The sequence below is a fragment of the Streptomyces sp. iso_384 genome, from assembly GCF_056172905.1.
In genome coordinates this window covers 1,648,218-1,705,888 of the sequence record NZ_JBWBTT010000001.1, presented here as the reverse complement: position 1 = coordinate 1,705,888, position 57,671 = coordinate 1,648,218, and the positions used below count along the sequence as shown (strand labels likewise).

Below are 57,671 nucleotides of genomic sequence, written 5' to 3'. Positions count from 1 at the left end.
CGCTGGGCGGCGAGGACGCGCTGTACGTACCGGGGCACGGGGCCGTGGTGGACGCGGCCTTCGTCCGGGCGCAGCGGGCATCGCTGGCGGAGCGGTTCGCGGTGGCGTGAGGATCTTCGGGGCGGGGTGAGGTTCTTCACGGCGGCGGCCGATTATCGTCGGGCCATGCGCAGCTACCAGCCGGACCTGACCCCGCCGTGGAAGCGGTCCGCCCCCGTGCCCGAGGTGCCCGCCGAACCCGATCTGGTGGTGGAGGAGGTCGCCAGCGGCTTCTGCGGTGCGGTGATCCGCTGCGAGAAGACGGCGCAGGGTCCGACGGTGACCCTGGAGGACCGGTTCGGCAAGCACCGGGTGTTCCCGATGGAGCCGCGCGGCTTCCTGCTGGAGGGCAAGGTCGTCACGCTGGTGCGCCCGGGCCCCGGTGGTCCCGTGCGTCCCGCCCGTACGGCTTCCGGTTCGGTGGCGGTGCCCGGGGCGCGGGCCCGGGTGGCGCGGGCCGGGCGGATCTATGTGGAGGGCCGGCACGACGCGGAGCTGGTGGAGCGGGTGTGGGGCGACGACCTGCGGATCGAGGGCGTGGTCGTGGAGTACCTGGAGGGTGTCGACGACCTTCCGGCGATCGTCGGGGAGTTCGGGCCGGGTCCCGACGCCCGGCTGGGGGTGCTGGTGGACCATCTGGTGCCCGGTTCCAAGGAGTCCAGGATCGCCGCGCAGGTGACCGGTGACCATGTGCTGGTGGTGGGGCATCCGTACATCGATGTGTGGGAGGCGGTGAAGCCGTCCTCGGTGGGGATCGACGCCTGGCCGGTGGTGCCGAGGGGGCAGGACTGGAAGACCGGCGTGTGCCGGGCGCTGGGGTGGCCGGAGAACACCGGCGCGGCCTGGCAGCACATCCTGTCGAAGGTCCGCAGCTACAAGGACCTGGAACCTCAACTCCTGGGCCGGGTAGAGGAATTGATCGATTTCGTCACGCTTCCGGACTGATGTCCCCGGGCTGAGGCCCGTTCATCCCGGATGATCATGTGCCGATCCCTGGGAATGCCTGCGCCCCACACGCACCATCGGTTAGTGAGAGGGAAGAACGGGCAGGCGGTTCACGGGCCGAAGGGTTCGAGGGAGCCGAAGGGTCCACGGGGGAAGGACACGGGGCGATGGCGCGCGAGGTCTGGCGGGACAGTGCGGACAACGAGGCGGCCTCGGCCGTCTTCCACCTGATGCAGCAGCTGATAGACCGGTACCGGGTCAACCGGCCGGTGATGCCGCTCGTGGTGGCCCAGGCGGCGGACGCCGGGGCCGGGCCGGAGATCGACGCCCGGGTGGAGCGGGTCGTCCACCAGGTGCACCGGGCCAACGAGTTACGCCGGGTGCCGGTGCGGCTGCTGGACGGCGAGGGCGCCACCCCGTACGAGGCGGCGCTCGACATGGTGCGCACGCTCTCCGAGAAGCCGTGGGAGACCCGCGAGAACACCCAGTACAAGACCTTCTCCTTTCCCCGCTCCCGGCTGCTCGGGGCGATCGAGCAGGCCACCGCGACGGTGGTCGAGCAGTCGCACGGCAACACCTCCGAGGTGCGCGAGGAAAGGATTCTGGAGCAACTGAGCCGGCTGCGCTGGCGGTCCGGCCGGCCGCGCCGGGGCAGCTGGTGGGAGTCGCTGCGGGAGTCGGTGCGGCCCGAGACGTTCGTCGGCGCGCTCTTCATCGCCCTGCTCAGCGTGCTGCTCGGCGAGATCGACTGGCTGCTGACGGCCCTGGTGGCGTCCGTCGCGCTGCTCGGGCTCGCCGTGGTGGGCCTGGCGAGCCGGGCCGCGCCGCCGCTGCTGTGGCTGCGCCGGGCCAGCCGCTGGTTCGCCACCACCTCGTCGCTGGCCGCGTCCAGCACCGGCTATCCGTCGGACGGCTGGTCGTGGTTCTCGCCCAGCGGTTCCTGGCGGGTGATCCGCGCGCGGGCGGCGGCGGTCGCGGAGCGGGTGGCGGACGCGGGGGCGGGCGACGAGCACGCGCGCCAGTTCCATCTGGAGCTGCGGGTGCAGGCGCTGCTGGAGGACCTGCGGCACAACTACCGCCCGCACTCCCTGGACTGGCGGCGCAGCAAACGCACGGTCCCGCCGGTGGTGTTCCTGCCCCGGGCCACCCAGGACAACGGCGGCATCCTGCTGATCAACGCGATCAACAACGTACGGTCGCGGCGCAGCGAGGTCGATCCGCTGCTGCTGCTCGCCTCGCTGCCGGCCTCCGAGATCATGCGGCACACCCCGCCGCTGCCCCCGGAGCGGCCGGGTCCGGGTGCTCCGGCCGGGTCCTCCGGGGCGCGGGCCCGTTACGAGCGCTGGGTCGACGATCTGAGCCTGGGCCAGTCGCCGGTGGCCGCGGCGACCCTGGCGTGGGTGCTGTTGCTGCCGCTGTCGACGGAGAAGCTGACGCATGAGCACGCGCACGCGCAGCTCGTCACCCACCGGGTGCGGCGGACCTGGGCGTGGTGGGTGATGTCGCGGGCGAGCATCGCCGTGGTGGTCGTGGGCTCTTTGCTGGGGGCGTTCCTGTGGGCCGGGCACTGGCGCGAGACGTACTGCCACGGGCCGCTGACCGACCGGAACACGGACGCGATCTGGGCGGGGAAGGGGGACGACCGGGAGTGCGTGGGGGTGGCGACCGCGCCCGAGGTGCTCTTCGCGCGGGGCAACGACCTGGAGCTGAACGGGGCGGGCAAGGGCGTCACCTTCGAGCGGATCGAGCAGGAGATACGCGCCGAGAACGCCGACATCGCGCCGGGCGACGCGTATGTGACGGTCGTGTACGCCGGTCCGCTGACCGCCGCGGGCAAGGACCGGGAGGCGACCCGCAAGGGCCTGGAGGAGCTGACCGGCGTCTACCTCCAGCAGCGGGCGGTGAACAAGACCGTGGGCCGGTCGGTGAAGCTGCGGGTGCTGACCGCCAACGGCGGCGAGGACATGTTGCAGCAGCTCACCGCCGTACGGAAGATCATCGAGGTGGCCCGGCGGGACCCGTCGGTGGTCGGGGTGGTCGGTCTCGGGCGCAACACCTACGAGAGCGACGACGCGACGCGGCTGCTGCGCGATGCCGGGCTGCCGCTGGTGAACACGACGAACTCCAGCGGCGAGTTGCCCCGCCGGTTCCCCAACTACTTCGGCCTGGCGGCGACGGACGCGGAGCAGACGTACGCGCTCGGGCTGGTCGCCCGGCAGGTCGCGAAGGGGCTGGACCGCCCGCACGCGATCGTGCTGTCGCGCGGGGACCGCAACGGTGATCTGGACCGGTACACCGCCGAGCAGCGGGCCGCGGGCAAGGAGATGCTGCGGTCGTCGGGCTTCTCGCTGGGCCGGGACGTGGCCTACGACCTCGCGGGCGGGGCGAGCCTGAACGCCCCGCTGACCACCATCTGCCAGGCCGAGCGGGTGCCGGACGCGCTGTATTTCGCGGGGCGGGTCGAGGACGTGCCGACGCTGATGGCGGGCCTGTCGGGCACCACCGGGTGCTCGGACCGGCGGATGACGGTGTTCACGGGGGACGATCTGACGAAGGGCACCTTCGACGACAGCACCTCGATCGCGGCCAACGTCACGCTCTACCACAGCTCCCTCGCCCCGCTGGACCGCGGAAAGAACCTCGGCTTCTACGGCGACGCGTACCGCACGCTGCGGGCGCTGCACCCGGACGGGGAGGTCGCCGCGCTGGTCTCGGGGCGTCCGGCGTACGAGGACGAGCTGTTCGCCAGCGGGCAGACCGTCATCTCCTACAGCGCGACGGCCGCGCTGTACGACGCCGCGGCGCGCGGCGACAAGCGCCGGAGCGCGGCGGAGACCTGGGCGACGCTGCACACGGTGGACCTCAACAACATGCCCACGGGGACGATCTCGTTCAGCCGGGCGAAGTCCTCGGTCTCGGACAATGTGCACGGTCTCAACATCGTCAAGGTGGTCCGGCCGGGGCCGAGCGCCGAGCGGACGCTGGTGTGCGGCAAGCCGGCCGGGGTCGCGCCGCCGCTGACGGCGAAGGACTGCAGGCCGTGAGGCCCCGCGTCCTGTTCAGTCGACCAGGTCGCGGACGACGGCGTCGGCCAGGAGCCGCCCGCGCAGGGTGAGGACCGCGCGGCCCTTCCCGTACGGTTCCGGGTCCAGCAGCCCGTCGGTCAGGGCGCGGCGGGAGGCGGCGAGGCCGTCGGGTTCGAGGAGGCCGAGCGGGCAGCCCTCGCGCAGCCGCAGCTCCAGCAGGATGCGCTCGACCCGGCGGTCCTCGTCGCTCAGCACCTCGCGGCCCGCGCCGGGCGTGCGGCCCTCGGAGAGCGCCTGGGCGTACGCGCCGGGGTGCTTCACGTTCCACCAGCGCACGCCGCCGACGTGGCTGTGCGCGCCGGGGCCGGCGCCCCACCAGTCGGCGCCGCGCCAGTACAGCTCGTTGTGGAGGCAGCGGCCGGCCTCGGTGGTGGCCCAGTTGGAGACCTCGTACCAGTCGAAACCGGCGGCGGCGAAGGCCTCGTCCGCGATGAGATAGCGGTCGGCGTGCACGTCGTCGTCGGTCATCGGGATCTCGCCGCGCCGGATGCGGCGGGCGAGCTGGGTGCCCTCCTCGACGATCAGTGCGTACGCGGAGACATGGTCGGGGCCCGCGCCGATCGCGGCGTCCAGGGTGGCCCGCCAGTCGTCGTCGGACTCGCCGGGGGTGCCGTAGATCAGGTCGAGGTTGACGTGGTCGAATCCCGCCGCGCGCGCCTCGGCGACACAGGCCTCGGGGCGGCCGGGGGTGTGCGTTCGGTCCAGGATCTTCAGGACGTGCTGCTTGGCGCTCTGCATGCCGAAGGAGACCCGGTTGAAACCGCCCTCGCGCAAGGCCGCGAGGTAGGCCGGATCGACGGACTCCGGATTGGCCTCGGTGGTGATCTCGGCGTCCTCCGCGAGCCCGAACTCCTCCTTGATCGATGCCAGCATCCGTACGAGATCGGCGGCGGGCAGCAGCGTGGGCGTGCCGCCGCCGACGAAGACCGTACGGACGGGACGCGGGTCGTCGCCGAGGACCTTGCGGGCCTGGCGGACCTCCTCGATCAGGTGGGCGGCGTAGTTGTCGCGGGAGGCCAGCGCTCCGCCGGAGCCGCGCAGCTCGGTGGCGGTGTAGGTGTTGAAGTCGCAGTAGCCGCAGCGGGTGGCGCAGTACGGCACGTGCAGATAGAAACCGAGCGGGCGGTCGGCTGCGCCTTCCAGGGCGTGGCGGGGCAGCGCCCCGTCGTCGGGCACGGGCTCACCATCGGGCAGTACGGAAGGCATACCGACCATTGTCGCTCGCCCCGGAGGCGTATTGCTCCGCTCACTCCGCGTGCAGCACCAGCAGGGCCACGTCGTCGTCCGGCGGCTGCTCGGCGAACTCGTGGACCGCTCGCCGGATCCGCTCGGCGGTGGCTTCGGCGGGCAGCCCGGCGCACCCGGCCAGCACCCGGGCCAGCCCGTCCCCGTCGTCGAACATCAGCGGGCCCGACCGCCGCTCGGTCACCCCGTCGGTGACGCAGAGCAGGGTGTCCCCGGGTGCGAGGCCGAAGGTCTGGCTCTCGTACGCCACGTCCTCGACGACCCCGAGCAGCACCTGGGGTTCGGCGGCCGGTCGTACGGAGCCGTCGGGGCGCAGCAGCAGCGGCAGCGGGTGTCCGGCACTGGCGACCGTGCAGCGGACCCCGCCGTCCGGGAGCGGCACGACCTCCCCGTACAGCAAGGAGAGGAACCGCGACTGGGTGCCGTCGTGGAGCTGCTGGCCCCCGGCGGCGGCGACCATCAGGGCGGCGGCCTCGGCGGCCTCCATGGCGTCGTCGAGGAGCAGGCGGTTCAGCCGGTCCAGGACCTCCCCGACGCCGAAGCCCTCGCGGGAGAGCAGCCGCAGCCAGGGGCGGGCGAGGCCGGTGACGACGGCGGCCTCGGGGCCGGAGCCCTGGACGTCGCCGAGGACGAAGCACCAGCGGTCGCCCGGGCACGGGAAGATGTCGTAGAAGTCACCGCCGACCACGCCGTCGTCGCTCGGTTCGTAGACGAGGGCGCTGGTGACGCCGGGGATCTCGGCGACCTTGCTGGGCAGCAGGCCGCGCTGGAGGATCCGGCTGATGGTGGCCTGCCGGGTGTAGGCGCGGGCGGCGCCGACCGCGAGCCCGAGGCGGCGGACGAAGTCCTCGATGAGCGAGGCGACGGCCTCCGGCACCTGGGCGACGCCCTCACGGCCGACGAGTACGGTCCCGAGCGCCCGGCCACCGGCGGTGATCCGGAACGCGAGCGCGGCCCCGTCCCGGCCGCCGGGGTACGGAGGCGGCGCCTCCTCGGCCTCCGCGGGCCGATCGGCCGGACGGGCGGGCCAGGGCACGGGTACGGAGACGGGGCCGGAGCCCGCCCCGGCGGGGAGCTTGGGCGGGGTGTTCTCCAGGGCGGTGCGCAGCGGCTCGGTGCCGGTCTCGTCGCTGTGCCAGACCCGGGCGAGCCGGGGCTCGGCGGCCGGTCCCCCGCCCTCGGTCTCCAGCCAGATCGCGCACCAGTCCGCCAGCCGGGGCACCAGCAGCTGGCCCGCTATGGCGGCCACCAGGTCCTCGTCGAGCTGCCCGGCGAGCAGGTCGGAGGCCTCGGCGAGGAAGGCCGGGGCGCCCCGGCTGTCCCAGACCGCGTCGTCGCGTTCGGTGCGCCGGGCGGCGGGGGCGAGGATCTCGGCGGCGCGCAGGCCGCGCCGGAGGGCCTCGCCGTCGGGCGGGGAGGGCGGGGCGCTCCAGTCGTCGACGGGGAGGCGGGCCCAGACGGTCTTGAGGCCGGTGCGGTAGGTGATGCCCCAGGAGTCGGCGAGGGTGGCGACGAGCTGGAGGCCCCGGCCGTACTCGGCGGGGTCCGGCAGCTCCCCCGCGACCGCCGCGTCCGGTTCCGGCCCGGGCTCCGGCTCGTCGCCGCTGACCGGGCGGGCCGGGTGGTGGTCGGTGACCTCCAGGACGAGGGCGGCCGTCGGCTCGTCGTCACCGCCCTCCTCCTCCAGCCTGAGGACCAGGTCGACCGTGGTTCCGGCGTGCACCACGGCGTTGGTGACCAGTTCGTTGGTGACGGTCACGGCGTCGTCGGCCAGCCGGTCGCTGAAGCCCACGGCGGCGGGTACCCCGAGCCCGGTCCACTCGGCGAGCGCGGCGCGCACGAAGCGGCGGGCGGCGGACGGGGCGAGGGGTATGCCGGGCAGGCTGGTGCGGCTGGCAAGGCGCGGGCCGTGCGCGTACCGGGCACGGGTGGTGCCGGGACGCTGCACGGTGTCCCGCTGCAAGGGAATGGGCGCCACGGTGCGGCTCCTACGGTCCGACGACACCGACAGGGTGACAGACCGACCGCATCCATAAGCACCGAGTTACCGAAGTGAGCAGAAAATCGAGCGGACTCGAACGCAAGGCTTCGGGAAACCTAAACCTTCGGGAAGCGGAACAGGCGCGACCGAGCGTGGCAGAAATACTCCGTCGCGGCGATGAGCCTGCGGGCGTCCGCGGGTCTACCCCTGGAGAGACGACCGACTCACAGGGAGCGCGCCATGGGCCTCATCCACATCGAACTGTTCGCGACCCTCGACCTCGTCGGGCAGGCGCCCGGCGGTCCCGACGAGGACCCGGTGGGGTTCCCGTTCGGCGGCTGGCAGGCGCCCCTGCTGGACCCGGTCGCCGGGGCGCAGGTCGGCGAGGCGTACGAGGGTACGGACGCCCTCCTGCTCGGCCGGCGGACGTACGACATCTTCGCCGCTTTCTGGCCTCACCAGGAGGGCGGCCAGGACGACGAGATCGCCACCCTCTTCAACAGCGTCCCGAAGTACGTGGCCTCCCGCGGCCGGCCCGACCTCTCGTGGGCCGGGTCCACGCGGCTCGGCCCGGACCTCGCCGCCTCGGTGCGCGAGATCCGTGACCGGCACGAACACGTGAAGGTCGTCGGGAGTCTGAACCTCGTACAGACCCTCCTGCGCGAGAAGCTCTTCGACCGGATCGACCTCTGGCTGCATCCGATCGTGCTCGGCGTCGGGAAGAAGGTGTTCGACGGTGGCGCGGTACCCACCAACCTCACGCTCCTCGCACCCCCGGCAGCCGGCCCGAAGGGCACGGTGTACCTGCGAGGGCACTCCCACCACGGGGGACATGAGCGCGCCCCGTCACGGTGCCGGAAGTTAGCGCGCCGGTCACAGCAGGATCCGCACGGCGAACGGGGCGGCCGGACACCTGGGTGTCCGGCCGCCCCGCCGTGCCGTTCCGGGGCCGAGCCCCCGGAAGGCGGCCGGTGTCCGGGAGCGAGCCCCGGACGCCGGTCCGGCGCGCGAAAGGCCCTACACCTCGCGCGAGCCGGCGTACATGTCGTCGATGAGCCCCTGGTACTGGCGCTCGACGACCGGCCGCTTCAGCTTGAGGCTGGGGGTCAGCTCGCCGTGCTCGACGTCCAGGTCGCGCGGCAGGAGGCGGAACTTCTTGATGGTCTGCCAGCGCTGGAGGCCCTCGTTGAGGCGCTTGACGTATCCGTCGATCAGCTCGACGGTCCGCGGGGCGGCGACGACCTCCGCGTACGACTTGCCCTCCAGGCCGTTCTCGGCTGCCCAGCCGAGGATGGTGGGCTCGTCGAGGGCGATGAGCGCGGTGCAGAAGTTACGGTCCGCGCCGTGCACCAGGATGTTGGAGACGAACGGGCAGACCGCCTTGAACTGGCCCTCGACCTCCGCCGGCGCGACGTACTTGCCGCCCGACGTCTTGATCAGGTCCTTCTTGCGGTCGGTGATGCGCAGGTAGCCGTCGGCCGACAGCTCGCCGATGTCCCCGGTGTGGAACCAGCCGTCCGACTCCAGGACCTCCTCGGTCTTGTCGGGCAGCTTGTGGTAGCCCTGCATGATGCCGGGACCGCGCAGCAGGATCTCGCCGTCGTCCGCGATGCGCACCTCGGTGCCGGGGAGCGGCTTGCCGACGGTGCCGGTGCGGTAGGCCTCGCCCGGGTTGACGAAGGAGGCGGCGCTGCTCTCGGTGAGGCCGTAGCCCTCCAGGATGTGCACCCCGGCGCCCGCGAAGAAGTAGCCGATGTCCGGGGCGAGGGCGGCGGAGCCGGAGACACAGGCGCGCAGCCGGCCGCCGAAGGCGTCGCGGATCTTGGAGAAGACGAGCGCGTCGGCGACCTTGTGCTTGGCGCCGAGCGCGAAGGGGACGGACGCCTTGCCGGTGCGCCGGAAGTTGTCCTGGGAGACCTTGGCGTACTCGCGGGCCACCCCGGCCGCCCACTGGAAGATCTTGTACTTGGCGCCGCCGCCCGCACGCGCCTTGGAGGCGACCCCGTTGTAGACCTTCTCGAAGATCCGGGGAACGGCGGCCATGTAGGTCGGCTGGACGACCGGCAGATTCTCGATGATCTTGTCGATGCGGCCGTCGATCGCGGTGACGTGGCCGACCTCGATCTGGCCGGAGGTGAGCACCTTGCCGAAGACGTGGGCCAGCGGCAGCCAGAGGTACTGCACGTCGTCGGCGTTGATGAGGCCGGTCGAGACGGTGGCCTTGGCCATGTACGACCAGTTGTCGTGCGGCAGCCGTACGCCCTTGGGGCGGCCGGTGGTGCCCGAGGTGTAGATGAGGGTGGCGAGCTGGTCGGCGGTGATCGCGGCGACCCGCTCGGTGACCGCGTCCGGGGTCTTGGCGAGGAGCTCGTTGCCCTGGGCCTCCAGGTCGGCGAGGGTGATGATCCAGCCCTCCGGGTCGCCCTCGGCGGGCTCGACGCCGGCCGGGTCGATGACCACGACGTGGGCGAGATCCGGCAGGTCGGCGCGGGTCTCCCGGGCCTTGGCCAGCTGCTCGGCGTCCTCCGCGATGAGGATCCGGCTCTCGGAGTCGGCCAGGATGAACGCGGACTCCTCGGCGTTCGTGGAGGGGTAGATCGTGGTGGTCGCGGCGCCCGCGCACATCACCCCGAGGTCGATGAGGACCCACTCCACCCGGGTGGCCGAGGAGAGGGCGACCCGCTCCTCCGGCCGTACGCCGAGCGCGATCAGCCCGGCGGCGATCGCGTAGACCCGCTCGGCGGCCTGGCCCCAGCTCAGCGACTTCCAGTCGTCGGGCCCCTCGCCCGAGGCGGACGGCACCGGATAGCGGTACGCCTCCCCGTCCGGGGTCGCCGCCACGCGGTCGATGAAGAGGGCCGCCACGGAGGGCGGCCGGTTATCGATCAAGGTCTGTGTGTCGCTCACGACGTCCTCCGGGCCTGCGGCATTGCTACGACCGGCTTCTTTGATACGGCGACTTGCTCTGTACGTCCTGCTCTGCAACCTGCTTGTTCGGCTTGTTTAACTGGCCAGTAACCATCGAGTCGTGATCAGAGTAGAGCGCACTTGTCCGCCACGTAAGAGGCAACGGGCCGCCGCTTTCATAACGAAAGGGCCCCCACGCCGGTACTGCGGCGTGGGGGCCCTCCGTACCGCTCGTCGGCAGGCGTCGGGGCGGGGCTACTTCTTGCCCTTGCTCTCCCCGGCGGACTCGTCGGTCGACAGGACGGAGATGAAGGCGTCCTGCGGAACCTCCACATTGCCGACCATCTTCATCCGCTTCTTGCCCTCCTTCTGCTTCTCCAGCAGCTTCCGCTTACGGGAGATGTCACCGCCGTAGCACTTGGCGAGGACGTCCTTGCGGATGGCGCGGACGGTCTCACGGGCGATGACCCGGGCGCCGATGGCCGCCTGGATCGGCACCTCGAAGTTCTGCCGGGGGATGAGCTTCTGCAGCTTGGCGACGAGCCGGACGCCGTACGCGTACGCCTTGTCCTTGTGGGTGACCGCGGAGAACGCGTCCACCTTGTCGCCGTGCAGCAGGATGTCGACCTTGACGAGCTGGGCCGACTGCTCGCCGGTGGGCTCGTAGTCGAGGGAGGCGTAACCCCGGGTCTTGGACTTCAGCTGGTCGAAGAAGTCGAAGACGATCTCCGCGAGCGGCAGGGTGTAGCGGATCTCGACCCGGTCCTCGGAGAGGTAGTCCATGCCGAGCAGGGTGCCGCGCCGACCCTGGCACAGCTCCATGATCGCGCCGATGAACTCGCTCGGGGCCAGCACCGTGGCGCGGACGACCGGCTCGTGCACCTTGTCGATCTTGCCCTCGGGGAACTCGCTCGGGTTGGTGACGACGTGCTCGGTGCCGTCCTCCATCTCGACGCGGTAGACCACGTTGGGCGCGGTGGCGATCAGGTCGAGGCCGAACTCGCGCTCCAGCCGCTCACGGACCACGTCCAGGTGGAGCAGGCCGAGGAAGCCGACGCGGAAGCCGAAGCCGAGCGCGGCGGAGGTCTCCGGCTCGTAGACCAGGGCGGCGTCGTTGAGCTGGAGCTTGTCCAGCGCCTCGCGCAGGTCCGGGTAGTCCGAGCCGTCCAGCGGATACAGCCCCGAGAACACCATCGGCTTCGGGTCCTTGTAACCGCCCAGCGCCTCGGTCGCCCCGTTCTGCAGGGAGGTGATCGTGTCACCGACCTTGGACTGCCGGACGTCCTTCACACCGGTGATGATGTAGCCGACCTCTCCCACGCCGATGCCGTCGGCCGGGGTCATCTCCGGGGAGGACACCCCGATCTCCAGCAGCTCGTGGGTGGCGCCGGTGGACATCATCCTGATGCGCTCGCGCTTGTTGAGCTGACCGTCGACGACACGGACGTAGGTGACGACACCGCGGTACGAGTCGTAGACCGAGTCGAAGATCATCGCGCGGGCGGGGGCGTCCGCGACGCCGACCGGGGCCGGCACGTCCCGCACGACCCGGTCGAGCAGCGCGTCCACGCCGACGCCGGTCTTGGCGGAGACCTTGAGCACGTCCTCGGGCTGGCAGCCGATGAGGTTGGCCAGCTCCTCGGAGAACTTCTCCGGCTGGGCGGCCGGGAGGTCGATCTTGTTGAGCACCGGGACGATGGTGAGGTCGTTCTCCATCGCGAGATAGAGGTTGGCCAGCGTCTGGGCCTCGATGCCCTGCGCGGCGTCGACCAGCAGGACCGTGCCCTCGCAGGCGGCGAGCGAACGGGAGACCTCGTAGGTGAAGTCCACGTGGCCCGGGGTGTCGATCATGTTGAGGACATGGGTGGTGCCCGTGTCCTCACCCGTGTTGGGCGCCCAGGGCAGTCGGACCGCCTGGGACTTGATGGTGATGCCGCGCTCGCGCTCGATGTCCATCCGGTCGAGGTACTGAGCGCGCATCTGCCGCTGGTCGACCACTCCGGTCAGCTGAAGCATCCGGTCGGCAAGGGTCGACTTGCCGTGGTCGATGTGCGCGATGATGCAGAAATTGCGGATCAGCGCCGGGTCGGTACGGCTCGGCTCGGGCACGTTGGAAGGAGTCGCGGGCACGCAGGGTCCTGATTCTTGAGACGCCGAACGCCGTGTCTCGGGTCGATGTCGGGTCGGTCGGATCGATACGTAGGCTCCATCGTCCCACGCCCGCGGGACCACGACCGGTTTGGGCCGGTCGGAGGGTGACTGCTACCGTGGACAGCTGTGCCTCGTGGCTCTCACGAGCGGCGTGGCTCACCTAGAAGATCCAACGAACCTGAAAAGGCTCTTTCGTGGCGAACATCAAGTCCCAGATCAAGCGGAACAAGACCAACGAGAAGGCGCGCCTGCGCAACAAGGCCGTCAAGTCGTCGCTCAAGACCGCGATCCGCAAGGCCCGCGAGGCCGCCGCTGCCGGTGACGTCGAGAAGGCCACCACGGCCGTCCGCGACGCCTCCCGTCAGCTCGACAAGGCTGTCTCGAAGGGTGTCATCCACAAGAACGCCGCCGCCAACAAGAAGTCGGCGCTGGCGTCCAAGGTTGCCGCCCTGCAGGCCTGAGCTTCTTCCCGGAGCTCACTGATGTGATCGCCGGAACGGACCAGCGGGCCCTCTCTCCCGCCCCTGCCCGGCACCCCGCGCCGCACACCGAACCTGCGTTCGCCACGCGGGTGCGGCGCACCCGAGCTTGACCCGGAAGCCCCGGAATCTCGGTCTCCCCAGACCGAGCCCGGGGCTTCCGCGCGCACGGGCCCACTCCTCAGGCCCGCCCGCGCTCACGTGGTCCACTCCAGCTGTCCGTGCGTACGAGGCCCACTCCAGCCCGCCCGGCGCTTGAGGACGGAACCGGGTCACCACAGGCCCCCGCACCAGGCGGCGACCGGAAAACCCCTACCGCCCAGCCCGCGCGGCCCGCGCAACGACGACGACGGCCTTCTCCAGGGCGTACTCAGGATCGTCCCCTCCGCCCTTCACCCCCGCATCCGCCGCAGCCACGGCCCGCAGAGCCACCGCGACCCCGTCCGGCGTCCACCCCCGCATCTGCTGCCGCACCCGGTCGATCTTCCACGGCGGCATCCCCAGCTCCCGGGCGAGATCAGCCGGCCGCCCGCCCCTCGCGGAGGACAGCTTCCCGATCGCCCGCACCCCCTGCGCCAGCGCACTGGTGATCAGGACCGGCGCGACCCCGGTCGACAACGACCACCGCAGCGCCTCCAGCGCCTCCGCCGCCCGCCCCTCGACGGCCCGGTCGGCCACGGTGAACGAGGACGCCTCGGCCCGCCCCGTGTAATAGCGCCCGACGACCGCCTCGTCGATCGTGCCTTCGACGTCCGCGATCAGCTGCGACACCGCACTGGCCAGCTCCCGCAGATCGCTGCCGATGGAGTCGACCAGCGCCTGGCAGGCCTCCGGCGTCGCGGACCGCCCGTGGGTCCGGAACTCCGACCGTACGAAGGAGAGCCGCTCGGCCGGTTTGGTGGTCTTCGGGCAGGCGACCTCCCGCGCTCCGGCCTTGCGCGCCGTGTCCAGCAGCCCCTTGCCCTTGGCCCCGCCCGCGTGCAGCAGGACGAGCGTGATCTCCTCGACCGGCGCGCCGAGATACGCCTTCACGTCCTTGACCGTGTCGGCCGAGAGGTCCTGCGCGTTGCGCACGATCACGACCTTGCGCTCGGCGAAGAGCGAGGGGCTGGTGAGCTCGGCGAGCGTGCCGGGCTGCAACTGGTCGGACGCCAGATCACGTACGTCCGTGTCGGCGTCGGCAGCACGAGCGGCCGCCACCACCTGCTGCACCGCACGGTCCAGGAGGAGGTCCTCCTGGCCCACGGCGAGGGTGACGGGGGCGAGCGGATCGTCGGTGGAATTCTTCCTGGTGGCCATCGCGATCCAGCATCCCACGCCCCACTGACAGCCCGCACGGCCCAGGGCGCGGGCCACGGACCCCCGTACCGGAGAATGACCGGGTGAGCGATGTGAGACATGTACTGGTGCTGCCCGACCGCGACTCCGCGGAGGAGGTCGCCGAGGAACTGGCGGACCGCTTCGGGGTCGCCGAGGAGCCCCAGCTCGTACGGGACGCGCTGGCCGGCGAGGACGACGCCGAGGACGCCCAGTGGCTGGTGGTCGTCGAGGACGCGACCGGGCGCCTGGACCCGGCCGCGCTCGACGCGTTCGCGGCCGAGTACGAAGGCTGGCTGGAGAAGCCGTAGCCGGACCGGCGCCCCCGCCCGGCCTGGCTCAGCCCCTGGGAACGATCTGGATGTCCAGGTCGATGACGATGCTGGGCCCCACCACCGCGATCCCGCGCGCCAGCATGGTCTGCCAGGTGAGGGTGAAGTCCTCGCGGTGCAGTTCGGTGGTGGCCCGGCAGGCGGCACGCGTCTCACCCTCCAGGCCGCTGCCGATCCCGAGGTACTGGGTGTCCAGCGTCACGGTACGGCTGACGCCGTGCAGGGTCAGCGCGCCGGTGACGCCCCAGCGGCTGCCGCCCCGGTGGACGAAGCGCTCGCTGTAGAACTCCATCGTCGGGTAGCGGCCGACGTCGAGGAAGTCGCCGGAGCGCAGATGGTCGTCGCGCATCTGCACGTTGGTGTCGATCGACGCCGCGTCGATGATCACGTGCATGGCGGAGTCCTCCATGCGGTCGGCGATCCGGACCGCCCCGGCGAAGGTGTTGAACCTGCCGTGGATGCGGGCCAGCCCGATGTGCCGGGCGGTGAAGCCGATCTGCGAGTGGTTCGGCTCGATGTCCCAGTCACCGGGGTCGGGCAGCTGCGGGGGCTGCGCCACCTGGAGGGTCACGTCGCCCAGGGTGGCGTGCGCCCCCTCGGTCACCGTCACCGCCCCGTGGAACGGGGTGAAGCCCTCGGCCGTGACCGCCAGCCGGTAGTCACCGGCCGGGACCGTGGCGAGAACGCTGCCGAAGGGGTCCGTCTCGCCGCCCGTCACCCTGCGACCCGCGCTGTCGGTCACGACGAACTCGGCTTGCTGGACCGGTTCGTTGACCGGGTCCAGCACCCGGCAGCTGAGCACGCCCGCAGTACGGGGTACCTGGAATCCGGCGAGGGCCCCACCGCGCCCACCCGCCTGGCCTCTGTTTCCCAGCCAACGCCCGAACATCTCTCACGTACCCCCAGGGGCGCATCGCACTTCGGGGCCCTGACAGCTGGACGTCTTTGTCGGATCAGCGGCCCGCCGACGAGCAAGCATTCGATCACTGTTGCGGCGTTCGAGGCAAACGGAGTGCCTAGGGGGATCTTGTACGGAGGTGTGCCGAGCTGTGCGCAGGTGTTACTGAAGGTCCGAAATACGCTCGCACTCCGGGAACGCGGGCGAGCCGTATCCCGAAGTGATCCCGGTAGGCGGCGAGCACTTCTTCGTCCGTGGCCAGTTCCGTACGGTGGTGCTCCCCGCCGACCGCCGTGGCCAGGGCCCGTCCGCTCAGCGTCACCCGCCCGGTCTCCGTGTACCGGAAGCACACCGGGTTCCGGGTGAACCGCGAAGTGCTTCGCCATCGGCGCGCACCGGCCGGTCCGCGCCGATCCGGGTGAGACAGGCGTCGACGGCGGCGTCGGTGATGCCGCCGTCGCCCCAGTCGGGTTCCGGGACGGAGGCACCGGGCGTCGTGGGTGTCTGCGAGGTCATGGCCCAGGTCTGCGCCCGCTCCCGGCGCGAGGACCACCGGTCCTAGGACTCCTGCCCGAGGCCCCTTGCCCGAGGCGCTGTGCGGTGATCGCCCTCTAGCGTGTCGGGCATGACCGACTACGATCCCCCGCGCAGCCTCGAACAGCGCAAGCAGGACGCCCTGGACCACCTGCGACAGGACGAGGACGCGTGGGTGGCCACGGCGTCCCGGGACGGCCTGCCCACCCTGGTGCCGCTGTCGTTCCTCTGGGAGGACGACATCGGCACGCTGCTGATGTGCACCCGGCGGACCAATCCGACGGCCGTCAACGTGACTCCCTCCGGCCCGATCCGGATCACCCTCGGCCCCACCCGCGATGTGGTGCTGATCGAGGGCGACGCGAGGATCCTGGAGGAAACGGACCTGCCCACCGCGACGAGAGACGCCTTCGTCGCGAAGTTCGGATGGAACCCGCCCGCCCCCGTCTGGGTGTTCCTGCGCATCACCCCCCACACCGTGCGCGCCTGGCGCGAGTCGAACGAGATCGTCGGCCGCGTCCTGATGCTCGCCGGGGAGTGGCTGACCTGACCGGCGCGGGGCGGGTTCCGACGGTGTCATGACCGGCCCACCGCCCGCAGCTCCTTCCCGGTGCCCGTCACCGCGATCGAGCCGTCGGTGTCGGTGCGCAGGACCCGGGCCCCGGCCGCCCTGAGAGCGCCCACCGTGCGGGCCGAGGGGTGGCCGTACGGGTTGTCCGCGCCACAGGAGATGAGCGCCAGCCTCGGCCGTACACTGTGGAGCAGCCCGGCGTCCTGGAAGGCCGAGCCGTGGTGGGCCACCTTGAGGACGTCCACCGGCCCCGCCCCCTCCCAGCCACGCAGCAACTCCCGCTGGGCCGGGGGTTCGAGGTCGCCGAGGAGCAGCAGCGACAGCCCTCCGGCCGCCCGTACGCGCAGGGTGACGCTGGAGTCGTTCGGCTCGCGCACCGCCGCCGCCTCCGCTCCCCCGGGCCCGTGGCGCGGCCAGAGGACCCGCCAGTCGACCGGGCCCGCCCGGCGGTGTTCACCGGCCACGGCCCGCACTGTCGGAACACGTGCCGCGGCCGCCGTCCGCCGCACGAACGCGGCCTGCTCCGGCGGCTCCTGAAGGCCCGTCGTCTGGATCGCGCCCACCGCCCTGCCCCGGAGCACGCCCGGCAGCCCACGCACATGATCGGCGTGGAAGTGCGTGAGGACCACGAGCGGGATCCGGGTCACCGCGAGATCGCGCAGGCACCGGTCGACCGCGCGAGGGTCGGGCCCGGCATCGACGACCACGCCGGCGCCCTCCCCCGCCGCGAGCACCATCGCATCGCCCTGCCCCACGTCGCAGACCGCGAACGCCCAGTCGGGCGGCGGCCATCCGGTCATGATCCGGGTCAGCGGCACCGGCCGCAGCACCGCCAGGACGAGGAGCAGCCCGGTGGCCGCGCAGACCCAGGGGCGTCGGGCCAGCCTCGGGGCGAGAAGCACGACCGCCACCGTGAGACCGGCCAGCAGCGCCGCACCGGTCCACCCTCCGGGCCACTGCGCCTCCGCCCCGGGCAGGCCCGCCCCCGTGCGGGCGACCGTGGCGATCCACCGGACCGGCCAGCTCGCGATCCAGGCCAGCAGCCCGGCCACCGGTGGGGCGACCGGGGCGACGGCGAGGGCCGCGAACCCGAGCACCGTCGCCGGCGCCACCGCGAACTCCGCCAGCAGATTGCACGGCACCGCCACCAGACTGACCCGTGAGGCCAGGACCACCACCACGGGTGCGCACACGGCCTGCGCGGCCGCCGCCGCGGCCAGCACCTCGGCCGGCCTGCCCGGCACCCGCCGCGCCCGCAGGGCGAGGCTCCAGCGCGGCGCTAGCGTCAGCAGCGCACCGGTGGCCAGGACCGACAGCAGAAAGCCGTAACTCCGGGCGAGCCAGGGGTCGTAGAGCACCAGAAGGACGACAGCCGCCGCCAGGGCGGGGATCAGGGATCTCCGGCGGCCCGTCCCGATCGCGAGGAGCGTGATGAGGCCGCAGGCCGCCGCGCGGAGCACGCTCGGGTCCGGACGGCACACGACGACGAAGGCGAGCGTCAGCGCACCGCCGATCAACGCCGTCCCCCGCAACGAAAGCCCCAACAAAGGAGCCAGGCCGCGCCGTTCCGCGCTCAGAGCCGCGCCCGGAGGCCCGACGAGAAGGAAGAGGAGAATCGATAGATTGGCGCCGGAAACGCTCAACAAGTGCGTCAGATCGGTCGCCTTGAAGGCGTCGTGGAGGTCGGACGGGACCCTGGAGGTGTCACCTACCACCAGCCCCGGCAACAGTGCCCGCGCATCCGCGTGCAGCCCGTCCGTCGCCTCCCGCAATCCGGCGCGCAGCTCCCCCGCGGTGCGCTGGATCCACGTCGGGGGCCCGATGATCCGGGGAGCCCCCTTGTCGTCCACCCGCAGGACCGCCGCGAGGCGCTCGCCCTCGTGCGCGGGAGGCGAGAGCCTGCCACCTAGCCGGAGCCGGGTGGACGGCAGCAACTTCTGCCACTCCGAGCGGTGGTCGCCCGCCGCGACCATGAGCAGCACCGGTGTACGGACCCGGGTGCCCGGGCCGCCCGCCATCCGCACCCCCCTGACTTCCATGACTTCGGCGTCGATCAACAGCAGGGCCGGAGTGCTGTGGTTGCCGCGCACCGCCGGGCGGGTCGTCCGGGGATCCGAGGTCACCCGTACGTCGACGTCGATCCGCGCGTACTCCCGCGCCAGCCCGGGAACGGGACCGCGCCGCACATCGGCCCCATGGAGCCCGGCCACCGCCGCGCCCGCAGACGCGCACAGCAGCACAGCCCCCACAGCGGCGACCACCCGGGTCCGTCCGAGAGCGGCAGCGCCCTGAGGCCGCCCAGCGGCGGCGACACTCCGGGTCCGTCCGGCAGCAGCAACGCCCCGGGGCCGTCCGGCTGCCCTCGCCTCCCGGGAGGTGCGCGCGGCCGCCACCAGCAGAACGAGCGCCACCACCGAACAGGCACCAGCCACGGCGGCCACCCACCGCCCCGGCAGCCCCAACGTCACCGCGGCGGCGGCCCAGACCGCCAGGGCGGGCGGGACGAGCCGCAGATCCGTGGGCCCCTCCCGAGGTGAGCCGGCCTCGCCTCCGGTGGTGCCCGTGCCCTCCGCCCCCGCGCCCCGGGTGGCGGACCGGCCCTCGTGGCCGCTCATGGCCGTACGAGCGGCTGGAGGTCGGCGAAGCGGCGGTCGCCGATGCCGTTGACCTGCCGGAGTTCGTCGACGGACCGGAAGCCGCCGTTCTCCGTGCGGTAGTCGATCATGTGCTGGGCCAGCACCGGCCCGACCCCCGGCAGGGTTTCGAGCTGCTCGGCGGTCGCCGTGTTCAGGCTCAGCGGCGCCGAGGGCCCGGGACCGGCCGGCCCATCTCCCCCGGCGCCTCCGGCCCCTCCGCCCCCGGCCGCCCCGAAAACCGGCGGGCCGGGCGGCAGCCCCACGACGACCTGCTCACCGTCCATCAGGACCCGCGCCCGATTGAGCCCGGTCATATCCGTGCCGGCCCGCACACCGCCCGCCGCCTCGAGCGCGTCCGCCACCCGCGAGCCCGCCGGAAGCCGACGGACGCCGGGCCGGTGCACCTTGCCGCTCACATCGACGACGATCTGCCCGCTCCCGCCCGCGACGGGCGACGCCTCACCGGCCGGACGAGGGACAGGATCGGGGGCGCCGGACCGTAACGGATCCAGTGGCAACGCGGGTGCCGCCGCCTCGTCCGCGACCGGTTCCGGCGCACGCACGGTCTCAGGGCGTGCGGACCAGAAGTGGAACGCGGCGAGGGCCACGGCGGCGAGCAGCACCAGGCCGAGCACCACCGGCGTACGCGGCGCCATCCCGCACCGGAGCCGCACCCACAAAGGCAACCGCTCCCGAACGCCCGACACGGCACGGAGCACCCACGACGTACCACCGGACGCCTCCCCCACCGTCTCGGGTGTGGGCACGGATACGGGCGTGGGCGCAGGTGCGGGCTCATGTACGGGTGGCGCGGGTGCGGCATCACTCCCCGGCGCGGAAGCGCCCGCCATCAGCGCATCCGCCCGATAACGCGCGGCCGCCGCGGCAAGAGCGGAACGCCTCCGCGCGGACAGCCTCCCACCATGGCGTGGCGCACCGGAACGAGCAGCAGGACCGGCGCCCGCCCGTCCGCTCGGCCGCGTACCGGCACCGGGCCGCACCCGCACGTGCCTCCGCCCCGACAACGGGTCAGGCGGCGACGGGGCCGCAGACGCGGATGTGGGCGTGAGCGTGGATGTGGGCGTGGACGTGAGCGTGGATGTGGGCGTGGACGAAGTCGACGAGACGGACGACGGAACAGCGGCGGAGAGAGCATCGGGAGCCGATGCCCGAGGAGATCGAAGGGTCATGCCTCACGACGTTAGGCACATCCGCCAGAACCCGCTGAGCAGCACCGATTCCTGTGGACAGCCCAGCAGTTGTGGACAACTCGGCCACTCCACGGAGTGAAGATCGGCAGCACGTGAGCTCAGCGCACGAGCTCACCGCAGCGAGATCACCGCGCCGAGCAGCCCCGGCCCCGTGTGCGCCCCGATCACCGCGCCGACCTCGCTGACATGGAGGTCGACCAGACCGGGCACGCGTTCGCGCAGCCGCTCGGCCAGGCGCTCCGCGCGCTCCGGGGCGGCGAGGTGATGAACGGCGATGTCCACCGGGGCCGTGCCCGCCCGGTCGGCGACGATCTCCTCCAGCCGGGCGATGGCCTTGGACGCCGTCCGCACCTTCTCCAGCATCTCGATCCGCCCCCCGTCGAGCTCCAGGATCGGCTTCACCGCCAGCGCGGATCCCAGCAGGGCCTGTGCCGTGCCGATGCGGCCGCCCCGGCGCAGATAGTCGAGCGTGTCGACATAGAAATACGCCGAGGTGCCCGCGGCCCGCTTCTCCGCTGCCGTCACCGCTTCGTCCGGGCCGCCGCCCGCCTCGGCGGTCTCCGCCGCCGCGAGAGCGCAGAATCCCAGGGCCATGGCGACCATGCCGGTGTCCACCACGCGCACCGGTACGGGGGCGTCCTTCGCCGCGAGCAGCGCCGCGTCGTACGTGCCGGAGAATTCCGCCGACAGATGCAGCGACACGACCGCGTCGGCCCCGCCCGCGGCCGCCGCCCGGTAGGCCTCGGCGAAGACCTCGGGGCTGGGGCGGGACGTGGTCACGGAGTGGCGTTTCTGCAGCGCCAGGGCGAGCGAGCGGGCCGAGATCTCCGTGCCCTCCTCCAGCGCCCGATCGCCCAGGACGACGGTCAGCGGCACTGCGGTGATGCCGTGCCGTTCCATCGTCGGGCGCGGCAGGTAGGCCGTTGAATCGGTGACGATAGCGACATGGCGGGACATGAGCCGGAGGTTACCTGGCGTCGTGGGAGTGCGGCAGCCCGGCCCCGGTCCTCTGATCGTTCATGGTCGCTTCGGAACGTATCCGGTCGGTTCGTACGGCCGTACGTACGCCGGGAGTCGGCGAATGCGCTCAGTTCGTCGTCTCGGGCCGGGTCGACTTCTGCCAGGGGTAGGTCGTGCGCGACCGGGGGTCCGGGGCGGTGATGGCCTGCGGGCTCTCCTCGCGGGCCGGTCCGGCCCAGGCCTCGTCCGCCGTGCTGCTGTTCCCGGCCGAGGGGCCCGCCGAGGCGGCCGGCTCGGGCCAGTCCGTCCCGGGGCCGTGGCCCGACGTCGTGCCGGATGCCTGCGACGGCTCGTCCGCGGTCCAGTGCCGCAGCGCGCCGGCCTCGATGTCGATCTGCGCGTTCAGCGCGTCCAGGTCGTCGTCGGCGAACTGCCGCGCCCGGTCGCGGGCCGCCCAGCGCAGCGAGTCGGCCGAGTGCGTGATCCGCTGCGTGCGCTCCCTCAGCTTGGGCAGCAGGCCGGCGACCGTCGCCCGGTCCGGCTCGCGCTCCAGCCTCTTCAGCTCGTCGTCCAGCTCCAGGCCGTGGGCGCTCAGCCGCCGGAAGAGGCCCACCGACTCCGCCAGTGAGGCGTCCTCGGCGACACCGGCGTGCAGTGCGTCCTGGGTGGCCCGCATCGAGGTGCGCAGGGCGAGCCGGAGCTGTGCGAGCTCACCCGCGACACCCGGCTGACCGAAACTCTTGGCCCGCAGCGTGGTGTCCTCCACGGTGCGACGGGCCTGGGTGATCGTGCGGTCCACGCCGCGCTTGGCGGCGCCGACGGCCTTCACGGTCACGAAGACGCCCAAAGCGACGAACGCGACGAAGAGCAGCGCCAGGATCGTGATCGCGGCTGTCATGAGTGCCCCTCGGTGTCTCGATGCGGCTGCCGGTACCGGTCGCCCCTTCCACCGTAAACGGAACAGGCAGGCCGAGGGTTCCTTCGGAACCCCCAACCTGCCCGTAGGGGATGGCCCTGACCGCTCACCGCGACCGTCGGTGGACGGCGGACGACAAACGTCCGTTACGCGGGAACGATGTTCACCAGCTTCGGCGCACGCACGATCACCTTGCGGATCCCGGCACCGCCCAGCGCCGCGACGACCGCGTCGTCGGCCAGGGCCAGCGCCTCCAGCTCCTCGTCCGTGATGGCGGGCGAGATCTCCAGGCGGGCCCGGACCTTGCCCTTGATCTGGACGACGCAGGTGACGGTCTCGTCCACGACGTAGGCCGGGTCCGCCACCGGGAAGTCCTGGTGGACGACCGACTCGGTGTGGCCCAGCCGCCGCCACAGCTCCTCCGCGATGTGCGGGGCCAGCGGGGCGACCAGCAGGACCAGCCGCTCCGCGACCGAGCGCGACAGCGGGCCGCCGGCCTTGGTCAGGTGGTTGTTCAGCTCGGTGACCTTGGCGATGGCGGTGTTGAACCGCATGCCCGCCATGTCCTGGCCGACCCCGTCGATCGCCTTGTGCAGGGCGCGCAGCGTGTCCTCGCCGGGCTCCGTGTCGACGACCGTGACCTCGCCGGTCTCCTCGTCGACCACGTTGCGCCACAGCCGCTGCAGCAGCCGGTACTGACCGACCACGGCCCGGGTGTCCCAGGGGCGCGACACGTCCAGGGGGCCCATCGCCATCTCGTACAGGCGCAGGGTGTCCGCGCCGTACTCCGCGCAGATCTCGTCCGGCGTGACCGCGTTCTTCAGGGACTTGCCCATCTTGCCCAGGACGCGGCTGACCTTCTCGCCCTCGTGGTAGAACGCGCCGTCGCGCTCCTCCACCTCGGCGGCGGGAACGGCGATGCCCCGGCTGTCGCGGTAGACGAAGGCCTGGATCATGCCCTGGTTGTACAGCTTGTGGAACGGCTCGGCGGAGGAGATGTGGCCCAGGTCGTGCAGCACCTTGGACCAGAAACGCGCGTACAGCAGGTGCAGCACGGCGTGCTCGGCGCCGCCGACGTACAGGTCGACACCGCCGGTGGGCTGACCCTCGCGCGGGCCCATCCAGTACTGCTCGATCGACGGGTCGACCAGCTGCCGGTCGTTGGTCGGGTCCAGGTAGCGCAGCTCGTACCAGCAGGAACCGGCCCAGTTGGGCATGGTGTTGGTCTCGCGGCGGTAGCTCCGCAGACCAGCACCGTCGCCCAGGTCCAGCTTGACGTTGACCCAGTCGGCGTTGCGCGACAGCGGGGTCTCGGGCTGGGCGGTCGCGTCCTCCGGGTCGAAGGTGCGCGGGGAGTAGTCCTCGACCTCGGGCAGCTCCAGCGGCAGCATCGACTCGGGCAGCGGGTGGGCGATGCCGTCCTCGTCGTACACGATCGGGAAGGGCTCGCCCCAGTAGCGCTGGCGGCTGAACAGCCAGTCACGCAGCCGGAAGTTGACGGTGCCCTCGCCGACGCCGTGCTCCTGCAGCCAGTCGGTGATCCTCGCCTTGGCCTCGACGACGCCCAGGCCGTTCAGCGAGATCTCGTCGTTGGCGGAGTTGACCAGCTTCGCGTCGTACGAGCTGAACGCGTCGTCCCACGTGGAGGGGTCGGTTCCGCGGTCGTCCGACGGCTGGACGACACAGCGCATCGGCAGCTCGAAGGCGCGCGCGAAGGCGAAGTCACGTGCGTCGTGCGCCGGTACGGCCATGATCGCGCCGGTGCCGTACCCCATCAGGACGTAGTCGGCGATGAAGACGGGGACCTTCTCGCCGCTGACCGGGTTGGTCGCGTACGCGCCGGTGAAGACGCCGGTCTTGTCCTTGGCCTCGGCCTGCCGCTCGACGTCGGACTTGGCGGCGGCCTGCTTGCGGTACGCGGTGACGGCCTCGGCCGGGTTCGCGTGACCGCCGGTCCACACCGGGTGGGTGCCCTCGGGCCAGGCGGCCGGGATGATCCGCTCGACCATGTCGTGTTCGGGCGCCAGCACCATGTAGGTGGCGCCGAACAGGGTGTCCTGGCGGGTGGTGAAGACGGTGATGCCGCCGGCGGTGTCCACCGGGAACTCGACCCGGGCGCCCTCGGAGCGGCCGATCCAGTTGCGCTGCTGCAGCTTGATGGCCTCGGGCCAGTCCAGCCCGTCCAGGTCGTTCAGCAGCCGGTCGGCGTAGGCGGTGATGCGCATGTTCCACTGGCGCAGCTTCGCCTTGAAGACGGGGAAGTTGCCGCGCTCGGAACGGCCGTCGGCGGTGACCTCCTCGTTGGCCAGGACGGTGCCCAGGCCGGGCGACCAGTTGACGGGTGCGTCGGAGGCGTACGCCAGGCGGTACTGGCTCAGCAGATCGGCGCGCTCGGTGGCGCTCAGCGCGCTCCACTCACGGCCGTCGGGGGTGGCGCGGGTGCCGCTCTCGAACTGCTCGACCAGCTCGGCGATCGGGCGGGCCCGGTCGGCCTCGGTGTCGTACCAGGAGTTGAAGATCTGCAGGAAGATCCACTGCGTCCACTTGTAGTACTCGGCCTCGATCGTCGCGAAGGAGCGGCGGTTGTCGTGGCCCAGACCCAGCCGGCGCAGCTGGACCTTCATGTTCTCCATGTTGGCCTCGGTGGAGACCCGGGGGTGCGTGCCGGTCTGGACGGCGTACTGCTCGGCGGGCAGGCCGAACGCGTCGAAGCCCAGGGTGTGCAGCACGTTGTGGCCGGTCATCCGCTGGTGGCGGGCGTAGACATCGGTCGCGATGTAGCCCAGCGGGTGTCCGACGTGCAGGCCCGCACCCGAGGGATACGGGAACATGTCCATGATGAACTTCTTGGGCTTGGCGGCCAGCTCCGGGTCGCCCGCCAGATCACCGGTGGGATTCGGCGCCTCGTACGTCCCCTCGGCGTCCCAGAAGTCCTGCCAGCGTGCCTCGATGTCGGCGGCCATCGCCGCCGTGTAGCGGTGCGGCGCGGCCGTCTCGGCTGCGGAATTCGTCTCGCTCATGATCCTCAAAGCTCCATCGATCGTCATCTGCCGGGAAACGAAAAATCCCCTCGCACAGGAGGGGACGCCGCGCTGACTCCGACCAGGCGTTCTCACCGGTCGGGACTCTTCAGCGCGGCTCGCTAAGCAGAAGGCGTACGGCACGCATGGCGTCAGGGTACCGCACGAGCCCGGAAGGGAGCGGGGAGTAACCGGAGTGCGGACATCGCGCGCGTGCGCCGGCATCCCGCCGCCCATTCGTCGCTCTCCGTAGTTGAAACATGATGTTTCTGTGGGGGCACGGTGTGCTTTCGGCAGGCTTCCCATGAGTTTTCCGCGAAGCCCTGGGGCGACTGACGGGACGGCGGGAACGCCCGGGAAGCGGGGTTACTCCGCGTACCGACCTCTTTCGGGGCAACCGAGCAAAGCCCGTACTGGTTGGTATGGGGCGTCCTAGCATGCGGCAACGGGACCGCTTTGCCGAACTATTCGGAGTCGCCCCCATGAACCCTCATCGCAAGATCCGCGTATCCACCGGCATGAACCCCGGAATGAGTCGGCCGGTACAGGGCGGCCTGACCGTCACCGCCTTGGTCTTCGTCCCTCTGCTTGCCGTCGCGGGGAGCGACGGGCTGCGCGCCACCCTGGATTTCACCACCGGCGTCCTGTCGCTGGTATCGCTCAGCGCGGCCGTCGCCTGGGGCCTGTTGGCCACCGACCGGCTGTTCCTCTCCACCCGTCAGCGGATCGTCTGCCAGGGCATCCACCGGGCCACCGCCGTGGCCTCGCTCGGCTTCCTGCTGCTGCACGGAACCGTGAAGGTGGCCCTCGGGCATGTGGCCCTGATCGGCGCCCTCATACCCTTCGGCCTCGGCGTCACCGGCACGGCGGGGCTGATCGGTTTCGGTTCGCTGGCCGGGCTGCTGATGGTCGTCACGGCCGCGACCGGCGCCCTGCGCAGCGCCTTCGCCCAGCCCTCCGCCAAGGCCGCCCGGCTCGGGCAGTCGCTGGCCTCGCCCCGGGACACCGGCGGCATCGCGGGCCGGTGGCGCGCGCTGCACGCGCTGGCCTATCCGGCCTGGTGCGCCGCACTGGTCCACGGCCTGTACGTGGGCCGGGCGCCCGCCACCTGGGTCGTCGTGATGTACGGCCTCTGCCTCGCCGGAGTCGCCGGCGCGCTGTGTCTGCGCCTGCTGCCGCGTCCGACGAAGCGGCGGATCGCCGGCCGGATCTCCGAACTGCTGGGCGAAGGCCCCCCGGCCACCCCCGATCCGGTCCTGCGGGAGTCCCCGCCGGCCGGCGCGGAGCCGTGGTCCGACCCGGCCGCCTGGAGCGAACCGGACCGGGACCTACGGGGCACGCCGGTGCGCCCGCGCACCCTGTCGGCGCCGATACCCCCGGCGGGGCCTCCTCCGACGGCGATCCCCGGCGGGCTGCACGAGGCGCCGACGGAGACGCTGTACGGGTCGCGGTCGCCGCTGCACGAGCCCCCGCCCCGCAGCGCCGACCGCATCGCCTTCGGCCCTCCGGAGGACCGGGAAGACCTGACGGAACTGTCGGAGCTGTCGGGGCGGGGGAAGACGCCGGGCCAAGGACCGGGTCCACGGCTGGGTACGGGCCCCGGCATAGCGGCCGGATACCGCGCCGTCTCGCTCGGCGGCGGCCCCTCGCTCCCACCGGAGAGCCGCTGGCCCTCACCGTCCCCCGCGCCCCCCGCACAGGCCCAGCACGGCCCGCCCCGGCAGGAGCCACCCACGTACACCCCGCAGGAACACACGTACGCGACGCCTTCCTACGGCACGCCGGAATACGGCACTCCGGAGCACGGGACACCGACGTACGCGGCTTCGGAGCACAGGTCACCGTCGTACGGGACCCCGGAGCACGGATCACCGTCGGTCGGCACACCGGAGCACGGATCACCGTCGATCGGCGCACCTGAGCACGGCGGCCCTTGGGAGTACGGCACCGCCCCGGCCGCGTACCCGCCTCCCGCCGAGCCGCCCTCCTCCCCAGTGACTTTCCAGGAGCCGCCCGCCGCCGGACCTGACCACAACACCGCCCCCTTCACCCCACCCTCCCCCTTCGCCGCGCCCCGTGCCGAACCGGAGGCCGGGCCGTTCTCCGCGCCCCCGGCCGGCGAACCCTGGCACGCACCCGCAGGAGACCGATAGTGAACGTCCCCCTCCCCGATGTGCCCGAGGTCCGCGTCGTCGGACTGCCGCAACTGACCACCGGATTCGACCTGGTGGAGCGGCTCGACCTCGCCATGCACCTCAAGGTGCACGGGCCGCTGGAGCCGATGACCGGCGAGCGGCTGGCCGAACTGGCCGAGGCGATCTCCCTGCGTGGAAGGGGAGGCGCCGGTTTCCCGTTCGGCAAGAAGCTGCGGGCGGTGGCGAAGGCGTCCATCCGGCGTGGGGTGCGGCCCGTCGTGGTGATCAACGGCAGTGAGGGCGAACCCGCCTGCCGCAAGGACACCGTCCTGCTCAACCGCGCCCCGCACCTGATCCTGGACGGTGCGCTGCTGGCCGCCGAGGCGCTCGGCGCGCGCACCTTGGTCGTCGCCGTCACCCGAAACTCCACGGAGATCTCCGTACGGGCGGCACTCGCCGAACGCGGCCTCTCCGACCGGCGCGGCCAGCAGTTGCGCGCCCGGGTGGTCCGCACCCCGGAGCGCATGGTCTCGGGCGAGGCCTCCTCGGTGATCCGGGCGGCGAACGGCGGACCTGCCCTGCCGCCGGGCCGGCGCGAGCGGGCGGCCGAGACCGGGGTGGGCGGCGCCCCGACGCTGCTGTCGAACGCGGAGACGTACGCCCAACTCGCCGTCGCCGCCCGGATCGGCCCCCGCCGCTACGGGCACACCGGGCTGCCTGGCGAACCGGGCACCGTCCTGCTCACCGTCTCCGGGGCCGTGGCCCGGCCCATGGTCATCGAGGTGCCGACCGGGGTGCCGCTGCGGTACGTCCTGCAACTGGCCGGGGCCCCGCCGCTCCCCCAGGGGGTGCTGACCGGCGGCTACCACGGCAACTGGATCGACGCGGTCTCCTCGCACAACGCCGTCGTCTCTCGCGAGTCCCTGGCCACCGTGGGCGGCGCGCTCGGTGCGGGCGCCATCCTGCCGATCGGGCCGGACACCTGCCCGCTCGGCGAGTCCCTCCGGATAGCCAACTGGCTGGCTGCCGAGACCGCCGGGCAGTGCGGTCCGTGCAAGCTGGGGCTCCCCGCCGCGGCGGGCGGGCTCTCCGACGTACTGAACGGCGGCGGGCCCGCCGCCCTGGAGGCCCTGCGCGAGGTCACCCAGGCCGTGAAGGGCCGCGGGGCGTGCAAACACCCGGACGGTTCCGCGCGGTTCCTGCTCTCGACGCTGTCGGCGTTCACGGACGACCTCGCCGCACATGTCCTGGACGGCGGCTGCGGCCGGGAGACGGTCGGGGTGCTGCCGCTGCCCGCACCCGGCTACCAGGACCTGGAGGAGTCGATTCCGAGCGGCGAGAAGCTCGCGGTCGACTGGACGCTCTGCCAGGGCCACGGTCTGTGCGCGGACATCGTCCCCGAGCTCATCCGGCTGGGCCCGGACGGCTATCCGGCGCTGGCGGACGCCGCCGTTCCGATGCATCTGCGCGGGCGCGCCCAGCGGGCAGTACGGCGCTGCCCCGCGCTGGCGCTCCGTATCGAGCAGCCGCCGGCCGAACAGCGTCCCGCCCTGCCGGCCACGGGCCGGCGCGCCCTGGGCAGCGGCCGCGACTGACCCCGGCCGAAGCCGATACGACAAAGAAGCGGGCCACCCGATCCGGGTGGCCCGCTTCTTCACTGTCGATCCCGTGGAGCTAAGGAGAATTGAACTCCTGACCTCCTGCATGCCATGCAGGCGCTCTACCAACTGAGCTATAGCCCCTTGTTGTGTGCCGCCCGGTTTCCCTTGGCGACATCGAGAACATTACACGGTCCCCCCGGTGCTTCACCAAATCGTTTCCGGTCCGCACCGTTATGCCCGAATCGTCCTGGGTGGCCGATCGTCCGTCGCAGGTCAGGCGGTTGCGAAGGAGTAGAAGCGCTTGAGGGTGCAGTGCTCCTCCAGGAGCCGCCCGTAGATCGGCTCCCCCTCCAGCTCCCGATAGGTCTCGATGGGGTCGCCTTTTATGATCAGCGCCTGCGCGCATTCCTCGCACCAGTACTGGTATTCCGCGTTGACCGGGTCCATGTCCCTGACGATGGGCGTACCGCTGCCGCACCAGTCGCACTTACGCCTGTGTGCACCCATCAGTCAGCTCCAGCTGTGGCCGCAGGCCGTGCACACGTAGGAGACCCCTCCGTTGTCACCCAGAACCTGGGCCACATGGGACGAACCGCAGGACGGACAGCCGAGACGGGATCGATCTTCGGACGGCACGGAGCCGGGGAGCGGGGCGGCGACAAGAGGCTGGTCGGGGACGTGTTCGCGACTCGCAGGCATCGCGCTCCCTCCCGATCGGTACGTCGCCCCCTCCGGCGTTCCGATTCTGCCATGACCCCGCAAGGGGGTCAGCCCGCTCGCCGCCACCTGTCCGGAGATCGACGGCGGAAGGCCGGCGCTCAGGGCGCGAGGACCTGGTCGTCGACGGCGGCGTCGTACCGGTCCTGCGCGTCGAGCACATCCACGACACCGGACTCCGCCCAGATCTGCAACGCCCTCAAGGGACGCGCAGAGTACGGCCGGGATCACCGCCGAGGACAGGTCCCAGCACCGGCCGGACGAGGTGTTCAGACCTCGATCGCCAGGTTGCCGATGAGTCCGGCATCGAGCACGAACTGATAGCGGAGGGTGACCGTGCCGCCGCCGGGGAAGTTCCCGTCCAGCCGCACCCGCACGACCACATGGCGGTCGTCGGCGATCCGCTGGCCGATGCGGGTGCTGGTGTAGGTGAACTCGGTCGAGGACTTCTCGGTCCAGGCACGGACCTCCTCGATGCCCTCATAGGTCTTCCCGTCGTCGAGGACGGTCGCGTCCGGCGCGAACACGGCCGCGACGTCGGCGTAGCGGTTCTCGTCGTGCGCGTCGAGGTAGGCGAGCACCGGCGCGGGCAGGGCCGCGGGGTCGTAGGCGGTGAAGGCGTCGTTCATCGGAGTCTCCTCGTCGCGGGTGGTCAGATGGTGCGGATGGTGCCGCCGTCGACGACGATCTCGGCCCCGACGATGCCGGCCGCGGCGTCCGACGCCAGGAACGCGATGACGCCGGCGACTTCGTCCGGAGTGGCGAAGCGCCCCAGCGGCACGCCGCCCAAGGAGGCGGCGAGCGAGTTCCAGGCGGCATCGCGGTCGCCGTCGAAGCTCTCGGCGAGCCGGTCGACGAGGTGGTCCGCGCCCTCCGTGCGAATGCCGCCCGGAGAGACGGTGTTGACGCGGATGCCGTGCGGGGCGAGCTGACCGGCCAGACCCTTGCTGTAGGTACGCAGGGCCGCTTTGGCCGCCGCGTACGCCAGGGTGCCGTCCCACAACGGCATCCGCGCCTGGATCGACGCCACATGGATGATCGCGCCCCGGCCCCTTTCGACCATCGCCGGGACCAGTTCGCGATCCAGGCGCACCGCGGACAGCAGGTTCAGGTCGAGCTCCTGCGCCCATTCCGCCTCTCCCAGGGCGCCGAAGCCTCCGGACGGTGACCGCGACCCGCCCGCGACGTGGACGACCAGGTCCGGCACGCCCTCGGCGAGGACGAGCCGGGCGACCTCCCCGGCCGCTGCGGGGTCGGTCAGATCGGCGGGCACGAAACGCACGTCGGCATCACCGTCGACGTCATCGCCGCGCGGCGTGCGAGCGACGACCGTGACGTCCATTCCCGCTTCCCCCAGCCGGCGGGCCACCGCCGCACCGGTGCCCCGGGTTCCGCCCGTGACCATCGCCCGGGGCGCCGACGGGGCGTGCTCCGCACCGGAGAAAGTCACTTCTATTTTCGAAGTAATCATGACTGCTAGATTAGCAGTAAGCGGTTGGAGCGTCGAACGCCGACGGTCCGACCGGCCGACCGGCTGTTTGGAGGAGGATTCGAGTGCCCGCACGCGTCCGGGTCGAGGACCGGGAGTGCCCGCTGTCGACGGCGATGTCGTACGTCGGGGAGTGGTGGACGATCCTGCTCCTGCACGACTGCTTCGACGGATACACCCGCTTCGACCAGTTCCAGGCCAACATCGGCCTGTCATCCAGCATGCTCACCACACGGCTCAGGACGCTGGTCGACAACGGCATCCTGACCAAGCGCGTCTACCAGGAGCGACCGGTCCGGCACGAGTACGTGCTCACCGACTTCGGCCGCTCGCTGCGGCCGATCCTGGTCGCGATGGCCGCGTGGCGGAACGAGCAGCTGGCGCCGTCCGAGCGCGCGATGGTGCTCGTCGACACCGATACCGGCCGCGAGGTGGAGCCGGTGACGGTCGACCCCGTCACCGGTCTGTCCGTGTCGGACCCGCGTTTCGCGTTCCGGTCAGGCCCGGCGGCGGGCGAGCAGATGCGAGCGCGCTACGCCGCTCCCGGAGGACCTGCGTGATCCGGACGGGAGAACGAGGAAAGCCGGGCACGAAGTGCCCGGCTTTCCTGTCGTGTGTGGAGCTAAGGAGAATTGAACTCCTGACCTCCTGCATGCCATGCAGGCGCTCTACCAACTGAGCTATAGCCCCGCTGTTCGCTGTGTTTCCCTGCGTTTCCGCGCTGCGAACAAGAAGAACTTTAGCCTGTGACCTGCCGGAAAGTGAAATCCGGCCCGGGCCGCCCGAAGACGGCCCGCGAACGGCCTCTCAACAGCCTCCCGGCGGCGGCCGGTCGGCAAGCCCGCCCGTCGACTAGTCGTCGTCGCCGAGCACCGGCTCCGGGAGCGTGCCGGCGTTGTGTTCCAGCAGACGCCAGCCGCGCGCGCCCTCCCCGAGGACGGACCAGCAGCAGTTGGACAGTCCGCCGAGCCCTTCCCAGTGGTGCGCCTCCAGGCCCAGCAGCCGGCCGATCGTCGTCCTGATCGTGCCGCCGTGGCTGACCACGACGAGCGTGCCGTCGTCCGGAAGCTTCTCGGCGTGCTCCAGGACGACCGGGGCCGCCCGGTCGGCGACCTCGGTCTCCAGCTCGCCGCCGCCCCGGCGCACGGGCTCCCCGCGCTTCCATGCCGCGTACTGCTCGCCGAAACGCTCGACGATCTCCTGGTGGGTCAGCCCCTGCCAGGCGCCCGCGTACGTCTCACGGAGTGCGGCGTCATGGGCGACGGTGAGACCGCTGACGGCGGACAGCTCGGCAGCCGTGGCCGCCGCCCGCCGCAGGTCGGAGGCCACGATGGCGTCCGGCTTCAGCGAGGCGAGCAGCCGGGCGGCGCGGCGGGCCTGCCCGACGCCCACCTCGGTGAGCTCGATGTCCGTGGAGCCCTGGAAGCGGCGCTCCAGGTTCCATGCCGTCTGGCCGTGCCGCCAGAGGACGATCCTGCGGCCCTTGCCGCTCTTGCTGCCGTTCAGCTCTGGTCACCTTCCGTGCCGCCGTTGAGCTGTGCGTGCTCCTCGGCCTTGCCACGGGTCTTGACCGCGTCCTCGGGGAGGGCGATCTCCGGGCAGTCCTTCCACAGACGCTCCAGCGCGTAGAAGACGCGCTCCTCGCTGTGCTGGACGTGGATGACGATGTCGACGTAGTCGAGGAGGATCCAGCGGGCGTCGCGGTCGCCCTCACGGCGCACCGGCTTGGCGCCGAGCTCCTTCTGGAGCCGCTCCTCGATCTCGTCGACGATCGACTTGACCTGGCGGTCGTTGGGGGCCGAGGCCAGCAGGAAGGCGTCGGTGATCGACAGTACGTCGCTGACGTCGTAGGCGATGATGTCGTGCGCGAGCCGGTCGGCGGCCGCCTGAGCGGCGGCGTTGATGAGCTCGATGGAGCGGTCCGTGGCGGTCACATGCAGGCTTTCGTCGGCGGTCGGATGCAACCTCTAGGGTCTCACGGACCGCCGACAGCGCCTTACTGCGTTTCTCCGGCCGGGCTTTCGCGGCGGTCACCGGCCGGCGCCGGAGCGTCGGCCGGTGACCGCGGGCGGGCTACCGGACCTCGTAGTCCTGGCCGAGGACCGCGGACACATCGGCGTTGGCGGCCGGCTCGCCCTTCTTCACATCGCCCGCGGCGAGACCCAGGGTCTTGGCCACCTCGACGGCCTTCGCCTTGTCCTCGGCGGACCGGTAGAGCACCACGGACGACGCCTCGGCCTCGGCCTTGCCGCTGTCCACGAAGGCGTAGCCGCCGTTGACCAGCTGGACCCGGGCGGCCTCCGCGGCCTTCTGGTCACCGGTGGCGTTGCGTACGGCGACCCGGAGCGGTGCGCCCGCCTCGGGGGCCTTCACCGTGCCGCCGAGGATGTCCTTGACGACGCCGCGGGTGTCCGCCTCGGTGAGTGTGCCGTCGTCCTGGACCGGCAGCAGGGCCGTCTTGTAGTCGCCGACCTTGGCCCGGGAGGCCAGCTTGGCGAGCGAGGCGCCGAGGTCCTTCTCGGGCAGTGACGGGTCGAGGACCTGGAGCAGCGTCTCGATGGTGACGGTCGCGGCCTTGGGGTCCTCGGAGATCTTGCGCAGGGTGGCCCGCATGACCTCGCCGAACCGGGTCAGTTGCTTGGCCTCGGGCTCGCCCGGTGCGCGGTACGTGGCGTACGCGACGGCCATCGGACCGCTGAGCGTCTGCCCCTCACCCTTGTTCACCAGGGCTGATTCGCCCTTCTTCGCGCCGGGCACCTCGGTGTCGGTGTCGACCTCGATGTTGCCCACCAGCTCGACGAGGTTCTCCAGGTACGGGGTGTCCAGCCGCCAGGTGCCGGTGATCCGGGTGCCCAGGAGGGTGTCGATCGACTCCCGGGTGCCGGTCCTGCCGTCGTCCTCGACGGACTTGCCGAGCGTGGTGGTGGTCCCGTCGTCGCCCGCGACCGCGAGGGAGTTGGGCAGCAGGACGGTGGTGCCCTGCTTGGTGGTGGTGTTGTCGACGAGCAGGGCCGTCGAGGTGCCGCCCTTCTTCGTGTCGTGCAGGTGCACCACGATCATGTCGCGTTGCTGGGCGCCGGCGGCCACGGCCTTCTTCTCGTCCGAGCCGGACAGGCCCGGGATCATGTCGGCCGACCAGAGGTAGCCGGCCCCGCCGACGACGACGAGCACGGCGACGACGATCAGGGCGACCATCCGGTTGCGGCCCTTGCGCCGGGCCTCCTCGCGCCGCTCGCTGCGGCTCTCGGTGAACTTCAGCCAGTCGATGACGTCTTCGGAGTCCTCGTCGGGCTCCTCGATGAACGAGAACTGCTCGGTGCGGTAGTCGGGTGCGGGCTTGCGCTGCCCCGGAAGGGCGGGCTCCGCCTCCGCCGACTGCGGTGGCTGCGGCTGCGCCGGCTGCGGTGCGGGAGCCTGCTGCGGGGCCTGTTCCGGCGCGGGGGCGGCGCCCTGCTGCGGGATGGTCCAGTGCTGGCCGGTGTCGACCGCGGCGGGCTGCTGCCCGGTGCCGTAGCCGTAGTCGGTGTAGGAGCCGTAGCCGTACCCCTGGTCGGCGCCCTGGCCGTGCTGCGGCTGGGGGGCCTGGGGCGCCTGGCCCGGGTGCTGACCGGCGTAGGGGTCGTAACTCTGGTGCTGCTGCTGGGGGTTGCCGTACGCGTCGTAGCCGTAGCCGGCGTCCTGGGTCTGGTGCCCCTGGCCCTGACCCTGCTGGGCGGCGTAGGGGTCGTAACCCTGGTCCTGCCGGCCCTGCGGGTCGTACTGCTGCCGGCCCTGTTGCCCCTGCTGCTGGTAGACCGGCTGCCCGTACGCGTCGTAGCCGATGATCTGCGGCTCTTGGTAGTACGGGTCGTACGGGTCCTGTCGGTCGTTCACCGGTGCCCCTCTCCGTGGCTCATTCGCCGCGGTACAGCTGGCGCTTGTCGATGTAGCGGACCACGCCGTCCGGCACCAGGTACCAGACCGGCTCCCCCTGCGCGACCCTCTCACGACAGTCCGTGGACGAGATCGCCAGCGCGGGCACCTCCACGAGGGAGACGCCGCCCTCGGGCAGTCCGTCGTCCGTGAGCACGTGACCCGGGCGGGTCACACCGATGAAGTGGGAGAGCGAGAACAGTTCCTCAGCGTCGCGCCAGGTGAGGATCTGGGACAACGCGTCGGCGCCGGTGATGAAGAAGAGGTCCGCGTCGCCGTGGACCTCGCGCAGATCCCGCAGCGTATCGATGGTGTACGTCGGTCCGCCACGGTCGATGTCACTGCGGCTGACGGAGAACTGCGGGTTGGACGCGGTGGCGATGACCGTCATCAGATAACGGTCCTCGGCCGGGGAGACCTTCTTGTGGCTCTTCTGCCACGGCTGCCCGGTCGGGACGAAGACGACCTCGTCGAGATGGAACTGGGCGGCCACTTCACTGGCCGCCACCAGGTGTCCATGGTGGATCGGGTCGAATGTCCCGCCCATCACGCCGATACGGCGCTTGCCGGGGCCGGTAGGCACTTCCTGCTCTCCCATGCGTGCAGAGCCTACTGGCACAGCTGTACGCCCCGACTCAGCGGTCGCGGTTGAAGCGGGTGGTGACCCACAGCAGGAACATCAGCGCGAGGAAGGCCAGGCCGCCGACGAGGTAGGGGTTGAGGCTTTCGTGGTTGCCGCCGCCCTCCCCTCCGGAAGCGAGGGTGGCCAGCTCGTGTGCGGTGCTCGTGAGGCTCATCTTCGGCAGGACCTATCGATCGTGAGGCGGAAGGAAGACGTCAGGCACATCGTATGCGGGAGCCTCGGGCACGCTCACGGCGACTCAGTCGTTGTTGTCGTCGTTGCGGTATCCACGCAGCAGGAACCAGGCGAGCAGCACCGCTCCGAGGATCGAGACGAGCAGCACGATCCGGAGGGTGTCGCCCGGTCCCTGCTCCTCGGACGCGGCGGCGAGCAGTACGGCGGTGTGCGGCATTCGGGCGCTCCTCAAAGTTATCCACAGCCCCCCGCACACCGTAGCGCCAGCGCATACGCTGGGTTTTGTCCGGGGGACGAGCAACGTCTCGTACGAACAGGGGGCCATCCATGACCGACAGCAGTCACGAGAACGTGCCGAGCAGGCAGCGTCGGCGATTCCCCGGGATCTCCTCCCGGGCCTACGAGCACCCCGCCGACCGCTCGGCCCTGGTGGCCCTGCGCAAGCTGACCGGGTTCGACACGGTGTTCAAGGCGCTCAGCGGGCTGCTCCCGGAGCGCAGCCTGCGGTTGCTCTTCCTCTCCGACTCCGTCCGGGTGAGCGACGCGCAGTTCGCCCATCTCAACGACATGCTGCGGGACGCGTGTTACATCCTGGACCTGGAGAAGGTCCCGCCGATGTACGTGAAGCAGGACCCGCAGCCCAACGCCATGTGCATCGGGCTGGACGAGCCGATCATCGTGGTCACCACGGGCCTGGTCGAGCTGCTCGACGAGGAGGAGATGCGGGCGGTGGTGGGCCACGAGGTGGGCCACGCGCTCTCCGGTCACTCGGTGTACCGGACGATACTGCTCTTCCTGACCAACCTCGCCGTGAAGGTCGCCTGGATCCCGCTGGGCAATGTGGCGATCATGGCGATAGTGACGGCGCTGCGCGAGTGGTTCCGCAAGTCGGAACTGTCGGCGGACCGGGCCGGGCTGCTGGTCGGCCAGGACATCACGGCCTCGATGCGCGGTCTGATGAAGATCGCGGGCGGCAATCACCTCCACGAGATGAACGTGGACGCGTTCCTCGCCCAGGCCGACGAGTACGAGAAGGGCGGGGATCTCCGCGACTCCGTCCTCAAGATCCTCAATGTGCTGCCCCGGACGCACCCGTTCACCACGGTGCGGGCCGCCGAGCTGAAGAAGTGGTCGGAGACCCGCGACTTCCAGCGGATCATGGACGGCCACTACCCCCGGCGCGACGAGGACAAGGACACCTCGGTGACCGACTCGTTCCGGGAGTCCGCCTCGCACTACGCGGACACGGTGCGCACCAGCAAGGACCCGCTGATGAAGCTGGTGGGCGACATCGCCGGAGGCGCGGGAGACCTGGGCGGCAAACTGCGCGACAAGTTCACCGGAGCCGGGTCCGGCGGCGGTTCCCCTACCAACGGGAACGGGGCGTCCGGTCGGCCTCAGGACCCGGAGGAGGGGAGCTCGGGGACGGGCTCCGGCCCGTCGGGGAGCTGACACCCGTCAGGGTTCCGCACAGCGCCGCCGTGGGCCGGCCCGTGGCGTACGGGTCGGTGGCAGCGGGGCCACGGGCGTCCGCCCGCTCCCCGGCCAGGAGCGGGTGGAGCATCCCGGTCGCGTCGGCCGAGCAGGACTGCGGACCTGCCTGGACGTAGGCGGTGCTCACCTCCAGGCGGTGCAGTCGCAGATCCTCGCGGTCGAAGCGGAAGTGCAGCTCGCGCCGCACGGTGAACAGGGACGCGTTGTCCTCCCGGTGGGGCCCGTCCGCCGGGCGCAGGGCGTAGGTGAAGGTGTGGTCCGAGACGACGCCGAGGACGCCCGCCGCCTCCTCCTCGTAGCGGAGGGTGCCCCGGACCCTGATCTGTGGGTCCGCGAGCTCCACCCGCTCCGGGTCGAAGCGCACCAGCCAGCCGGTGGCGGCGTGGCTCCCGTCGTCCGCGGGGTCGCTCAGGCTCTGTTCGAACTGGGCGCGCTGGTCCGGGTCGAGGAGGTGCTCGACGGGCCGGCGTACGGAGCCGGTGAGGACGTCGGGGTTCAGGGACGACTCCACCAGGTAGTCCTTGACCGTGGCGAGGGCGGCGGTGATCTGACTGTCGGAGAAGTTCTGGGTGCGCGCCACCGAGGGGAAGTTGATTCCTGCCGCGCCCGTGCGGTGTCCGGAGACCGGCTCGGCACGGTACAGCCGCTCGGGTGATCCGCCCGGGACGGCGCCCCGAGGGGCCAGGGGGACGACGGTGGTCCGCAGGGGTTCGGCGCGTCGGGTGGCCGGTTGGGGGTACGGGCTGCGGAATCCGATGTAGACGGCCACGGCGAAGGCCAGGGCGATGAGGACGACCAGCGCTATGGCGGCCCGGGAGCCTCCGCCGCTGCGGACGGTGACCTGCGTCTCGGGCACGGTGCGGACGGCGCGGGCGTGCTCGCCCATCCGTTCCTGCGCCGAGTACTCCTGCATCCGGGCAGCCTGGATGAACGATTCGTCGAAGACGAGCGAGCGGTATTCGTCCTCGCCGCCCGCGGAGTTCTCGGGCGGGCCGTCCGGCGGTTCTGAGCGGCCTGTCATGACTTCTCTCCCGATCTCCACACCGGTCGGTTCGGTGCGCAACGGTCTGCTTCGGCCGAGTGGCGTGCGGCAGCGAGAAGCCCCCCTGGGAACGAGGGGTCACATCTTCAGGGTAGGTCGATTGCGGTCTGCGTAAACGCGGAGACCGTCGGGAACTGCGGGACGGCCGGGGAGGCGGGGGCCGAGCGTCGGCGAACGGGTGACGTGAGGGGGCGGGGCCCCGGAGGAAGCGGGCTCAGGGTACTCGGGGCTCGGCGGACACTGTGGGGCGGGAGTAGTCCGCGGAGGCCGACGGGGCGGCGCCCGGTTTGTCCACACCGCTGGTGACAGGCGGCGGCACCTGGTCCTGGCGGTTGTTCGATGCGCCCCGGTAGACCGCGGTGAAGGCGAGGGAGACCATGCCGACGCCCATCACCAGCGCCAGCAGCCAGGCGACCGGCCGGTGCCAGCGGGCGGAGTTGCGGTAGGGGCGCAGGGAGCCGCCGTGGCGGCCGTAAGGACCCGGGGCGAAGTCGTCGTCCTCGTAGCCGTGGTCCGGGTCGTAGTCGAGGTCCTGGGGGTCGCGGTAGCCCCGGGAGCGGCCGTAGGGGCCGTATTCGTCGTCGTCGGCGCGACGGCTCCGGCGGGCGCGGGCCGCGTCCGCCTCGGCGCGGGCCTCCGCGGCGGCGAGCAGGCGCTCCACGGCGGTGGGTTCATGGACGGGCGCCGACCGGACGAAGTCCTCGTCGAACACCACGGAGGCGAAGTCCTCGTCCGCGCCCCCGCGGTCGTCGTCGGGCTCCCAGCCGTCCGGAAACGGCCTGCCCCCCACGTCGTCCGGCACGGTTTCAGCGTAGCCCCGTCGGGACCTTTTGGGCAGGCACCCCGCAAACTCCCCCGGATCGACGCGGGCGAACATGCGGTCGGCCCCTCCCGGCGGGAGGGGCCGACCGCATGAGGCGCGCAAGCGTCGGGAAGGGCGTCTAGCGGATGTGCCCGTCCCCCGTGACGATGTACTTCGTCGAGGTCAGCTCGGGCAGGCCCATCGGACCGCGGGCGTGCAGCTTCTGCGTGGAGATGCCGATCTCGGCGCCGAAGCCGAACTGCCCGCCGTCGGTGAAGCGGGTCGAGGCGTTCACGGCGACCGTGGTCGAATCGACCAATTGGGTGAACCGGCGGGCGGCGGCCTGCGAGGTGGTGACGATCGCCTCGGTGTGGCCGGAGGTCCAGAGCCGGATGTGGGCGACCGCCGCGTCCAGGGAGTCGACGACCGCCGCCGCGATGTCGTAGGAGAGGTATTCGGTCTCCCAGTCCTCCGTCGTCGCCGGGACCACCGTGGCCTTGGTGGAATCCGCGTGCGCGAGCACCCGCTCGTCGCCGTGGACGGTGACCCCGGCCTCCGCCAGGGCGTCCAGGGCGAGCGGCAGGAACTCGTCCGCCACGTCCTTGTGGACGAGCAGGGTCTCGGCCGCGTTGCAGACACTGGGTCGCTGGGCCTTGGAGTTGATCAGGATGTCGACCGCCATGGCCAGGTCCGTCTGCGCGTCGACGTAGACGTGGCAGTTGCCGGTGCCCGTCTCGATGACGGGGACGGTGGACTGCTCGACGACCGTGCGGATCAGCGAGGCGCCGCCGCGCGGGATGAGGACGTCGACCAGGCCGCGGGCCCGCATCAGCTCCGTCACGGAGTCACGGCTCTCGCCGGGGACGAGCTGCACCGCGTCGGCCGGCAGTCCGGAGCCGCCGACCGCGTCGCGCACCACCCGGACGAGGGCGGTGTTGGAGGCGTAGGCGGAGGAGGAGCCGCGCAGCAGGACCGCGTTGCCGGACTTCAGACAGAGGGCCGCGGCGTCGACGGTGACGTTGGGCCGGGCCTCGTAGATGATGCCGACCACGCCGAGCGGGACGCGCACCTGGCGGAGGTCGATGCCGTTGGGCAGGGTCGAGCCGCGGACCACTTCGCCGACCGGGTCGGGCAGCGCGGCCACGTCCCGTACATCGGCGGCGATGGCGCGGATGCGTTCCGGGGTGAGAGTGAGGCGGTCGATGATGCCTTCGCTCGTCCCGGCCTCGCGGGCGCGCTCGACGTCCTTCGCGTTGGCCTCGACGATCTCGCTCGTACGCACTTCGAGGGCGTCGGCGATGGCCAGCAGCGCGTCGTCCTTGGCCGCGCGCGGAAGTGGCGCGATGTCGGCGGCGGCGGCACGGGCCCGGTAGGCGGTCTGCGCGACCGGGGAGAGGTTGTCGTAGGGCGAGAGCGTGGTCATGCCCGCAGAGTAATGCGCGCTCTGCGGGCATCCGTCACGTATCCCGTGATGCGAGACGGCCGACCCGAGGGGCGGACGCCCCGGATCGCCCCCCGGATCGCCCCCGGAACTGCACCGGATCGGCCCGGATCGCCCGGGATCCACTCCGGATCGCCCGGGTCAGTAGGGGTGCACGCCCACGGGGGCCGCGGGCGGTGGTCCGTACCCCTCGGCGATCCGCAGGTGGTAGGTCTCGCGGTCGATGACTTCGAGGCCGACGATCTCCCAGGGCGGGAGCTGCGCGCTGGAGCGGTGCTCGCCCCACAGCCGCAGCGCCACCGCGGCCGCGTCGTGCAGGTCGCGGGCCTCTTCCCAGTAGCGGATCTCCGCGTGGTCGCCTGCGTAGCGGCTGGTCAGCAGGAAGGGATGGTCGTGGGCGAGCTGTTCCAGGCCGCGTCTGACCTCCCCCAGCGGAGTCTCGGTGCCCGAGACGCTGAGGGTGATGTGCCAGAGCTTCGACTGCGGGGACTCCTCCTTCGCCGTCGTGACCGGCTCCCGTCCGACGGTGTCCGCCGGGAGGGGATTCCGGTCGAAATCCGCCCCCGCTCCGACACTCGTCAGGGCGCGGCTGGCCGTGCCTCGGGGCGGCGCCCCCGGGCGCGCTCGTCTCACCGGCGGCCTCCTGTGATGTGTTGCTGTGCGGTACCCCTGTTTCCCCACTACAAAGTGGACCAGTCCACAGCCTGGCGTGGGGTGGTTTTGGTAAAGGTCCCTGCCGGAGAGCGGGACTTTCAGCCGATTCAGGAGGTGAGGCGCGGTGCGAGGAGGACCAGATCGTCCCTGTGTACGACCTCGCGTTCGTAGGCGGGTCCCAGTTCGCGGGCCAGATCCCGGGTGGAGCGGCCGAGCAGCTGGGGGATCTCCTTCGCGTCGAAGTTGACGAGACCGCGGGCGATCGGGGTGCCGTGCGGGTCGCGCAGTTCGACGGGGTCGCCGGCGCTGAACTCGCCCTCGACGGCGGAGATTCCGGCGGGCAGCAGCGAGGTGCGGCGCTCCACCACGGCCCGTACGGCGCCCTCGTCGAGGGTGAGCGAGCCCTGCGGGGTGGAGGCGTGGGCCAGCCACAGGAGCCGGTCGGCGGAGCGGCGGCCGGTGCGGTGGAAGTACGTGCCGGTGTCGCGGCCCGCGAGCGCGTCGGCGGCCCGGCTGGCGGAGGTGAGGACGACGGGGACGCCGGCGGCGGTGGCGATGCGGGCGGCCTCGACCTTGGTGACCATGCCGCCGGTGCCCACGCCCGCCTTCCCGGCGCTGCCGATGGTGACGCCGGTCAGGTCCTCGGGGCCGGTGACCTCGGCGATCCGGGCGGCGCCGGGGGTGCCGGGCGGTCCGTCGTAGAGGCCGTCGACGTCGGAGAGGAGGACCAGCAGGTCGGCGTGGACGAGGTGGGCGACGAGGGCGGCGAGCCGGTCGTTGTCGCCGAAGCGGATCTCGTCGGTGGCGACGGTGTCGTTCTCGTTGACGACGGGGACGGCGCCCATCTCCAGGAGCTTGTCCAGGGTGCTGTAGGCGTTGCGGTAGTGGCCGCGGCGGCTGGTGTCGTCGGCGGTGAGGAGCACCTGGCCGACGCGGACGCCGTAGCGCGCGAAGGAGGCGGTGTAGCGGGCCACGAGGAGGCCCTGTCCGACGCTGGCGGCGGCCTGCTGGCGGGCCAGGTCCTTGGGCCTGCGGACGAGGCCGAGCGGGGCGAGTCCGGCGGCGATGGCTCCGCTGGAGACGAGGACGACCTCGCGTTCGCCGCCGTCCCTGACCTTGGCCAGGACGTCGACGAGGGCGTCGACCCGGTCGGCGTCGAGGCCGCCGGAGGCCGTGGTGAGCGAGGAGGAGCCGACCTTGACGACGACCCTGCGGGCGCCGGTCACTGCCGATTCGCGGCCCGACGGCCTCTGCTGTGCCACGTGCTTCCTCGCTCTGGATCGCCCCGGTGTCCGACGGGGGCCCTCGACCCGCCCCCGGCACGCACAGTACGCGAGCGGCCGCCCCCGGCGCCCGCCGGTTTCGCCCGGTGGACAGCGTCGGGGGCGGCCGGTGGGTTCAGCTCTGCTGCTCGTCCTTGACGGCGAGCATCCGGTCCACGACCCGGGCGGCGGCGCGGCCGTCGGAGGGCTCGCAGAAGTCGACCCGGAACTGGGCGTACTTCTCCTTGTACTCCTCGCTGACCGCGTCGATGTTCCGGATCGCGGAGACCAGGTCCTCGGAGGTCTTGATCAGCGGCCCGGGGGCACGGGAGGTGAAGTCGAAGTAGAAGCCGCGCAGGGTGTCGCGGTAGTGCTCCAGGTCGTACGTGAAGAAGAGCATCGGACGGCCGGAGTGCGCGAAGTCGAACAGCACCGAGGAGTAGTCCGTGATCAGCACGTCGGCGATCAGGTAGAGGTCGGCGATGTCCGGGTAGTACGTGACGTCGTAGACGAAGCCCTGTCCGGCGCCGGGGATGGAGTCGAGGACCTTGTGGTGCTTGCGGTAGAGCAGCACGTGGTCCTCGCCGAGCTCCCGCTTCGCGGCCTCGACGTCGATCTGGTTGTCCAGCTTGAAGCGGCGTCCGCCGTAGCGCTGGTCGTCGCGCCAGGTGGGCGCGTACAGCACGACCTTCTTGCCCGCGGGGATGCCGAGCTTCTCGCGTACGGCCGCGGCGCGCTTGACGCGGTCGGGTGCGTGGAAGACGTCGTTGCGCGGGTAGCCCGCCTCCAGGACCTCGCACTGGAGGCGGAAGGAGTTGGTCATGATCGGGGTGGTGAAGGCGTTCGGCGTGATGAACAGGCTGTACTGGCGCGAGCGCTGCGGAAGGCTCGCGATGTAGGCCAGGTTCGCCTTGGGGGTGCCGAGGAGGTCGGCGCCGATCCGCTTGAGCGGGGTGCCGTGCCAGGTCTGGACGACGACCTGGCCCTCGCGGCGGACGAACCACTCGCGGATGCCGCCGTTGGTGACGACGTACCGGCTGCGGGCCAGTGCCTCGTACCACTCCTTGCTGCCCCACTCGACGCCGCGGACGCCGGGCGGCAGCACGACCTGCTGGTCGTGGACCATCGCGATGTGCTCGACCTCGGTGCCGCGGCGCTTGAGCTCCTCGTAGACCGCGCGGGGCGAGTCGGAGAACTGCTTGCCGCCGAAGCTGTTGTAGAGCACGGCCTCGCGCAGCGGCAGCTTGCGCTGCTCGGGGGTGTAGACGTCGCGCATCAGACGCTGGCGGTAGGCGCCGCGCAGCTCCGGGTCGAGGACCGGGCCGGACTCCACGAAGATCCGGTCGAAGTCGAGCCGCTCGACGGTGTACGTGCGGTGCTCGCCCCGGTGGGCCAGCGGCAGCATGCCGACGAGGTCGGGGCGGATCGTGACGGGGAGGTCGCGGGTGTGGTCCCACTCGGTGCGCAGGCGCAGGCGCGGCATCCAGCGGCCGGCGCGCAGCGGCACGGTGCCCTCGTAGGTGGGCATGGTGTCCGGGCGCAGCCGGGCGGTGAAGCGGCCGTCGGCGAACTCGACGGGCAGCGGGCGGTCCTCGTTGCGGCCGGTGTGGCGCAGGACCATCGTCATCTGCTCGGCGGGGCCGGTGTAGACGCCGGAGAGGACCAGCTCGCCCTCGGCGCTCCACTCGACGCTGTCGACCAGCGGCTGGACCGTGCGCACCTGCGGGGTGAAGTTGCCCGCGCCGTCGGTGAGGATCGCGAACTCGCGCCCCTCGGGCAGCGGGTGGACGCCGGTGACAGGCTCGGCTCCGTTGGTGGCGCGGCGCGTGGTGCCGTCGGCGAAGACGATCAGCGCGCGGTACTTGACGGCCTTGCCGGGCCGTACGCCGTCGACGGGCAGGTCCGCGAAGTCCAGGCGGGCGGTGTGGCGGAGCCAGCCGTCGGCGCCGGTCTCGCCTTGCTGGAGCGGGAGGTCGGTGGCGAAGCCGCTCGGCTCGTGGTCGATCCGCAGGGCGGTGGGGTACTTGCCCGCCGGGGTGGTGACGCGGGAGCGCAGGGTGACGGTGAGGGTGTCGCCGTCGGCTTCCTGGGCGATGACCTCGGCGGGGACGACGTCCACGGAGAGCTTGAGCCGGTTGCGGTCGAAGCCGGCGACGAGGCGGACGCCGTCGTCGAGGATCCGGGTGGAGCTGTGGCCGGCCGCGCCCGCGTTGTTCTTGGTGATGCTGCCGACCGACATGCCGCCGGGGCGCGGGATGCCGATGCCCAGGCGCCAGGTGCCGGGCTGCCACTGGCCGCGTACGCGCAGCCGGGACGGGTCGATGCCGATCTCGAAGCCGGACCAGTCGTAGTTGTGCAGGGCGCCCTTGGCCTCGGCGGTGGCGCGGGGCTCCAGGACGGTGCGCAGGCGCAGCGGGAGGGTGGAGCGGCTGCCCTGGCGGCGGAGCACGGCGACGCGCAGCGAGCGCTTGCCGGTGGCCGAGGGGACGTTGGGGATGTAGGCGTAGCCCTTGACGAGGAGCTTGCCGTCCTCCCAGCCGAGGTCCAGGAGCTTGCCGCGGACGGGAAGTTCGCTGCGGTTGAAGTTGCGCACGGAGGAGGGGAGCGAGGAGCTCTCGACGCCGGGCAGCTCGATGCGGGCGCGCCGCAGGCCGCGGACGGAGAAGGCTCCCGGGTTCTCGCGCTCGTAGTGCAGCAGATCGACCAGCTCGTCGCCGCGGCCGCTGGCCGCCAGGTGCCACTTGACCCGGGCCATCGGGGAGAACTGGCGTACGACCTTGGGGGCGGCACGCGCCAGGAAGTCCTTGGCCGCTCGGTGGAATTCGGGGCGCTCCTCGACCGGAGTCTCCGGGAAGTACTTCATGAGCCTGCTGAGCTCGTCGGGGATCGCTTCGAGGGACGCCACGAGGGGAGGGCCTTTCCGGGGGGACGTGCAGATGATGAACCCCAGGAGGACGGGGCGTTAATGAGACCTCTCCAACGGTCTCATGGTTGCCCAACAGTATGACGTGACACCCCTCACAGGACGAACCCGCCCCGGTCGCCGCCGGGGCGGGCAGGGGAGGTCCGGGGCCCCCGGGATCCGGTCAGACGCGGTGCGCGCGCGGGGTGCGCAGGGCGCCGAGCACGGTGCGGCGGGCCTTGCGGACCACGCGGCGGGCGAAGGAGACCCGGGGCCCGGCCTGCGGGGCCTCGATCCGCCGTCCGCCGACCCATTCGGTGACGGTGATCTCGTACGCCCGGTCGGGAAGCACGGAGCTCTCGCCGAAGTGCGGGTAGGCGAGGTGGAGACGGGGCGGGTTGCCCCAGCGGACGAGCTCGGGCTCCTTCTTGTCGCGCAGGAAGGCCGCGATGTCCAGGAGCAGGTCGAGCCGGCCCTCGGCGAGGCACATCAGCCGCAGCCGTTCGTTCACCTTGAGGTTGCGGCCGAGCTCCGGCGTCCAGTACGCCTTCATCAGGGGGGCGGCGAGCGCCATCTTGCGGGCGCGGACCTCGTCCTTCTGCTTCACGAGGCCGGGGCCGAACTGGGGAAGCAGCGTGATGACGAAGGGCCGCACCATCAGGGCGTCGCGCCGGGGGCCCGGGGGCACGTACTCGGCGATGAGCCCCATGAGGGCGCGGGCCGAGTCGAAGCGGCGCTTGTAGCTGCCCTTCTTGGTCATCTGGTTGCGGTCCTCGCGGCCCACCAGGTAGTAGCAGGTGTAGTCGGCGACGACGGAGATCCCGTTGCCGCGCAGATACGCCTCCATCGTGAACAGGGCGTCCTCGCCCGTCTTCAGCTTCTCGTCGAAGGTCATGCCGAGGCGTACGAGGAGGTCGCGTCGGAACAGCTTCTGCGCGCTCAGGGTGAATTTGATGTTGGAGGAATACAGGTCGGCGCGCTCGACGGTCTCTTTCCACATCGACTTCGCGGCGCCGCGATTGACGCCGACGATCTTTCCGAGCACCACGTCGGTGCCGGCCCGGTCACCCATGGCGACCATGCGCTCCAGGGCTTCCTCGCCGAAATAGTCGTCCGCGTCGAGAAAGAAGACGTACCGCCCACGGGCGAGACCGAGGCCGCGATTGCGCGGTCCGCTGGGTCCGCCGGAATTCTCCTGTCGGACGACGCGCATGGGAATCGCCGTCCGGGCGGCGAATTCCTCCAGGCAGGCGCCGGTGCCGTCGGTGGAGCCGTCGTCGATCGCGACGATCTCCATGCGGTCCGCGCCGATGGTCTGCGCCTCGACGGACTCCAGACACCGGACCAGGTAGGGCATCGCGTCATAGGCTCCGATGATCACACTGACATCGGGCTCGTCGTTCGTCCTGGGCATGTCGGGCATGTGCACCTGTCGATTTGATCACGAAAGAAGGCGGATTGCCCGACTCTGCACCTTTTATGCATCGACATGCCGAACGACCCGTACATCCCTCCCTCAGGGGAGACGTACGGGTCGCGATCGGGGTTGCCTGCATTTCAGCCAGTTCGATCAGTTGCGCGACGTCCGGACGCCTGTCGTTCAGCGCACGGGCGTATGCCGTTCAGCGCACGGGCGAGGAGCCCTCGGTGACGGCGGTCTCCGCCGCGGCCTCGACCGCCGCCTCGGCTTCGGCCTCGGCCTCGGCGACCGCCTGCGGGTCCTCCGTACCGACCCCGCTGGAGACGGCCTCCTCGTCCGGCACCGCGACGGCCTGGTCGCCGAGCCGCTGGGCGACGCCCTGGTTGCGGGCCTCCGCCTTGGCGGCCAGCGCCCGCACGGCGGCGTTGAACTGCTCCATGGAGGTCGGCTCGTCCGGCCCCAGGAGGTAGGTCTTCAGCTCGCGACGGGCGTCCGCCAGTGTGTCCGCCGCCGGGTCGGCCACCGCGGCCAGCAGAGCGTCGAGCTCCTCGGCCCCGTTGGACAGGATGACCGCGGCGCGCACCGCGGTGTTCTGCCGCTTGAACTCCTCGGCCCCGAGGGCGGCGGAGTCCGTCACCGCGTACGGCTTGCCGCTCGCGATGAAGTCGGAGACCACACTGGAAATGTCCGAAACCATCGCGTCGGACTCGTTGAAGCAGTCGTACAGCTTGGGCTGCGCGCCGGTCACCGTACGGTGCTCCCACCAACCGAAGGAGCGCCAGTAGGCGTCGTTCCACTCGGCCCGCAGCCGAGCGGTCTCCGCCTCGCGGGCCGGGTCGGCGAGCGAGAGCCGCGACTCCTCCGCCTCGTCGCCGCCCGAGCGGCCGGTGGACGCGAGCTGCGCGAGCCGAGCCTCGATCCGGACCAGCTCGGCCTTGGCGGCGCTCTGCCCGGCGGCGGCCGACGAGACCTCCTTCGCCCAGCGGGGGTCGGCGGCACGCTCGGCGGCGGCCTTGTCCAGCATCGCCCGGATCCGGGCGTTGACCGCCTTGGCCTTGGCGCTGCGGATGCCGGTGAAGGGGTGCGGCTTGTAGATGATCCGGACCGGGTCGGCGGCGTTCAGCAGCCGGCGCACGATGTTCTCGCCCGCCAGCAGCAGCGAGGTGTTGCCCGGGTTGTCGTCCCAGCCCTCCCAGGTGGGCGCGTACAGCACGGTCGGGATGGGGTTCTTGACCGCGCCCGTCCAGCTCTTGATGGGCTCCAGCTGCGGGCGGCCGACCTCGACGATGTCCTGGTCGAGGACGCCCACGTCGGCCAGCGCGTAGCGGTCGCGGCCGGCCCGGCCCGCGGTCCAGACCTCGTCGTAGACCTTGGAGTACGGGTTGACGCTGGCGAGCTTGTCGCTGTCGCCGTGGCCGATGAAGACGTGCTTCATCGTCGGGACCCGCAGGATGTGGATGTTCTTGCCGACGTTGGCGGGATACAGGCAGACCCGCACGGTCGAGAGGTCCAGGTTCATCAGGTGGGTGCCGGCCGGGACGCAGATGACCGGGACGGAGGTCTCGGCCAGCTGCGGGACGAGACCGCGCTCGCGCATGATGATCAGCGGCCGGCCCTCGACCCGGGCCATGGTCTCCAGCCACATGTTGCCCTGGTAGGCGGACTCGTTGGAGCCGGAGAAGTAGAGCACCACGGTCGGTTGGTACTCGCGCAGCCAGGTGTCGACGGCCTTGAGCACGGCGGGGGCCGTAGGCGCCAGCCGGCCGCGGCGCATGTAGGGCACGAGCGCCACGAGGTAGAGCAGGGCCAGCAGCAGCGTCACGCCGATGCCCACGTAACCGATGACGTCCTGGCCGGTACCGGCGGCGATCAGGATGCCCGCCACCGCCGGGATGTCCAGGTGCAGCATCTTCTCGGCGGAGCGCCGCAGCAGCGAACCGGGCGGGGCGTCGGGGATGCGCACCGCGTGCAGGTCCACGTTGCGGGTGACGACCGGCATGGTGCGGCGGAGCCGGATCAGGGTCGTCAGGGCGCCGTGCGGCGCCTGGAGCCCGTAGAAGAGCAGGAAGCAGGCCACCGCCGAGTAGAACAGCGGCTGCTCGGCGAGATCCAGGCGGGCGAGCAGCAGGATGACCATCAGCTGCCGCAGCAGGAAGCGGATCGACAGCCCGGCGCGCACCTTGCCCAGGCGGTTGATCAGATAGCTCCCGCGCTGGTGCAGATACCAGTCCGCGACGTACGTGACAGCGGCGGCCGCCGCGAAGAACCAGACGTTCGGAATGAGCGCGGCGAGCATGACGCAGGGATATCCCAGCCCCATCAACACTGCTGCCGCCAGTTCTGACCTGCTGCCCACACGGGCCAGGCGAATGGCTGTCGAGATCACGAAGAACCTGCTCCAGGGGGTGCTGGTTGATTCACGTATTGGCGGAAATGTGAAGGTGCGGCTTCACGCATTCGGGCCTCTGCCGTCGCGCAAAGCGACAACAGAGGCCCGGAAAAGCACATTTGTCAAGAATTATTACACATCTGCTTGACGGTCCAGCACGGAGGCCAGCGCCTGCTCGAACCCGGAGGAGTCGGCGGCGCCCGCCGTCGGGTCCTGCTGCCGTACGTCGATGACGTGACCGGTCAGCGCGGAGAGCAGGACGTCCAGCGAGGTGCGCGCCACGGCCTCCGAGGAGAGCAGCGAGCCCTCGGGCTCCTGGCCGAACGCCTTGGTGCGCATCGGGGTCGCGGTGCGCTCCGGGTTCACGCAGTTGACCCGGATACCCTCGCCCGCCCACTCGTCGGCGAGCGCCTGGGTGAGGTTGACCATGGCGGCCTTGGTCGAGGAGTAGAGGCTGTACTCGGCGCGGCCCCGGGTGTAGCTGCTGGAGGTGTAGAGCAGCAACTGGCCCTGGGTCTCGGCGAGGTACTTGTACGAGGCGCGGGCGATCTGGACGGGCGCCAGGTAGTTGACGTTCAGCGCTTCCTGGATGGTCGTGTTGTCGGTCTCGGCCAGCTTGCCGATCCGCAGCACGCCAGCGGTGTTGATGACGTAGTCGACCCGGCCGGTCTCGGCGTACGCCTTGGAGAGCGCGTCGTCCACGTGCTCCGGGTTCTCCACGTGCGTACCGGTGGTGGAGCGGCCGAGCGCGTAGACCTTCGCGCCGTAGCTCTCGGCCAGGGTCGCGATGTCGGCGCCGATGCCGTACGAACCGCCGAAGACGACGAGGGTCTTGCCGGTGAGGAGCTCCCGGTAGGCGGCCTCGTCGGCCTGGCGCGGGGCGGCGGTGGAGGCCAGCTGGAAGAGCTTGTCGGTGATGAAGACGTCGACCGGCTGGGTCACCTTCATGTTGTACTCGTCGCCCGCGACCACGTAGATCGGCACGTCGGGGAGGTACTTGAGGACCACCGAACAGTCGTCGGTGGCCTGGAAGTTGGGGTCCCCCGCCGCGATCTCGTACGCCCTGCGGATGGTGGAGAGCTTGAAGGCCTGCGGCGTCTGGCCGCGGCGCAGCCGGGAGCGGTCGGGCACCTCGGTGATGAACTCGCCGTCCTCGCCGTGCGTGCGGGTCACGATGATCGTGTCCGCGGACGGGATGGCGACGTCGACGGCCTGGTAGCGCTCCAGCGCTTCGACGCAGTCCGTGATCACACGCTGTGACAGCAGGGGGCGCACCGCGTCATGGAAGAGGACGTTGCGGTCCTCGCCCTCGGCGAGACCCTCGCCGAGGGCCGCGATGGCACGCTCGGTGGTCTCGTTGCGGGTGTTGCCGCCCTCGATGATCCGGGTGACCTTGGTCAGTCCGGCCTTCGCGACGATCTTCTCGACGTCGGGCACGAAACCGGGCGCCATCAGCACGATGACGTCGTCGATGCCCTCGGCGTTCTCGAAGATGGTCAGCGTGTGCTCGATGACGGCCTTGCCGGCGATCTTCAGCAACTGCTTGGGGATCGACAGGCCCACGCGCTGGCCGGTCCCACCGGCGAGCACGACCGCTGTGGTGCGGGGCTTGGCTTCATGCGGCACAGACACAGACGACCTACCTTGCTATGACGGGGGAACAGTGTGATGGTCGCACTCTCCGTGACCGTCTCGCAAGGTGGACGTCGTCCGCCGCTCGTCCCGCGGATACCCGCAGTTCACCCTCTGGCCAGGGAGGTTGGGCGCTGCCGAGTGGCCGCCCGGGGTGACCGACCCCACAGATGTGTTGCTCAATCCGCACATCTGTGGGCACGTTCACCCGGTGTGACCGGCGGAAACCGCCGGTGCCCGGGCCCGAGGCTACCGGACGGCCCGCCTCCGCAGAGACGGGCCGGGGTGCGGAGCGTTCGGGCCCGGGTACGGAGCGTTCGGGCCGGGTGCGGAGCGCTTAGAAGGGGTCGAACTCGTCGTACTCCTTCTCCGCGTCGTCGCGCTCGGCGTCACGGTCCCGGCGGCGCTGCGCGGCGGGGCGCGGCTCCTCCAGGCGGTGGTCCTCACCACGGCGGCCGAGCATCTCGGCGCCGGCGCTCACGGTCGGCTCCCAGTCGAAGACGACCGCGTTCTCCTCGGGGCCGATCGCGACGCCGTCGCCGGCCCGCGCGCCCGCCTTCATCAGGGAGTCCTCGACGCCGAGGCGGTTGAGCCGGTCCGCGAGGTAGCCGACGGCCTCGTCGTTGTTGAAGTCGGTCTGGCGCACCCAGCGTTCGGGCTTCTCGCCGCGCACGCGGTAGATGCCCTCGTCGTCCAGGGTCACGGTGAAGCCCGCGTCGTCGACGGCCTTGGGGCGGATGACGATGCGGGTCGCCTCCTCCTTCGGCTTGGCGGCACGCGCCTCGGCGATGATCCCGGCGAGCGCGAAGCTCAGCTCCTTGAGGCCCTTGTGCGCGATGGCGGAGACCTCGAAGACCTGGTAGCCGCGGGCCTCCAGGTCCGGGCGGATCATGTCGGCGAGGTCCTGGCCGTCCGGGATGTCGACCTTGTTGAGGGCGACGATCCGGGGCCGGTTCTCCAGACCGCCGTACTGGCGCAGCTCCTCCTCGATGATGTCGAGGTCGGAGACGGGGTCCCGGTCGGACTCCAGGGTGGCGGTGTCCAGGACGTGCACGAGCACCGAGCAGCGCTCGACGTGCCGCAGGAACTCCAGGCCGAGGCCCTTGCCCTGGCTGGCGCCGGGGATGAGCCCGGGGACGTCGGCGATGGTGTAGACGGTCGAGCCGGCGGTGACGACGCCGAGGTTCGGTACGAGGGTGGTGAACGGGTAGTCCGCGATCTTCGGCTTGGCCGCGGAGAGCACCGAGATCAGCGAGGACTTGCCCGCGCTCGGGTAGCCCACGAGCGCCACGTCGGCGACGGTCTTGAGCTCCAGGACGATGTCCCGGCTCTCCCCCGGCTCGCCGAGCAGCGCGAAGCCCGGGGCCTTGCGGCGGGCCGAGGCCAGCGCCGCGTTGCCGAGGCCGCCGCGGCCGCCCTGACCGGCCACGAAGGTGGTGCCCTGGCCGACGAGGTCGGCGAGCACGTTCCCGGCCTTGTCGAGCACCACGGTGCCGTCCGGCACGGGCAGCACCAGGTCCTGGCCGTCCTTGCCGGAGCGGTTGTCGCCGGCGCCGGGCTGGCCGTTGGTGGCCTTGCGGTGGGGGCTGTGGTGGTAGTCCAGCAGCGTGGTCACGGACTGCTCGACGACGAGGATCACATCGCCGCCGCGTCCGCCGTTGCCCCCGTCGGGGCCTCCCAGCGGCTTGAACTTCTCACGGTGGACGGAGGCGCAGCCGTGGCCTCCGTTACCCGCGGCGGCATGCAGCTCGACGCGGTCCACGAAGGTGGTCATGGTTGGTGCCTCCAGGTACAGCAGGAAAATACGGAATTGTCTCTGTCGTAACACGCCGAGGGCGGACCCGCTTCCCCGTTCGCCGGGAAAGCTGAGATCCGCCCTCGGAAGGTGCTGTGTGTCGTTCTGCGCGCGTCGGGAAACTCAGACGGCGAGCGGAACGATGTTCACGACCTTGCGGCCACGGTGCGTACCGAACTCCACCGCACCGGCGGTCAGCGCGAACAGCGTGTCGTCGCCGCCACGGCCGACGCCCGTGCCCGGGTGGAAGTGGGTGCCACGCTGGCGGACCAGGATCTCACCGGCGTTGACGGCCTGACCGCCGAAGCGCTTCACGCCGAGCCGCTGAGCATTGGAGTCGCGCCCGTTCCGAGTGGACGATGCGCCCTTCTTGTGTGCCATGTGTTCTCAGTCCCTTACTTCGCAGCCGCGGGGATACCGGTGACCTTGATCGCCGTGTACTGCTGGCGGTGACCCTGGCGACGGCGGTAGCCGGTCTTGTTCTTGTAGCGAAGGATGTCGATCTTCGCGCCCTTGTGGTGGTCCACGACCTCGGCCGTGACCTTGATGCCGTCCAGCACCCACGGGTCGCTGGTGACCGCGTCACCGTCGACAACGAGCAGGGTCGAGAGCTCGACCGTGTCGCCAACCTTGGCAGTGGAAATCTTGTCAACCTCAACGATGTCGCCGACAGCTACCTTGTGCTGGCGACCACCGCTGCGCACGATGGCGTACACGCGGATCTCTCTCTCGCTCGGAACGGATCCCCTGATGCCAGCCGCTCGCACGGGCCGGGGCCCGGGACGATCCGGAAGGATGAGCGGCCTCTCCTGGCGGACGGCGCGAACACCGACCGTTACCGGGAGGGATGTGCTCAGGGGTAGGCGCGTTAAGGAAACACACCGAGGGTCAAGGTTACGGGGCGGGGGTGTGGGGGTCAAACCGGGTCGAGGGGGCCGGCAAAGAGACGGTGCGACTGGCCTACTGACGGCTACTGGCATGCTGGGGAGGGTCGGCCCCCGAGGCTTGCAGGACTGGCCTCCAGTGCACGGCTCATCGGGCGGCCTGGCTTGCAGTTCGGGTACGGCAGCATGATCACCATGCAGACGCGCTCCAGGCAGCCGAGTTCGGGAAGTGGATCAGGCCCTGACCGCCCGCCGAATGCTGGCGTTGGCGGACTCCGCAAGGCGGCTTGTCGCCGGAAGTGGCTGCTGCGGGAACGCTGCTGGTGGCGGCGCCAGTCGGGCCGGCCGAGCCGATGGACGACGTCGCCTGGACGGGCTGGACCGGCTGGTAGCGGCCCCGCGGCCGCTGAGGCGTCCGCGGGGCCGGATCGTGCCGGAACCGCATGAGCGCGGCTACCGCTTCGTGAAGGTGTCGGAGTTGGCGGAGGACAGGCCTGAGACGGCCTGCCAGACCCGGGGACACACCGTTCGCGCCACCGGTAGGTCACCGGTGCCACGCAGGCAGTCACCATCTTTCACCATGAGCCCAGGCCCTAAACGCCATTACTTGAGCTTCACGTCTACGCCATACTCCCCGAGGACTTCCACAACGGATGCAGCCGAAAAGACTCCCATTCCTTTCTGTGAATCGGGGAAATACTTCCACACCAACTCGAGCGGATGGCTGGAAATCTGCGACGATGCAAGACAGTCAGCGAGGCCATCAAGAGTAGATCCAAAATACCCGCCGACCCCGTTGATCGACTCACCGAGCGCACAATAAAAGCTACTTTCGCTGAGGATCTGCCTGCCATCGATTACGCATACTTCATCGGCGCCGTACCTCTTCGCAGCATGCCCTGCTTCGAACCATGAGTTCTGAACAACATGAAGCCAGCTATCGTGGGTCTCGACGGGGCGTTCCAGCCATCCACCCTTCACCAAGGGACGCCCCGAAGCCCACTGGCGCCAGATGCCTCCCGCCGCGGCGTACGGGCAAGTCCGGCCATGAAAGTCCGCAACCACTACCCTCGCCCCAGCGTCACCCTCTCCGTCGAGGACAGCGCGCACCCCCACCCGTCCGATGTAATAAGAACCGATTGTCTTTCCGGATGAGTTGATGACGCGCAACTCTGCGTCAGACAGGCCTTCGCCGAGACGCACAGACTCTCCCGCGGAACCGAATATCCGGACGTCTCCCGACTGTGCGTGATCCGACTGCACGAAGAAACCGGTGATCTCATCTGCCACGATAAAGACCGTTCCGGACCCTTCTTGGACTACTTGGTAGAGCGGAACAACCGCACCGCTTGCGCTCATCTCACACCTTCAGCTGCCACCAGCGATATTCCGATGGATGACCCGGAGAAGTACGGTGGCGACTTCTCCGGATCATCCATTAAATTCAGTTCCGATTAAAACCATCCGGCGTCAGGGAAGTGCGGCGCACTGAAACGCTTGATCGTCTCGTAGTGGTCACTTGTCCACCCCATCACCTTTCGACCGTCGGGCAAGGTCTTCACCAGAATTCGAGCAGAGTCACCCTTAGATCCTGGTACTCGGAACTCCAGGGCTCCCGCCCAGCCCCTCTCGTGAGGCCTCCGCCCCTCAAACACTCTCTGCCTTCCTGTAGCAGGATCCGTCTGCGGGATACCTCTCCCGGCTCGGATTTCGTCATACGCGTTGACGAAGTGCCTCGACATCCCCTGCGGAAGGGGGTCCGACAAGCAGCCCTTGCTATTGTGCGCGAGTATCGGAGTCGCCCCCGCAAGCACATAGTACGTGTGCAGGTCCGCGACGGTCAGATTGTAAGCAGGCTGAAGTTGATGCCAACGTCGGATCTGGGCAATCTCTGCGGATGAGCCGTCAGCGGCGCGGAGGACATCGCCTACCTTGAGCCTTCCCGCATCAATCCAACTTTGCTTCTCGGGAATCCAGAACGGATGATGATCCGTGGCCGTCAATGCGCCCAGCCCTCGGGAGCCGTTGAGCGTGATACCCGTGAAATCCCTGTCGTCCGGGGTGTAGATCGCGGCCACCACACGGCGCGGTCCTGAATTGCCGGAGAGCGGATCAGTAGAGTAGACCATGTCACCTGGCCCTACCCACTCAATGGGAAGGGTGGAGCCGTCGGCCATGAGCACCCGGGTGCCCGCCACGAAACTATGCTTCGGCTTGCATGGATTCTTCTTGAAGAAGTTCCCTATCGCCTCAAAGACCTCGCCGACTTTCCCGCCGTATTTCCCCATCCACCGCCCGGCCTTAAACGGCACGGCGACGTATCCGGCGACCGGAACTATGGACACACAGGAGAGGACAGCATCTTTCCACGCGTCCTTCTCGCCTATGCCCCAGTAGCTGAGGCCTGATTCCGCTGCGTACGCAACGCAGTTGATGGCATCGGCGATCTCCCCGTATACGGGGATCAGGCCCAGGATATCCAGCGTGAGATGAAGAGAGTCCTTGATGCTCATGCCGGAGGGAAGGTCCCCGAGGAATGTCTTGAACCGGGCGAGAAGCGAGGCGTATCCGCCAACCTCGGCGTCCTGGTGCAGCGTGGCTTCGTGCTCTGCCTGCCGCTCCGCCTGGAGAGCCCTCTGCTCTGCCTTGTATCGCTCTGTTTGGTAGCGCTCGACGGTGGATCGATACTTTGCGTGGGCGTCGGCGGCACTTTGGCCGGCGTTGAGGGCGGATTGCCGGGCCTGTTCGGCTGCTTGGAAGGCGCTTGCGGCGTATCCCTGGGCTGCGCCGTAGCTGGCTTCGGCTGATATCGCCGCGTTCGAGGCTCTGCGAGCGCTGTGAGCGGCGTCGGCTTCGGCCTTTCGAGCGGCTTCGGCGGAAGCATTTGCGGAGCGGGCGGATTCGTTGGCGCGGTTAGCCGCTTGCTTCGCCCGGTCGGCGTGGCCGGCGGCCTCAGTTGCGTATTCGGTGGCTTTCTTGGCGTGGCCGGCGGCGAGGTCTGCGTGCCCTTGAGCCGTTTCAGCGGCCTCGGCCGCGTCGTGGGCCGACTGATAGGCGCGGGCGGCGGTCGCGCTGGCGGTGGCGATGATGGTCTGGATCTGCTCGACGTGCGCGGCGTTGAGCTGGTCGCGTCGGGTGGCCTTGTGCCGGCCGGAGGTGATGAAGTCGATCAGGTTGGTGTCGGGGCTGGCGAGGGCGGCTTCGGCGGCTGACTTGACCTCGGGTTCCGCGCCTTCGGCGAGGCGGGCGGCTTCGACGCGGTAGTCCTCGATGCGCGCCTGGTGCTGGCCCTGCTGGAGGAAGGTGTCGAGGGCCTTGGGATCGGGGTTGTTCAGAGCTGCTTGGGCAGCTTCCTTGACTCCCACACCGCCCGCTTCGGCAAGGCGCGCCACCTCGATGCGGTTGTCCGGTGCCGCCACCTGGTACTGGCTGACGGTGAGGAAGGTGTGGACCTCGGCTGGGGTGCCCGCGAGTGCGGCGCTTGCCGCTGTGCGGAGGTCCTCGTAGTCGGACTGCTCAGCGAGGACGTTGACGGCTTCCCGATCATCCTCCTCCTGGGCCAGTTTCCAACTTGTACGCGCATAGGCGACCACCCCGTCGTCGTCGCCGACCAGGGCTGTTTCGGCTGCGGCCCGGCTCCACGGGCCTCGGATCAGCAGCGCGGTCATGGCCATCTTGCGGCCGGCGGCCGCGACCTCCGCGGGCTGTGCATCCGGTTTGGCGGCCTGCTCCGCGAGGGTGTCGAAGTCGGTCTGGAGCTTGAGTGCTTCCTGCTTCGCCTTGGCGATCTCGGCCTTGGCGACGTCGACAGTTGCCTTGGCGTCACGGGCTTCGTTGACCAGGAGGGTCGTGCGGGCGGCGATCTCGTCGGCCTCGCCCTTGCGGGTGGCGGCCTGGATCTTCTGGGCCTTGGCGACCGCGGTGGAAGCTGCCTGGGCTGCCTTCAGGGCCTCTGCGGCGTTGGTCTTCGCCTGGTTGGCCGCGGCTTGGGCGTCACCGGCATGTTCATTCGCCTTGCGCGCCGCCTCCGCGGCTTTTCGGGCGTGCGCGGCAGA

General features: G+C 70.8%; 47 protein-coding genes, 2 tRNA genes and 1 pseudogene (2 of these 50 cut by a window edge). 11 read left to right on the top strand and 39 right to left on the bottom strand.

What is annotated here, in order from left to right; genetic code table 11:
- From AC0VY3_RS07500 to AC0VY3_RS07490, 3 genes are all read left to right on the top strand, one after another.
- Nucleotides 1–110, top strand: partial view of an MBL fold metallo-hydrolase gene (locus AC0VY3_RS07500; RefSeq protein WP_475549252.1) — the final stretch only. The gene continues 622 nt to the left of window position 1, outside the view; only the last 110 of its 732 coding nucleotides appear in the window; its start codon lies off the left edge, out of view; it ends in the stop codon at nucleotides 108–110.
- A 55-nt stretch (nucleotides 111–165) separates the two neighbouring features.
- Nucleotides 166–984: a DUF3097 domain-containing protein gene (locus tag AC0VY3_RS07495; protein ID WP_475549251.1), complete on the top strand. Its 819-nt coding sequence runs from the start codon at nucleotides 166–168 to the stop codon at nucleotides 982–984.
- Nucleotides 985–1,151: 167 nt separating this feature from the next.
- Nucleotides 1,152–4,028, top strand: coding sequence for a hypothetical protein (locus AC0VY3_RS07490; protein WP_475549250.1), 2,877 nt, complete (start codon nucleotides 1,152–1,154; stop codon nucleotides 4,026–4,028).
- 15 nt (nucleotides 4,029–4,043) lie between these two features.
- Here the strand turns inward: AC0VY3_RS07490 and hemW are convergent, their stop codons facing one another.
- Both hemW and AC0VY3_RS07480 read right to left on the bottom strand, forming a co-directional pair.
- Nucleotides 4,044–5,285, bottom strand: coding sequence for a radical SAM family heme chaperone HemW (gene hemW, locus AC0VY3_RS07485; RefSeq protein ID WP_475549249.1), 1,242 nt, complete (start codon nucleotides 5,283–5,285; stop codon nucleotides 4,044–4,046).
- A 31-nt stretch (nucleotides 5,286–5,316) separates the two neighbouring features.
- On the bottom strand, nucleotides 5,317–7,293 hold the full coding sequence (locus AC0VY3_RS07480; RefSeq protein ID WP_103510152.1) for an ATP-binding SpoIIE family protein phosphatase: 1,977 nt from the start codon (nucleotides 7,291–7,293) through the stop codon (nucleotides 5,317–5,319).
- 180 nt (nucleotides 7,294–7,473) lie between these two features.
- Here AC0VY3_RS07480 and AC0VY3_RS07475 point away from each other — a divergent pair.
- A pseudogene (locus tag AC0VY3_RS07475) lies at nucleotides 7,474–8,001 on the top strand (dihydrofolate reductase family protein); the annotation flags it as partial.
- A 312-nt stretch (nucleotides 8,002–8,313) separates the two neighbouring features.
- On the opposite strand, the gene AC0VY3_RS07470 reads toward AC0VY3_RS07475, so the two are convergent.
- On the bottom strand, nucleotides 8,314–10,203 hold the full coding sequence (locus tag AC0VY3_RS07470; RefSeq protein WP_181010940.1) for an AMP-dependent synthetase/ligase: 1,890 nt from the start codon (nucleotides 10,201–10,203) through the stop codon (nucleotides 8,314–8,316).
- Between the two features lie 255 nt (nucleotides 10,204–10,458).
- Nucleotides 10,459–12,333 (bottom strand): translation elongation factor 4, encoded by a 1,875-nt coding sequence (gene lepA, locus AC0VY3_RS07465; RefSeq protein ID WP_103510154.1) that lies wholly within the window; start codon nucleotides 12,331–12,333, stop codon nucleotides 10,459–10,461.
- A gap of 215 nt (nucleotides 12,334–12,548) precedes the next feature.
- Here lepA and rpsT point away from each other — a divergent pair, with 215 nt between their 5' ends.
- Nucleotides 12,549–12,815, top strand: coding sequence for a 30S ribosomal protein S20 (gene rpsT / locus AC0VY3_RS07460; protein WP_030077886.1), 267 nt, complete (start codon nucleotides 12,549–12,551; stop codon nucleotides 12,813–12,815).
- A 330-nt stretch (nucleotides 12,816–13,145) separates the two neighbouring features.
- On the opposite strand, the gene holA is transcribed toward rpsT, so the two are convergent.
- On the bottom strand, nucleotides 13,146–14,132 hold the full coding sequence (gene holA, locus AC0VY3_RS07455) for a DNA polymerase III subunit delta (protein ID WP_103510155.1): 987 nt from the start codon (nucleotides 14,130–14,132) through the stop codon (nucleotides 13,146–13,148).
- Nucleotides 14,133–14,215: 83 nt separating this feature from the next.
- On the opposite strand from holA, the gene AC0VY3_RS07450 reads away from it, so the two are divergent.
- On the top strand, nucleotides 14,216–14,461 hold the full coding sequence (locus AC0VY3_RS07450; RefSeq protein ID WP_103510156.1) for a hypothetical protein: 246 nt from the start codon (nucleotides 14,216–14,218) through the stop codon (nucleotides 14,459–14,461).
- A gap of 28 nt (nucleotides 14,462–14,489) precedes the next feature.
- Here the strand turns inward: AC0VY3_RS07450 and AC0VY3_RS07445 are convergent, their stop codons facing one another.
- Complete coding sequence (locus AC0VY3_RS07445; protein WP_103510157.1) at nucleotides 14,490–15,371, bottom strand: YceI family protein; 882 nt, start codon at nucleotides 15,369–15,371, stop codon at nucleotides 14,490–14,492.
- Between the two features lie 127 nt (nucleotides 15,372–15,498).
- Nucleotides 15,499–15,933: an arylamine N-acetyltransferase gene (locus tag AC0VY3_RS07440; RefSeq protein WP_475549248.1), complete on the bottom strand. Its 435-nt coding sequence runs from the start codon at nucleotides 15,931–15,933 to the stop codon at nucleotides 15,499–15,501.
- Between the two features lie 72 nt (nucleotides 15,934–16,005).
- Here AC0VY3_RS07440 and AC0VY3_RS07435 point away from each other — a divergent pair, with 72 nt between their 5' ends.
- Entirely contained in the window at nucleotides 16,006–16,464 is a 459-nt protein-coding gene (locus tag AC0VY3_RS07435) for a pyridoxamine 5'-phosphate oxidase family protein (RefSeq protein WP_103510158.1), read from the top strand.
- 26 nt (nucleotides 16,465–16,490) lie between these two features.
- Here AC0VY3_RS07435 and AC0VY3_RS07430 read toward each other — a convergent pair whose 3' ends face one another.
- From AC0VY3_RS07430 to leuS, 6 genes are all read right to left on the bottom strand, one after another.
- Nucleotides 16,491–19,100: a ComEC/Rec2 family competence protein gene (locus AC0VY3_RS07430; RefSeq protein ID WP_475549247.1), complete on the bottom strand. Its 2,610-nt coding sequence runs from the start codon at nucleotides 19,098–19,100 to the stop codon at nucleotides 16,491–16,493.
- Nucleotides 19,097–19,777 (bottom strand): ComEA family DNA-binding protein, encoded by a 681-nt coding sequence (locus tag AC0VY3_RS07425; RefSeq protein WP_475549246.1) that lies wholly within the window; start codon nucleotides 19,775–19,777, stop codon nucleotides 19,097–19,099. The genes AC0VY3_RS07430 and AC0VY3_RS07425 overlap by 4 nt, the downstream gene beginning before the upstream one ends.
- Before the next feature lie 373 nt (nucleotides 19,778–20,150).
- The gene (locus AC0VY3_RS07420) at nucleotides 20,151–20,318 is read right to left on the bottom strand and encodes a hypothetical protein (RefSeq protein ID WP_475549245.1); all 168 of its coding nucleotides are present in this window, start codon (nucleotides 20,316–20,318) and stop codon (nucleotides 20,151–20,153) included.
- Between the two features lie 125 nt (nucleotides 20,319–20,443).
- The gene (locus tag AC0VY3_RS07415) at nucleotides 20,444–21,289 is read right to left on the bottom strand and encodes a DegV family protein (RefSeq protein WP_103512711.1); all 846 of its coding nucleotides are present in this window, start codon (nucleotides 21,287–21,289) and stop codon (nucleotides 20,444–20,446) included.
- A gap of 130 nt (nucleotides 21,290–21,419) precedes the next feature.
- The gene (locus AC0VY3_RS07410) at nucleotides 21,420–22,190 is read right to left on the bottom strand and encodes a hypothetical protein (protein ID WP_030077869.1); all 771 of its coding nucleotides are present in this window, start codon (nucleotides 22,188–22,190) and stop codon (nucleotides 21,420–21,422) included.
- Nucleotides 22,191–22,354: 164 nt separating this feature from the next.
- A complete protein-coding gene (gene leuS, locus AC0VY3_RS07405; RefSeq protein WP_475549244.1) occupies nucleotides 22,355–25,228 on the bottom strand; it encodes a leucine--tRNA ligase in 2,874 nt (957 codons plus the stop codon).
- A gap of 530 nt (nucleotides 25,229–25,758) precedes the next feature.
- Between leuS and AC0VY3_RS07400 the strand changes: the two genes are divergently transcribed.
- Nucleotides 25,759–27,381, top strand: a complete 1,623-nt coding sequence (locus AC0VY3_RS07400) for a ferric reductase-like transmembrane domain-containing protein (RefSeq protein ID WP_475549243.1) — start codon at nucleotides 25,759–25,761, stop codon at nucleotides 27,379–27,381.
- Nucleotides 27,381–28,958, top strand: a complete 1,578-nt coding sequence (locus AC0VY3_RS07395) for an NADH-quinone oxidoreductase subunit NuoF family protein (RefSeq protein ID WP_030077862.1) — start codon at nucleotides 27,381–27,383, stop codon at nucleotides 28,956–28,958. Before AC0VY3_RS07400 ends, AC0VY3_RS07395 begins: the two co-directional genes overlap by 1 nt.
- Nucleotides 28,959–29,032: 74 nt before the next feature.
- Here the strand turns inward: AC0VY3_RS07395 and AC0VY3_RS07390 are convergent.
- From AC0VY3_RS07390 to AC0VY3_RS07370, 5 genes are all read right to left on the bottom strand, one after another.
- Nucleotides 29,033–29,105 (bottom strand) — tRNA-Ala (locus AC0VY3_RS07390).
- A gap of 132 nt (nucleotides 29,106–29,237) precedes the next feature.
- Nucleotides 29,238–29,471 carry a hypothetical protein gene (locus AC0VY3_RS07385; RefSeq protein WP_030585393.1) on the bottom strand — a complete coding sequence of 78 codons (234 nt, stop codon included), beginning with the start codon at nucleotides 29,469–29,471 and terminating at the stop codon, nucleotides 29,238–29,240.
- Between the two features lie 3 nt (nucleotides 29,472–29,474).
- Nucleotides 29,475–29,663: a hypothetical protein gene (locus AC0VY3_RS07380; protein ID WP_078566424.1), complete on the bottom strand. Its 189-nt coding sequence runs from the start codon at nucleotides 29,661–29,663 to the stop codon at nucleotides 29,475–29,477.
- 287 nt (nucleotides 29,664–29,950) lie between these two features.
- Nucleotides 29,951–30,310, bottom strand: coding sequence for a nuclear transport factor 2 family protein (locus AC0VY3_RS07375; protein WP_103512714.1), 360 nt, complete (start codon nucleotides 30,308–30,310; stop codon nucleotides 29,951–29,953).
- 23 nt (nucleotides 30,311–30,333) lie between these two features.
- Complete coding sequence (locus AC0VY3_RS07370; RefSeq protein WP_103512715.1) at nucleotides 30,334–31,086, bottom strand: SDR family oxidoreductase; 753 nt, start codon at nucleotides 31,084–31,086, stop codon at nucleotides 30,334–30,336.
- A 149-nt stretch (nucleotides 31,087–31,235) separates the two neighbouring features.
- On the opposite strand from AC0VY3_RS07370, the gene AC0VY3_RS07365 reads away from it, so the two are divergent.
- Nucleotides 31,236–31,730 carry a winged helix-turn-helix transcriptional regulator gene (locus tag AC0VY3_RS07365; RefSeq protein WP_103512716.1) on the top strand — a complete coding sequence of 165 codons (495 nt, stop codon included), beginning with the start codon at nucleotides 31,236–31,238 and terminating at the stop codon, nucleotides 31,728–31,730.
- 57 nt (nucleotides 31,731–31,787) lie between these two features.
- On the opposite strand, the gene AC0VY3_RS07360 is transcribed toward AC0VY3_RS07365, so the two are convergent.
- The 7 genes from AC0VY3_RS07360 to AC0VY3_RS07330 all read right to left on the bottom strand — a co-directional run bounded on the left by AC0VY3_RS07360 (nucleotide 31,788) and on the right by AC0VY3_RS07330 (nucleotide 36,116).
- Nucleotides 31,788–31,860: transfer RNA gene (locus tag AC0VY3_RS07360), tRNA-Ala, on the bottom strand.
- A gap of 162 nt (nucleotides 31,861–32,022) precedes the next feature.
- On the bottom strand, nucleotides 32,023–32,676 hold the full coding sequence (locus tag AC0VY3_RS07355) for a histidine phosphatase family protein (protein WP_086779492.1): 654 nt from the start codon (nucleotides 32,674–32,676) through the stop codon (nucleotides 32,023–32,025).
- A complete protein-coding gene (rsfS, locus tag AC0VY3_RS07350) occupies nucleotides 32,673–33,104 on the bottom strand; it encodes a ribosome silencing factor (RefSeq protein WP_006124372.1) in 432 nt (143 codons plus the stop codon). The genes AC0VY3_RS07355 and rsfS overlap by 4 nt, the downstream gene beginning before the upstream one ends.
- Before the next feature lie 139 nt (nucleotides 33,105–33,243).
- On the bottom strand, nucleotides 33,244–35,043 hold the full coding sequence (locus AC0VY3_RS07345; RefSeq protein WP_103512717.1) for an LCP family protein: 1,800 nt from the start codon (nucleotides 35,041–35,043) through the stop codon (nucleotides 33,244–33,246).
- A gap of 19 nt (nucleotides 35,044–35,062) precedes the next feature.
- The gene (gene nadD, locus AC0VY3_RS07340; RefSeq protein ID WP_026291102.1) at nucleotides 35,063–35,680 is read right to left on the bottom strand and encodes a nicotinate-nucleotide adenylyltransferase; all 618 of its coding nucleotides are present in this window, start codon (nucleotides 35,678–35,680) and stop codon (nucleotides 35,063–35,065) included.
- Between the two features lie 37 nt (nucleotides 35,681–35,717).
- Nucleotides 35,718–35,879, bottom strand: coding sequence for a hypothetical protein (locus AC0VY3_RS07335; protein ID WP_032786345.1), 162 nt, complete (start codon nucleotides 35,877–35,879; stop codon nucleotides 35,718–35,720).
- An 84-nt stretch (nucleotides 35,880–35,963) separates the two neighbouring features.
- Nucleotides 35,964–36,116 (bottom strand): hypothetical protein, encoded by a 153-nt coding sequence (locus tag AC0VY3_RS07330; protein WP_003969217.1) that lies wholly within the window; start codon nucleotides 36,114–36,116, stop codon nucleotides 35,964–35,966.
- Nucleotides 36,117–36,226: 110 nt separating this feature from the next.
- Between AC0VY3_RS07330 and AC0VY3_RS07325 the strand changes: the two genes are divergently transcribed.
- Nucleotides 36,227–37,351, top strand: coding sequence for a M48 family metallopeptidase (locus AC0VY3_RS07325; RefSeq protein WP_103512718.1), 1,125 nt, complete (start codon nucleotides 36,227–36,229; stop codon nucleotides 37,349–37,351).
- Here AC0VY3_RS07325 and AC0VY3_RS07320 read toward each other — a convergent pair.
- From AC0VY3_RS07320 to AC0VY3_RS07255, 14 genes are all read right to left on the bottom strand, one after another.
- The gene (locus AC0VY3_RS07320) at nucleotides 37,266–38,414 is read right to left on the bottom strand and encodes an SCO2583 family membrane protein (protein ID WP_475549242.1); all 1,149 of its coding nucleotides are present in this window, start codon (nucleotides 38,412–38,414) and stop codon (nucleotides 37,266–37,268) included. The genes AC0VY3_RS07325 and AC0VY3_RS07320 overlap by 86 nt on opposite strands.
- 235 nt (nucleotides 38,415–38,649) lie before the next feature.
- Nucleotides 38,650–39,237 carry an SCO2584 family spore wall biosynthesis protein gene (locus tag AC0VY3_RS07315; RefSeq protein WP_103512720.1) on the bottom strand — a complete coding sequence of 196 codons (588 nt, stop codon included), beginning with the start codon at nucleotides 39,235–39,237 and terminating at the stop codon, nucleotides 38,650–38,652.
- Nucleotides 39,238–39,376: 139 nt separating this feature from the next.
- Nucleotides 39,377–40,660, bottom strand: a complete 1,284-nt coding sequence (locus AC0VY3_RS07310) for a glutamate-5-semialdehyde dehydrogenase (protein ID WP_137235699.1) — start codon at nucleotides 40,658–40,660, stop codon at nucleotides 39,377–39,379.
- Nucleotides 40,661–40,819: 159 nt separating this feature from the next.
- Nucleotides 40,820–41,311, bottom strand: coding sequence for a hypothetical protein (locus AC0VY3_RS07305; protein WP_103512722.1), 492 nt, complete (start codon nucleotides 41,309–41,311; stop codon nucleotides 40,820–40,822).
- A gap of 128 nt (nucleotides 41,312–41,439) precedes the next feature.
- Entirely contained in the window at nucleotides 41,440–42,594 is a 1,155-nt protein-coding gene (gene proB, locus AC0VY3_RS07300; RefSeq protein ID WP_242739806.1) for a glutamate 5-kinase, read from the bottom strand.
- Between the two features lie 136 nt (nucleotides 42,595–42,730).
- Nucleotides 42,731–45,499 carry a CDP-glycerol glycerophosphotransferase family protein gene (locus AC0VY3_RS07295; RefSeq protein ID WP_475549241.1) on the bottom strand — a complete coding sequence of 923 codons (2,769 nt, stop codon included), beginning with the start codon at nucleotides 45,497–45,499 and terminating at the stop codon, nucleotides 42,731–42,733.
- 181 nt (nucleotides 45,500–45,680) lie between these two features.
- A complete protein-coding gene (locus AC0VY3_RS07290; protein WP_475549240.1) occupies nucleotides 45,681–46,919 on the bottom strand; it encodes a glycosyltransferase family 2 protein in 1,239 nt (412 codons plus the stop codon).
- 199 nt (nucleotides 46,920–47,118) lie between these two features.
- Nucleotides 47,119–49,212, bottom strand: coding sequence for a hypothetical protein (locus AC0VY3_RS07285; RefSeq protein ID WP_475549239.1), 2,094 nt, complete (start codon nucleotides 49,210–49,212; stop codon nucleotides 47,119–47,121).
- Between the two features lie 225 nt (nucleotides 49,213–49,437).
- The gene (locus AC0VY3_RS07280) at nucleotides 49,438–50,937 is read right to left on the bottom strand and encodes a bifunctional cytidylyltransferase/SDR family oxidoreductase (RefSeq protein ID WP_242739814.1); all 1,500 of its coding nucleotides are present in this window, start codon (nucleotides 50,935–50,937) and stop codon (nucleotides 49,438–49,440) included.
- A 337-nt stretch (nucleotides 50,938–51,274) separates the two neighbouring features.
- Entirely contained in the window at nucleotides 51,275–52,711 is a 1,437-nt protein-coding gene (gene obgE, locus AC0VY3_RS07275; RefSeq protein ID WP_030077803.1) for a GTPase ObgE, read from the bottom strand.
- A 144-nt stretch (nucleotides 52,712–52,855) separates the two neighbouring features.
- On the bottom strand, nucleotides 52,856–53,113 hold the full coding sequence (rpmA, locus tag AC0VY3_RS07270; protein ID WP_015608479.1) for a 50S ribosomal protein L27: 258 nt from the start codon (nucleotides 53,111–53,113) through the stop codon (nucleotides 52,856–52,858).
- A 14-nt stretch (nucleotides 53,114–53,127) separates the two neighbouring features.
- The gene (rplU, locus tag AC0VY3_RS07265) at nucleotides 53,128–53,448 is read right to left on the bottom strand and encodes a 50S ribosomal protein L21 (RefSeq protein WP_018487143.1); all 321 of its coding nucleotides are present in this window, start codon (nucleotides 53,446–53,448) and stop codon (nucleotides 53,128–53,130) included.
- A gap of 771 nt (nucleotides 53,449–54,219) precedes the next feature.
- Entirely contained in the window at nucleotides 54,220–54,906 is a 687-nt protein-coding gene (locus AC0VY3_RS07260; protein ID WP_475549238.1) for a barstar family protein, read from the bottom strand.
- Between the two features lie 164 nt (nucleotides 54,907–55,070).
- On the bottom strand, nucleotides 55,071–57,671 hold the 3' portion of the coding sequence (locus AC0VY3_RS07255; protein WP_475549237.1) for a polymorphic toxin-type HINT domain-containing protein. It continues 1,329 nt past the right edge of the window; the window shows 2,601 of its 3,930 coding nt (coding positions 1,330–3,930); the start codon falls outside the window, past its right edge; its stop codon occupies nucleotides 55,071–55,073.

Bases quoted from the DNA above. Each gene is read 5' to 3' on its own strand.
- AC0VY3_RS07495 (WP_475549251.1), top strand. From the start codon at position 166: ATGCGCAGCTACCAGCCGGACCTGACCCCGCCGTGGAAGCGGTCCGCC.
- AC0VY3_RS07490 (WP_475549250.1), top strand. From the start codon at position 1,152: ATGGCGCGCGAGGTCTGGCGGGACAGTGCGGACAACGAGGCGGCCTCG.
- hemW (WP_475549249.1), bottom strand. From the start codon at position 5,285: ATGGTCGGTATGCCTTCCGTACTGCCCGATGGTGAGCCCGTGCCCGAC.
- holA (WP_103510155.1), bottom strand. From the start codon at position 14,132: ATGGCCACCAGGAAGAATTCCACCGACGATCCGCTCGCCCCCGTCACC.
- AC0VY3_RS07445 (WP_103510157.1), bottom strand. From the start codon at position 15,371: ATGTTCGGGCGTTGGCTGGGAAACAGAGGCCAGGCGGGTGGGCGCGGT.
- AC0VY3_RS07435 (WP_103510158.1), top strand. From the start codon at position 16,006: ATGACCGACTACGATCCCCCGCGCAGCCTCGAACAGCGCAAGCAGGAC.
- AC0VY3_RS07430 (WP_475549247.1), bottom strand. From the start codon at position 19,100: ATGAGCGGCCACGAGGGCCGGTCCGCCACCCGGGGCGCGGGGGCGGAG.
- AC0VY3_RS07425 (WP_475549246.1), bottom strand. From the start codon at position 19,777: ATGGCGCCGCGTACGCCGGTGGTGCTCGGCCTGGTGCTGCTCGCCGCC.
- AC0VY3_RS07415 (WP_103512711.1), bottom strand. From the start codon at position 21,289: ATGTCCCGCCATGTCGCTATCGTCACCGATTCAACGGCCTACCTGCCG.
- AC0VY3_RS07410 (WP_030077869.1), bottom strand. From the start codon at position 22,190: ATGACAGCCGCGATCACGATCCTGGCGCTGCTCTTCGTCGCGTTCGTC.
- leuS (WP_475549244.1), bottom strand. From the start codon at position 25,228: ATGAGCGAGACGAATTCCGCAGCCGAGACGGCCGCGCCGCACCGCTAC.
- AC0VY3_RS07400 (WP_475549243.1), top strand. From the start codon at position 25,759: ATGAGTCGGCCGGTACAGGGCGGCCTGACCGTCACCGCCTTGGTCTTC.
- AC0VY3_RS07385 (WP_030585393.1), bottom strand. From the start codon at position 29,471: ATGGGTGCACACAGGCGTAAGTGCGACTGGTGCGGCAGCGGTACGCCC.
- AC0VY3_RS07380 (WP_078566424.1), bottom strand. From the start codon at position 29,663: ATGCCTGCGAGTCGCGAACACGTCCCCGACCAGCCTCTTGTCGCCGCC.
- AC0VY3_RS07375 (WP_103512714.1), bottom strand. From the start codon at position 30,310: ATGAACGACGCCTTCACCGCCTACGACCCCGCGGCCCTGCCCGCGCCG.
- AC0VY3_RS07370 (WP_103512715.1), bottom strand. From the start codon at position 31,086: ATGGTCACGGGCGGAACCCGGGGCACCGGTGCGGCGGTGGCCCGCCGG.
- nadD (WP_026291102.1), bottom strand. From the start codon at position 35,680: ATGGGAGAGCAGGAAGTGCCTACCGGCCCCGGCAAGCGCCGTATCGGC.
- AC0VY3_RS07335 (WP_032786345.1), bottom strand. From the start codon at position 35,879: ATGAGCCTCACGAGCACCGCACACGAGCTGGCCACCCTCGCTTCCGGA.
- AC0VY3_RS07330 (WP_003969217.1), bottom strand. From the start codon at position 36,116: ATGCCGCACACCGCCGTACTGCTCGCCGCCGCGTCCGAGGAGCAGGGA.
- AC0VY3_RS07325 (WP_103512718.1), top strand. From the start codon at position 36,227: ATGACCGACAGCAGTCACGAGAACGTGCCGAGCAGGCAGCGTCGGCGA.
- AC0VY3_RS07320 (WP_475549242.1), bottom strand. From the start codon at position 38,414: ATGACAGGCCGCTCAGAACCGCCGGACGGCCCGCCCGAGAACTCCGCG.
- AC0VY3_RS07310 (WP_137235699.1), bottom strand. From the start codon at position 40,660: ATGACCACGCTCTCGCCCTACGACAACCTCTCCCCGGTCGCGCAGACC.
- AC0VY3_RS07290 (WP_475549240.1), bottom strand. From the start codon at position 46,919: ATGCCCGACATGCCCAGGACGAACGACGAGCCCGATGTCAGTGTGATC.
- AC0VY3_RS07285 (WP_475549239.1), bottom strand. From the start codon at position 49,212: ATGCTCGCCGCGCTCATTCCGAACGTCTGGTTCTTCGCGGCGGCCGCC.
- obgE (WP_030077803.1), bottom strand. From the start codon at position 52,711: ATGACCACCTTCGTGGACCGCGTCGAGCTGCATGCCGCCGCGGGTAAC.
- rpmA (WP_015608479.1), bottom strand. From the start codon at position 53,113: ATGGCACACAAGAAGGGCGCATCGTCCACTCGGAACGGGCGCGACTCC.